57 protein-coding genes, 1 tRNA gene, 1 pseudogene and 1 other annotated feature (2 of these 60 running past the window's edge) are annotated in these 57,671 nt (G+C 35.1%); of the genes and pseudogenes, 45 read left to right on the top strand and 14 right to left on the bottom strand.

The window, feature by feature from the left end; translation table 11 throughout:
• The 3 genes from miaA to glnA all read left to right on the top strand — a co-directional run.
• Positions 1 to 769, top strand: partial view of a tRNA (adenosine(37)-N6)-dimethylallyltransferase MiaA gene (gene miaA, locus F5ESL0246_RS05415; protein ID WP_122018497.1) — the 3' portion only. It extends 152 nt beyond the left edge of the window; only the last 769 of its 921 coding nucleotides appear in the window; its start codon lies beyond the left edge, outside the window; the stop codon is at positions 767 to 769.
• On the top strand, positions 762 to 2,003 hold the full coding sequence (locus F5ESL0246_RS05410) for a methionine gamma-lyase family protein (RefSeq protein WP_122018496.1): 1,242 nt from the start codon (positions 762 to 764) through the stop codon (positions 2,001 to 2,003). The genes miaA and F5ESL0246_RS05410 overlap by 8 nt, the downstream gene beginning before the upstream one ends.
• A gap of 177 nt (positions 2,004 to 2,180) precedes the next feature.
• On the top strand, positions 2,181 to 3,518 hold the full coding sequence (gene glnA / locus F5ESL0246_RS05405; protein WP_122018495.1) for a type I glutamate--ammonia ligase: 1,338 nt from the start codon (positions 2,181 to 2,183) through the stop codon (positions 3,516 to 3,518).
• A gap of 109 nt (positions 3,519 to 3,627) precedes the next feature.
• Here glnA and pyrE read toward each other — a convergent pair whose 3' ends face one another.
• Both pyrE and pyrF read right to left on the bottom strand, forming a co-directional pair.
• Positions 3,628 to 4,263, bottom strand: coding sequence for an orotate phosphoribosyltransferase (pyrE, locus tag F5ESL0246_RS05400; protein WP_122018494.1), 636 nt, complete (start codon positions 4,261 to 4,263; stop codon positions 3,628 to 3,630).
• A complete protein-coding gene (gene pyrF, locus F5ESL0246_RS05395; RefSeq protein WP_122018493.1) occupies positions 4,264 to 4,971 on the bottom strand; it encodes an orotidine-5'-phosphate decarboxylase in 708 nt (235 codons plus the stop codon).
• Between the two features lie 242 nt (positions 4,972 to 5,213).
• On the opposite strand from pyrF, the gene F5ESL0246_RS05390 reads away from it, so the two are divergent.
• From F5ESL0246_RS05390 to F5ESL0246_RS05315, 17 genes and pseudogenes are all read left to right on the top strand, one after another.
• Positions 5,214 to 6,137, top strand: coding sequence for a dihydroorotate dehydrogenase (locus F5ESL0246_RS05390; protein WP_122018492.1), 924 nt, complete (start codon positions 5,214 to 5,216; stop codon positions 6,135 to 6,137).
• Positions 6,138 to 6,310: 173 nt separating this feature from the next.
• Complete coding sequence (pyrR, locus tag F5ESL0246_RS05385) at positions 6,311 to 6,850, top strand: bifunctional pyr operon transcriptional regulator/uracil phosphoribosyltransferase PyrR (RefSeq protein WP_122018491.1); 540 nt, start codon at positions 6,311 to 6,313, stop codon at positions 6,848 to 6,850.
• Positions 6,851 to 7,018: 168 nt separating this feature from the next.
• Positions 7,019 to 7,975 (top strand): aspartate carbamoyltransferase catalytic subunit, encoded by a 957-nt coding sequence (locus F5ESL0246_RS05380; RefSeq protein ID WP_122018490.1) that lies wholly within the window; start codon positions 7,019 to 7,021, stop codon positions 7,973 to 7,975.
• On the top strand, positions 7,975 to 9,249 hold the full coding sequence (locus F5ESL0246_RS05375) for a dihydroorotase (protein WP_122018489.1): 1,275 nt from the start codon (positions 7,975 to 7,977) through the stop codon (positions 9,247 to 9,249). Before F5ESL0246_RS05380 ends, F5ESL0246_RS05375 begins: the two co-directional genes overlap by 1 nt.
• Positions 9,250 to 10,335, top strand: coding sequence for a carbamoyl phosphate synthase small subunit (locus F5ESL0246_RS05370; protein ID WP_122018488.1), 1,086 nt, complete (start codon positions 9,250 to 9,252; stop codon positions 10,333 to 10,335).
• Positions 10,328 to 13,510 (top strand): carbamoyl-phosphate synthase large subunit, encoded by a 3,183-nt coding sequence (carB, locus tag F5ESL0246_RS05365; RefSeq protein ID WP_122018487.1) that lies wholly within the window; start codon positions 10,328 to 10,330, stop codon positions 13,508 to 13,510. The genes F5ESL0246_RS05370 and carB overlap by 8 nt, the downstream gene beginning before the upstream one ends.
• 275 nt (positions 13,511 to 13,785) lie before the next feature.
• The gene (locus tag F5ESL0246_RS05360; RefSeq protein WP_122018486.1) at positions 13,786 to 14,112 is read left to right on the top strand and encodes a toxin-antitoxin system; all 327 of its coding nucleotides are present in this window, start codon (positions 13,786 to 13,788) and stop codon (positions 14,110 to 14,112) included.
• Complete coding sequence (locus tag F5ESL0246_RS05355) at positions 14,102 to 14,392, top strand: type II toxin-antitoxin system RelE/ParE family toxin (protein WP_122018576.1); 291 nt, start codon at positions 14,102 to 14,104, stop codon at positions 14,390 to 14,392. Before F5ESL0246_RS05360 ends, F5ESL0246_RS05355 begins: the two co-directional genes overlap by 11 nt.
• Positions 14,393 to 14,578: 186 nt before the next feature.
• A pseudogene (locus tag F5ESL0246_RS05350) lies at positions 14,579 to 15,358 on the top strand (transposase); the annotation flags it as partial.
• 6 nt (positions 15,359 to 15,364) lie between these two features.
• Positions 15,365 to 16,183, top strand: coding sequence for a hypothetical protein (locus F5ESL0246_RS05345; RefSeq protein WP_122018485.1), 819 nt, complete (start codon positions 15,365 to 15,367; stop codon positions 16,181 to 16,183).
• On the top strand, positions 16,153 to 16,770 hold the full coding sequence (locus F5ESL0246_RS05340; protein WP_158593158.1) for a hypothetical protein: 618 nt from the start codon (positions 16,153 to 16,155) through the stop codon (positions 16,768 to 16,770). The genes F5ESL0246_RS05345 and F5ESL0246_RS05340 overlap by 31 nt, the downstream gene beginning before the upstream one ends.
• Before the next feature lie 12 nt (positions 16,771 to 16,782).
• Entirely contained in the window at positions 16,783 to 17,382 is a 600-nt protein-coding gene (locus F5ESL0246_RS05335; RefSeq protein WP_122018483.1) for an ATP-binding cassette domain-containing protein, read from the top strand.
• Positions 17,372 to 17,863 carry a hypothetical protein gene (locus tag F5ESL0246_RS05330; RefSeq protein ID WP_147441044.1) on the top strand — a complete coding sequence of 164 codons (492 nt, stop codon included), beginning with the start codon at positions 17,372 to 17,374 and terminating at the stop codon, positions 17,861 to 17,863. The genes F5ESL0246_RS05335 and F5ESL0246_RS05330 overlap by 11 nt, the downstream gene beginning before the upstream one ends.
• 292 nt (positions 17,864 to 18,155) lie before the next feature.
• Positions 18,156 to 18,293 carry a hypothetical protein gene (locus F5ESL0246_RS08260; RefSeq protein WP_158592800.1) on the top strand — a complete coding sequence of 46 codons (138 nt, stop codon included), beginning with the start codon at positions 18,156 to 18,158 and terminating at the stop codon, positions 18,291 to 18,293.
• Between the two features lie 208 nt (positions 18,294 to 18,501).
• Positions 18,502 to 18,795: a lactococcin 972 family bacteriocin gene (locus F5ESL0246_RS05325; RefSeq protein ID WP_199688566.1), complete on the top strand. Its 294-nt coding sequence runs from the start codon at positions 18,502 to 18,504 to the stop codon at positions 18,793 to 18,795.
• Between the two features lie 130 nt (positions 18,796 to 18,925).
• The gene (locus tag F5ESL0246_RS05320; RefSeq protein ID WP_147441061.1) at positions 18,926 to 21,043 is read left to right on the top strand and encodes a DUF1430 domain-containing protein; all 2,118 of its coding nucleotides are present in this window, start codon (positions 18,926 to 18,928) and stop codon (positions 21,041 to 21,043) included.
• Positions 21,044 to 21,047: 4 nt separating this feature from the next.
• Positions 21,048 to 21,677, top strand: coding sequence for an ABC transporter ATP-binding protein (locus F5ESL0246_RS05315; RefSeq protein WP_122018480.1), 630 nt, complete (start codon positions 21,048 to 21,050; stop codon positions 21,675 to 21,677).
• A gap of 395 nt (positions 21,678 to 22,072) precedes the next feature.
• On the opposite strand, the gene F5ESL0246_RS05310 is transcribed toward F5ESL0246_RS05315, so the two are convergent.
• The gene (locus F5ESL0246_RS05310) at positions 22,073 to 22,279 is read right to left on the bottom strand and encodes a hypothetical protein (protein WP_122018479.1); all 207 of its coding nucleotides are present in this window, start codon (positions 22,277 to 22,279) and stop codon (positions 22,073 to 22,075) included.
• A gap of 336 nt (positions 22,280 to 22,615) precedes the next feature.
• On the opposite strand from F5ESL0246_RS05310, the gene F5ESL0246_RS08460 reads away from it, so the two are divergent.
• Complete coding sequence (locus tag F5ESL0246_RS08460; RefSeq protein WP_255409621.1) at positions 22,616 to 22,738, top strand: hypothetical protein; 123 nt, start codon at positions 22,616 to 22,618, stop codon at positions 22,736 to 22,738.
• Between the two features lie 16 nt (positions 22,739 to 22,754).
• Positions 22,755 to 23,129 (top strand): hypothetical protein, encoded by a 375-nt coding sequence (locus tag F5ESL0246_RS05305; protein ID WP_147441060.1) that lies wholly within the window; start codon positions 22,755 to 22,757, stop codon positions 23,127 to 23,129.
• A 2-nt stretch (positions 23,130 to 23,131) separates the two neighbouring features.
• On the opposite strand, the gene F5ESL0246_RS08255 is transcribed toward F5ESL0246_RS05305, so the two are convergent.
• Entirely contained in the window at positions 23,132 to 23,305 is a 174-nt protein-coding gene (locus F5ESL0246_RS08255; RefSeq protein ID WP_158592799.1) for a hypothetical protein, read from the bottom strand.
• A 316-nt stretch (positions 23,306 to 23,621) separates the two neighbouring features.
• Entirely contained in the window at positions 23,622 to 25,229 is a 1,608-nt protein-coding gene (locus F5ESL0246_RS05300) for an ABC transporter ATP-binding protein (RefSeq protein WP_122018477.1), read from the bottom strand.
• Positions 25,230 to 26,087: 858 nt separating this feature from the next.
• Here F5ESL0246_RS05300 and F5ESL0246_RS05295 point away from each other — a divergent pair.
• From F5ESL0246_RS05295 to F5ESL0246_RS05260, 9 genes are all read left to right on the top strand, one after another.
• Positions 26,088 to 26,792: a lantibiotic protection ABC transporter ATP-binding subunit gene (locus F5ESL0246_RS05295; protein ID WP_122018476.1), complete on the top strand. Its 705-nt coding sequence runs from the start codon at positions 26,088 to 26,090 to the stop codon at positions 26,790 to 26,792.
• A 76-nt stretch (positions 26,793 to 26,868) separates the two neighbouring features.
• Positions 26,869 to 27,516, top strand: a complete 648-nt coding sequence (locus tag F5ESL0246_RS05290; protein ID WP_158593157.1) for a hypothetical protein — start codon at positions 26,869 to 26,871, stop codon at positions 27,514 to 27,516.
• The gene (locus tag F5ESL0246_RS05285) at positions 27,509 to 28,249 is read left to right on the top strand and encodes an ABC transporter permease (protein ID WP_122018474.1); all 741 of its coding nucleotides are present in this window, start codon (positions 27,509 to 27,511) and stop codon (positions 28,247 to 28,249) included. Before F5ESL0246_RS05290 ends, F5ESL0246_RS05285 begins: the two co-directional genes overlap by 8 nt.
• A gap of 127 nt (positions 28,250 to 28,376) precedes the next feature.
• The gene (locus F5ESL0246_RS05280) at positions 28,377 to 28,682 is read left to right on the top strand and encodes a nucleoside triphosphate pyrophosphohydrolase (RefSeq protein WP_122018473.1); all 306 of its coding nucleotides are present in this window, start codon (positions 28,377 to 28,379) and stop codon (positions 28,680 to 28,682) included.
• Between the two features lie 135 nt (positions 28,683 to 28,817).
• Positions 28,818 to 28,988: a hypothetical protein gene (locus F5ESL0246_RS08250; RefSeq protein ID WP_158592495.1), complete on the top strand. Its 171-nt coding sequence runs from the start codon at positions 28,818 to 28,820 to the stop codon at positions 28,986 to 28,988.
• A gap of 706 nt (positions 28,989 to 29,694) precedes the next feature.
• Positions 29,695 to 30,582 (top strand): ABC transporter ATP-binding protein, encoded by an 888-nt coding sequence (locus tag F5ESL0246_RS05275; protein ID WP_122018574.1) that lies wholly within the window; start codon positions 29,695 to 29,697, stop codon positions 30,580 to 30,582.
• Positions 30,572 to 31,327 (top strand): ABC transporter permease, encoded by a 756-nt coding sequence (locus F5ESL0246_RS05270; protein WP_122018472.1) that lies wholly within the window; start codon positions 30,572 to 30,574, stop codon positions 31,325 to 31,327. The genes F5ESL0246_RS05275 and F5ESL0246_RS05270 overlap by 11 nt, the downstream gene beginning before the upstream one ends.
• Positions 31,328 to 31,346: 19 nt before the next feature.
• Entirely contained in the window at positions 31,347 to 32,114 is a 768-nt protein-coding gene (locus F5ESL0246_RS05265) for an ABC transporter permease (protein WP_233551598.1), read from the top strand.
• A 483-nt stretch (positions 32,115 to 32,597) separates the two neighbouring features.
• Entirely contained in the window at positions 32,598 to 33,104 is a 507-nt protein-coding gene (locus tag F5ESL0246_RS05260) for a GNAT family N-acetyltransferase (protein WP_122018470.1), read from the top strand.
• Between the two features lie 589 nt (positions 33,105 to 33,693).
• Here the strand turns inward: F5ESL0246_RS05260 and F5ESL0246_RS05255 are convergent.
• The 4 genes from F5ESL0246_RS05255 to F5ESL0246_RS05235 all read right to left on the bottom strand — a co-directional run bounded on the left by F5ESL0246_RS05255 (position 33,694) and on the right by F5ESL0246_RS05235 (position 38,747).
• On the bottom strand, positions 33,694 to 34,962 hold the full coding sequence (locus tag F5ESL0246_RS05255; RefSeq protein WP_122018469.1) for an SLAP domain-containing protein: 1,269 nt from the start codon (positions 34,960 to 34,962) through the stop codon (positions 33,694 to 33,696).
• A gap of 971 nt (positions 34,963 to 35,933) precedes the next feature.
• Positions 35,934 to 37,085, bottom strand: coding sequence for an MFS transporter (locus tag F5ESL0246_RS05245; RefSeq protein ID WP_122018467.1), 1,152 nt, complete (start codon positions 37,083 to 37,085; stop codon positions 35,934 to 35,936).
• Complete coding sequence (locus F5ESL0246_RS05240) at positions 37,075 to 37,662, bottom strand: endonuclease III domain-containing protein (RefSeq protein WP_122018573.1); 588 nt, start codon at positions 37,660 to 37,662, stop codon at positions 37,075 to 37,077. The genes F5ESL0246_RS05245 and F5ESL0246_RS05240 overlap by 11 nt, the downstream gene beginning before the upstream one ends.
• A gap of 449 nt (positions 37,663 to 38,111) precedes the next feature.
• Positions 38,112 to 38,747: a hypothetical protein gene (locus tag F5ESL0246_RS05235; protein WP_122018466.1), complete on the bottom strand. Its 636-nt coding sequence runs from the start codon at positions 38,745 to 38,747 to the stop codon at positions 38,112 to 38,114.
• 221 nt (positions 38,748 to 38,968) lie between these two features.
• On the opposite strand from F5ESL0246_RS05235, the gene F5ESL0246_RS05230 reads away from it, so the two are divergent.
• Together F5ESL0246_RS05230 and F5ESL0246_RS05225 are read left to right on the top strand one after the other, a co-directional pair.
• Positions 38,969 to 40,009, top strand: a complete 1,041-nt coding sequence (locus F5ESL0246_RS05230) for a C39 family peptidase (protein WP_122018465.1) — start codon at positions 38,969 to 38,971, stop codon at positions 40,007 to 40,009.
• A 162-nt stretch (positions 40,010 to 40,171) separates the two neighbouring features.
• Positions 40,172 to 40,987: a DUF4097 family beta strand repeat-containing protein gene (locus F5ESL0246_RS05225; RefSeq protein WP_122018464.1), complete on the top strand. Its 816-nt coding sequence runs from the start codon at positions 40,172 to 40,174 to the stop codon at positions 40,985 to 40,987.
• Between the two features lie 88 nt (positions 40,988 to 41,075).
• Here the strand turns inward: F5ESL0246_RS05225 and F5ESL0246_RS05220 are convergent, their stop codons facing one another.
• From F5ESL0246_RS05220 to F5ESL0246_RS05205, 4 genes are all read right to left on the bottom strand, one after another.
• Positions 41,076 to 41,687: a DUF1700 domain-containing protein gene (locus tag F5ESL0246_RS05220; protein ID WP_122018463.1), complete on the bottom strand. Its 612-nt coding sequence runs from the start codon at positions 41,685 to 41,687 to the stop codon at positions 41,076 to 41,078.
• A 208-nt stretch (positions 41,688 to 41,895) separates the two neighbouring features.
• Positions 41,896 to 44,298 carry a Xaa-Pro dipeptidyl-peptidase gene (locus F5ESL0246_RS05215; RefSeq protein WP_122018462.1) on the bottom strand — a complete coding sequence of 801 codons (2,403 nt, stop codon included), beginning with the start codon at positions 44,296 to 44,298 and terminating at the stop codon, positions 41,896 to 41,898.
• Between the two features lie 79 nt (positions 44,299 to 44,377).
• On the bottom strand, positions 44,378 to 44,746 hold the full coding sequence (locus F5ESL0246_RS05210) for an arsenate reductase family protein (RefSeq protein WP_122018461.1): 369 nt from the start codon (positions 44,744 to 44,746) through the stop codon (positions 44,378 to 44,380).
• A gap of 135 nt (positions 44,747 to 44,881) precedes the next feature.
• Positions 44,882 to 45,919: a PTS transporter subunit IIC gene (locus F5ESL0246_RS05205; protein WP_122018460.1), complete on the bottom strand. Its 1,038-nt coding sequence runs from the start codon at positions 45,917 to 45,919 to the stop codon at positions 44,882 to 44,884.
• Between the two features lie 456 nt (positions 45,920 to 46,375).
• Between F5ESL0246_RS05205 and dhaK the strand changes: the two genes are divergently transcribed.
• The 4 genes from dhaK (at position 46,376) to F5ESL0246_RS05185 (ending at position 49,131) form a co-directional block, all read left to right on the top strand.
• Positions 46,376 to 47,371 carry a dihydroxyacetone kinase subunit DhaK gene (gene dhaK, locus F5ESL0246_RS05200; RefSeq protein ID WP_122018459.1) on the top strand — a complete coding sequence of 332 codons (996 nt, stop codon included), beginning with the start codon at positions 46,376 to 46,378 and terminating at the stop codon, positions 47,369 to 47,371.
• A gap of 14 nt (positions 47,372 to 47,385) precedes the next feature.
• Positions 47,386 to 47,970, top strand: coding sequence for a dihydroxyacetone kinase subunit DhaL (gene dhaL, locus F5ESL0246_RS05195; protein WP_122018458.1), 585 nt, complete (start codon positions 47,386 to 47,388; stop codon positions 47,968 to 47,970).
• Positions 47,967 to 48,338 carry a dihydroxyacetone kinase phosphoryl donor subunit DhaM gene (gene dhaM, locus F5ESL0246_RS05190; protein WP_122018457.1) on the top strand — a complete coding sequence of 124 codons (372 nt, stop codon included), beginning with the start codon at positions 47,967 to 47,969 and terminating at the stop codon, positions 48,336 to 48,338. Before dhaL ends, dhaM begins: the two co-directional genes overlap by 4 nt.
• Positions 48,339 to 48,411: 73 nt before the next feature.
• Positions 48,412 to 49,131: an MIP/aquaporin family protein gene (locus tag F5ESL0246_RS05185; RefSeq protein WP_122018456.1), complete on the top strand. Its 720-nt coding sequence runs from the start codon at positions 48,412 to 48,414 to the stop codon at positions 49,129 to 49,131.
• 211 nt (positions 49,132 to 49,342) lie between these two features.
• On the opposite strand, the gene F5ESL0246_RS05180 is transcribed toward F5ESL0246_RS05185, so the two are convergent.
• A tRNA-Arg gene (locus F5ESL0246_RS05180) sits at positions 49,343 to 49,416 on the bottom strand.
• Between the two features lie 214 nt (positions 49,417 to 49,630).
• Here F5ESL0246_RS05180 and F5ESL0246_RS05175 point away from each other — a divergent pair.
• The 8 genes from F5ESL0246_RS05175 to rpmA form a co-directional block, all read left to right on the top strand.
• Complete coding sequence (locus F5ESL0246_RS05175; protein ID WP_122018455.1) at positions 49,631 to 51,409, top strand: DUF2207 domain-containing protein; 1,779 nt, start codon at positions 49,631 to 49,633, stop codon at positions 51,407 to 51,409.
• Between the two features lie 801 nt (positions 51,410 to 52,210).
• Positions 52,211 to 53,173: a DUF916 and DUF3324 domain-containing protein gene (locus F5ESL0246_RS05170; protein ID WP_122018572.1), complete on the top strand. Its 963-nt coding sequence runs from the start codon at positions 52,211 to 52,213 to the stop codon at positions 53,171 to 53,173.
• A 29-nt stretch (positions 53,174 to 53,202) separates the two neighbouring features.
• Positions 53,203 to 53,358: a hypothetical protein gene (locus F5ESL0246_RS05165; protein WP_122018454.1), complete on the top strand. Its 156-nt coding sequence runs from the start codon at positions 53,203 to 53,205 to the stop codon at positions 53,356 to 53,358.
• A gap of 81 nt (positions 53,359 to 53,439) precedes the next feature.
• The gene (locus F5ESL0246_RS05160; protein ID WP_122018453.1) at positions 53,440 to 54,345 is read left to right on the top strand and encodes a WxL domain-containing protein; all 906 of its coding nucleotides are present in this window, start codon (positions 53,440 to 53,442) and stop codon (positions 54,343 to 54,345) included.
• A gap of 191 nt (positions 54,346 to 54,536) precedes the next feature.
• Positions 54,537 to 55,865, top strand: a complete 1,329-nt coding sequence (locus F5ESL0246_RS05155) for a DUF2325 domain-containing protein (protein WP_122018452.1) — start codon at positions 54,537 to 54,539, stop codon at positions 55,863 to 55,865.
• A 189-nt stretch (positions 55,866 to 56,054) separates the two neighbouring features.
• Entirely contained in the window at positions 56,055 to 56,894 is an 840-nt protein-coding gene (locus F5ESL0246_RS05150) for a YitT family protein (protein ID WP_122018451.1), read from the top strand.
• Between the two features lie 91 nt (positions 56,895 to 56,985).
• Positions 56,986 to 57,064 (top strand) — a sequence feature (ribosomal protein L21 leader region).
• 13 nt (positions 57,065 to 57,077) lie between these two features.
• Positions 57,078 to 57,392, top strand: a complete 315-nt coding sequence (gene rplU, locus F5ESL0246_RS05145) for a 50S ribosomal protein L21 (protein ID WP_122018450.1) — start codon at positions 57,078 to 57,080, stop codon at positions 57,390 to 57,392.
• Positions 57,393 to 57,411: 19 nt separating this feature from the next.
• Positions 57,412 to 57,671, top strand: partial view of a 50S ribosomal protein L27 gene (rpmA, locus tag F5ESL0246_RS05140; protein WP_122018571.1) — the 5' portion only. Its footprint extends 34 nt past the window's final position; 260 of the gene's 294 nt are visible here — the first part of the coding sequence; the start codon lies at positions 57,412 to 57,414; its stop codon lies off the right edge, out of view.

Raw genomic sequence — 57,671 nt, 5'->3', positions numbered from 1 at the left:
CAGTGAACGTCAAGCGGCAAAACATTATTTAGTAGATACACAGTCTGTATTTGCGCCATATTCAGTTGCAGACTTTGTGCGTCAAGCGAAAAATGCAGTAGAGTTAATTGCAGAAAGGGACAAATTACCTTTACTTGTAGGTGGTACTGGCTTTTATGTTAATGCACTATTAAACCAGCTGCAATTAGGCGAACAAGATGATCAAGGACAAGCGATAACAACTAAATGGCAAACCTTTTTTGAAGAAAAAGGGCCAGAAAAGCTATGGCATCAGTTGAAGCAGCAAGATCCAGTAGCTGCCAGCAAAATTCCCGTTAATAATTCGAGGCGAGTTTTGCGTGCATTGAGCGTTATTGAACGAACTGGAAAAAAATTTTCCGAGCAGCAGGAGAAAATTTCCCCTCGCTATGATTATTTAATTATTGGATTAAATGCTGAACGTGAAGAAATATATCGCCGAATTGATCTAAGAGTTGATCAAATGATGAAGCAAGGATTGTTGCAGGAAGCAAAGTTTATTTATCAGAATCGTGATCGGGAATATCAGGTTTTGCAAGCAATTGGTTATAAGGAGTTTTTCCCATATTTTGACCATAAAAAGACCTTGCAAGAGTGTGTGACAAATTTAAAAACCGCCTCGCGACATTACGCTAAACGTCAATTGACGTATTTGCGTCATCAATTACCGGTTACGTGGTTTGACCCTTTGAGTGATTCGCATTGTATAATAGAGATAGAACAGAAAGTCGAGGAATGGTTAGATGAATAATTGGTCACCAGAGTTACAAACAATTGTAGATGAAATTGATGTACAAATTGCGCCACAATTAGCGAAAATTGACAATAATATTCTTTATAATCAAAATAAAGTTTTACATGCTTTCAAAAAAAATTCTGTTGCCGAAGCTGATTTGATTGGCAGTACAGGTTATGGCTCCGATGATAGCGGCCGTGATAAGCTTGATCGAATGTATGCTGAGATTTTTCATACGGAAGATGCTTTGGTTCGATCCCAGTTTGTTTCTGGTACGCACACGTTAGCAACTGCAATGGCCGGAAATCTTCTTCCAGGAGACGAACTAATTTATTTAACAGGGATGCCATACGATACCATGCAACAAGTAATTGGTATTGCTGGTGATGGTCGTGGCAGCTTAAAATCTTATGGTATTAAATTTTCTCATGTTGATCTTAAAAATGGTGAGGTTGACTTTGACATAGCTAGAAAATTATTAACAAATCATCAACCTAAAATGGTCGTAATTCAACGTTCTCGTGGTTATGATACTCGCCAAAGTTTCACAGTTGATAAAATTAAATCGATGATCGAATTAATTCGGGAGACTAGCCCTGACAGTATTATTTTTGTTGATAATTGTTATGGTGAATTTTCTGAGAAACATGAACCAACTGAGTATGGAGCTGATATTATGGCGGGATCACTTATTAAAAATGCAGGTGGTGGCTTCGCTAAAGTTGGTGGATATGTGGTTGGAAAGCATGAGCTAATTGAAAATACTGCAGTTAGGCTAACAGCTGGAGGAATTGGCCGTGAAGAAGGTGCAAGTTTAAATAATAATCTAGATTATTTTGAAGGTTTATTCGTTGCGCCTAGTGTAACAGGAAATGCGATTAAAGGTGCAATATATTCCTCCGCGTTGTTAGAGCGGATGGGTGCAGAAGTAACACCAAAATGGAATGATGAACGGACAGATTTAATTCAAGCTGTAATTTTCCATAATCAAGAAAAAATGATTAGGTTTGCGAAAACTCTTCAAGCAAACTCGCCGATTAACTCTTTCGTTGATCCGGTGCCAAGTAATGATGCTGGGTATGAAGATCAAGTAATTATGGCCGATGGTTCCTTTATAGAGGGTGCAAGTATTGAATTCTCAGGTGATGGTCCAATTCGTCCACCATATGCAATTTACATGCAGGGCGGTCTTACCTATGCACACGTCAAGCTGGCGATTACCAATGCAGTAAATGATTTATATTTTTAAACAGTAAAATTAAACTTTATTAAAACTAAAGCTTTAGTAAAGTATCGCAAAAACTGAATAGACCAATTGACAATTATTTAACGATTTGCTAATCTTTATTCAGATCTAGCTGGGTTACAAATGATCAGTTAGACTATACCAATAGATGGTGAAATGTATTTTTATAGGTGGAGCAGTATGACAGAAAAATTTTCAGCAGATGATATTAGAAAAAGTGTCGTTGATAACGATATACGCTTTTTACGGTTAGCTTTTACAGACATTAATGGTACACTTAAGGCAGTTGAGGTTCCAAATAGTCAACTCGAAAAGGTATTAAGTAATGATATTCGTTTCGATGGCTCTTCAATTGATGGTTTTGTTCGATTAGAAGAAAGTGATATGGTTCTTTATCCCGACTTTTCAACTTGGTCAGTTTTACCTTGGACAGATAGTCAAGGGGGGAAAATTGGTTCCTTGATTTGTTCGGTTCATATGACTGATGGGCAGGCATTCGATGGTGATCCGCGCAATAATTTGAAACGGGTTATTAAACAAATGAAAGAAATGGGATTCTCTGCCTTTGATATAGGATTTGAAGCAGAATTTCACTTACTTAAACTTGATGAAGATGGCAACTGGACAACTGAGGTTCCAGACCATGCCTCTTACTTTGATTTAACTTCAAACGATGAAAGTGCAAGTTGCCGACGGGATATTGTTGAAACACTCGAAAGTATCGGCTTTGAAGTTGAGGCTGCTCACCATGAAGTTGGTGATGGTCAGCAAGAAATTGATTTTAAGTTTGATGATGCCTTAACAACGGCTGATCGGGTGCAGATGTTTAAGATGATTGTCAGAGAAATTGCAAAGAAACATGGCTTGTATGCAACTTTCATGGCTAAGCCATTGCAGGGACAGGCTGGTAATGGAATGCATACCAATATGTCCTTATTCAGAGGTTCCAAAAATGCTTTTTATGATCAATCAAATCAATACCACTTGTCAGATACAGCGTTGTATTTCTTAAATGGTATTTTAGAGCATGCTCGAGCAATCACTGCCGTGGGTAATCCAACCGTCAATTCATACAAGCGATTAATTCCTGGCTTTGAGGCACCTGTATATATTTCATGGGCATCTAAGAACCGCTCTCCAATGGTTCGGGTGCCCTCTGCTGAAGAAGTAAACACACGTTTAGAAATGCGTTCAGCTGATCCAACTGCCAATCCATATTTATTATTAGCAGCTTGCTTAACTGCCGGTCTTGCCGGTATCAAAGAAGAAAAGATGCCAATGGATCCAATTGATTGCAACTTATTTGAAATGAGTGAAGAAGAGCGTAATAAGCTTGGAATTAAACCACTTCCTTCAACATTGCATAATGCATTGAAAGCTTTTAAGAAAGATCAGTTGATTCAGGATTCTTTAGGTGAACATTTAACTCAAAGTTTCATTAGTTCAAAGGAATTAGAATGGTCACAATATACACAGACTGTTTCCGCTTGGGAAAGAAATAGATATATGGGTTATTAAATAAAATTTAAATTGAAAAAGACTCTTTAGCAATACCTAATGATAGGTTTGATAAAGAGTCTTTTGTTATTCTTCTAACAAAAAAAGCAGGATAAACCTGCCTAGTAAGCTATTGAAATTTTTCTCCCCATTTCCAAGGATCTTCATGCCATGTCTTAAGAGCTTCATATTGCTCAGGAGTAATATAGTTTAATTCTTTTTCTTTTTGCAATAAGTTGGGGTAAGTTAACAATGGAGTGAAGTCAACTTTGGCCTTAGCAAAATTCTCCTTGGTGTCTTTAAGATAATAGGTAAAGATTGATGCGACACCGACCACTTTTCCACCCTCACTTTGCGTAGCTTGAACTGCATTTAGAACAGACCCCCCAGTTGTTATTAAGTCATCAATTAAAACAATTTCATCATCTGAACTAAATAAACCTTCAATTTGTCTGCCTTTACCGTGATCTTTTGGCTTAGGCCGAACATAGATCATTGGCAATTTCAGTTTAGCTGCTACCCAAGAAGCATGAGGGATACCAGCTGTTGCAACTCCACCAATAATAGAAACGTTAGGATATTTTTCCTTAATTAAGTTGGCAAGACCATCAGCAATTGCGTCACGTAACTCTGGGTAAGACACCGTGAGACGCAAATCTGTATAAATCGGAGATAACATTCCGCTAGCATAAGTATATGGCTTATTGGGTGAAATAGTAATGATTTTTTGTTCAACTAATTGAGTAATGATTTTTTCTTGATTCATTTAACTAAACTCCTTCTTAATAGTTTGATATATTTTTTTAGGATTTGCCGCTTGTGTAATTGGCCTCCCAACAACAATTGCGCTTGAACCAAACTTTAGTGCTTTTTTAGGAGTCGCAATTCGTTTTTGATCGCCAGCCTGGTTATTTGCCAAGCGGATTCCGGGAGTAACATATAAAAAGCTGTCGCCAATAACTTTCCTTAATTTTTCTACTTCCAAGGGTGAACAGATGACTCCATCAGCACCAGCATTTTTGGCAGTTTGTGCCAAACTAAGTACTTGATCAGCCATTGCCAAATTGCAATTTTGTTCATTTGCTAAAATTTCATTTGATATTGAAGTTAGTTCAGTTACTGCTAAGAGCTTGGGTATTTCCAAATGCTCCGGGGTGCCAGCAATTAAGCCTTTTTTGGCAGCTGAAATCATTTCACTTCCGCCTAAAGCATGAACCGTTATGCAGAAAACACCCAGCTGTGCAAGTTGTTTGGCTGCAGCGTAGACTGTATTGGGAATGTCATGTAATTTAAGATCCAAAAAAATGTGGTAACCTTGTTTAACTAATTGTTTAACTAAGCTGTCACCTGCATGATAAAAGAGTTCCATCCCAATTTTTAAATAAGTTTCATTTGGGGCACCTAGTTGCGTCAAAATTTTAGTTAACTCATCTTCCGTATCAAAGTCTAAGGCAACAAAAACTGCTTTTTCCATTAAAACCCTCCAAAAAAAGCCTATTTAGGTACTGAGCGCATCAAAATAGACTTTTTCATTTATTTTATTTTAGTCAATATTGAACTTGCGGTCTCACTGTACCGTTTAAAGTAATTTAATTGAGCTTACCACCTTCTTCAACAAATTACAACCAATTTTTAACCTTTTCAAAATTTAAAAAAAGTGTAGAATTGACTTCAAAATAATTGTAATGTCTGTGAGCATACATTTTGGAGGCAAAAATGACAAAAATAAGTGTTAACTTACCGGGATTAACTCTAAAAAATCCTATCATGCCAGCTAGCGGAACCTTTGGATTTGGTGATACATCAATAGCAAAAAAGTTTGACTTAAATCAACTTGGTGGCGTGGTAATCAAAACAACAACACCGCATGCCCGAAAGGGCAACCCTCAACCACAAATTTCTGTGTTAGAGAATGGGGTTTTAAATTCGGTTGGCTTGACTAATCCTGGTGTTGACAAGGTTGTAAAAGAAAAATTACCTAACCTCAAACGACAATATCCTGATCTACCCGTAATTGCAAGCGTTGGTGGTGAGAGTGAGGAGGGTTATTTAGAAGTAGCCCAAAAATTAAGTGCTTCTGGTTTCGTTGATGCATTAGAAATCAATTTTTCTTGCCCCAATGTCAAGCATGGCGGGATGACTTTTGGAGTTAATTCAGCAGTTGTTGAAAAGATGACGCGTTCTATTAAATCAATTGTTGATATTCCAATTTATATTAAATTAACACCGAATGTAACCAGTATTCAGGAAATCGCGTGTGCTGCGGAACGTGGCGGAGCTGATGGTCTTACATTAATTAATACAATCATGGGAATGAGGATTGATTTGCAAACACGGCGACCAGTCTTAGGCAATAACGTGGGCGGCTATTCTGGAGCAAGTATCAAGCCAATTGCATTATACTTAGTTAATCAAGTACGTCAGGTAACTGATTTACCAATTATTGGAATTGGCGGAATTGAAACTGCTCAAGATGTTGTTGAATTTATGTTAGCAGGGGCTAATGCAGTAGAAATTGGTAGTGCTCATTTTCATAATCCATTTGTGTGCCCCGAAGTGATTCAACAATTACCAACAGTGCTAACTGACTTAGGTATTACCAATATCAATGACTTAGTTGGTCAAGTTAAATTTAATTAAGTTAATAGTTGACAATTTTATTGGCAACCCCTATATTTAAAAGAGAAAATCGTCCTTAAAATTAGTCCCGTGAGGCTAACAAGGCAAGCTTATTAAGTGATAACTTTTAGAGCAAGCACCTAGTCTCCTGTAGATTTAGGTGCTTTTTCATAGATAAATAAAAAGGAGAAAAAATGGCAAAAATTATTTGGGATGCACTTATGATGAAGCGTGCTTTAACGCGACTTACTTATGAGATTATTGAACGTAACAAGGGAACCGAGAATTTGGTCTTGGTTGGAATTAAAACTAGAGGCATATATTTAGCAAAGCGAATACATGATCGGATTGAAAAGCTTGAGGGCGTTGATGTTCCTTTGGGTCAATTGGATATTACCCTTTACCGTGATGATCGTCATGATGCATCACTGAAACAGGATCCAGTAGTTAATTCCACAACCGTTGATGTGGATGTAAATGATAAAAATGTAATTTTAGTTGATGATGTTATTTTTACTGGTCGAACAATCCGGGCAGCAATGGATGCATTAATGGACTTAGGAAGGCCTAGTTCGATTGCAGTGGCTGTTTTAGTTGATAGGGGGCATCGTGAACTTCCAATTCGGGCCGATTTTGTCGGTAAGAATATTCCTACGTCGTCTCATGAGCAAGTTGCCGTTAACGTTGAAGAAATAGATCATCAAGATAGTGTCGAGTTAAAACCAATGTCATAAATAAATATTTTAATTCAGCCATTTAATTGACTTCAGAGAGGGTCAGAAGGGTTTGAGTTTTTTTGTGAGCGGCTATAACTATTTTGCCAAACAAAAAATTCCCTGATGATAAACCTGAAGCTAAAGTTGCTTTAGGTTTATTTTTTTATCAAAGAAAGAGAAATTATAATGAAACAAACAAATTTAGTCACTTTGACACATTTTGTCAATGTTGAGAGCCTTGGGATAAGTGAAGTTGAGGCATTAATTGAAAGAGCTGAATATTTTAAAAATGGTGGGCCGCAGCCTAGGCTAACTCAGCCAGTTTATGTAACCAATATCTTTTTTGAGAATTCCAGCAGAACACGGACTAGTTTTGAAATGGCTGAACGAAAATTGGGCCTGACGGTAATACCGTTTGATTCAACACATAGCTCAACTAAAAAGGGAGAGACACTTTATGACACTTCATTAACAATGGAGGCTTTAGGAATAAACCTTGAAGTTATTCGTCATCCGGAAAACGAATATTATAAAAAATTAATTCAGCTTCAAACTGACCAAAATCTTAAAATGGGAATAATTAATGGTGGGGATGGAAGTGGGCAACATCCGTCACAATGTATGCTCGATGTGATGACGATTCATGAACATTTTGGTGATTTTAAAAACTTGAAAGTAGCAATTGTGGGCGATATTACAAATTCTCGAGTTGCTAAAAGTGATATGGAACTGCTGACTCGTTTAGGTGCCAAAGTCTATTTTTCGGGGCCAAGTTATTGGTATGATCACGAATTTGATCAATATGGTGAGTATAAAGAGCTTGATCAATTAGTCGATCAAGTGGACGTAATGATGCTCTTGCGTGTACAACATGAACGTCATACTGGGGATCCAAATGAACAGACATTTAATGCCGTAAAATATCATGAACAATTTGGTATTACACAACATCGCTATAATAATCTAAAAGCAAATGCAATTATTATGCATCCTGGTCCAATTAATCGAGGTGTTGAATTAGCCAGTGAATTAGTTGAGGCTCCTAAAAGTATGTTTTACCAGCAAATGCAAAATGGTGTTTTCATGAGAATGGCGATGATTGAAGCCGTTTTACGTGGACGTAAATTGGGAGGCCTTTCATAATGGAAACAGTAATTAAAAATGGTCTTATTTATACTAACGGCAGTATAAAAAAAGGCGATTTGTTAATTGAAAAGGGAATAATTAAAGAGATAGGAAGTAACTTGGTAGCTAATAGTGAAATTGACGCTGATAATTACTTGGTTAGTCCCGGATTAGTTGATGTGCATGTTCATTATCGTGATCCTGGGCAAACAGCTAAAGAAAATGTTCGAACGGGTTCTTTAGCAGCGGCCCATGGCGGCTTTACCACTGTATGTGCAATGCCTAATGTAATGCCTGTCCCTAATACTGCTAATTTGATGGCTCGGATGATAAAAAATAATAAGCAAAATGGTCAAGTTCATATTTTACAATACGGACCAATTACGGTTAATCAAACGACTTCAGAAATTCCTGATTATGCCAATTTGAAACAAGCCGGGTGCTTTGCTTTAAGTAATGACGGACACGGCGTTCAAAATGCACAAACAATGTATATAGCGATGAAAAAAGCACAAGAAAATAATATGATTATTGCTGAACACGCACAAGATGATTCTTTATTTAATTGCGGGGTAATTAATCAGGGACCTAAAGTACAGGAGTTTAAAGTAAAAGCAATAAATAAATTAGCAGAAACTACGCAGATAGCTCGTGACTTATTATTAGCACAAAAAACAGGGGTACATTACCATGTTTGTCATGTATCTACTAAAACTAGCGTTGAACTTATTAGGATAGCAAAAGCACATGGAATAAATGTTACGTGTGAAGTGACACCACATCATTTGTTGCTGAACGAAAATGACATTACACAAAATGATAGTAATTTTAAAATGAATCCACCACTAAGAGCTTGCGAAGATCAACAAGCCTTAATTGAAGGATTATTGGATGGCACAATTGACTTCATTGCAACAGACCATGCACCGCATACTGTTGTTGATAAAAAGGGTGGGTTTGCTCAGGCAGCTTTTGGTATCACTGGTAGTGAAACTGCATTTAGTCAGTTATACACACATTTTGTTAAAACTAAAATTTTTTCACTAGAACAATTACTTAGCTGGATGTCGACAAAGCCCGCGCAAACTTTTGGTATTAATACAGCTGGAAAAATTGCTATTGATCAACCAGCTGATTTGGCTATTTTTGACTTAAAAACCCCAACGGTTATGACTGAGCAAGATTATTTTTCTAAAGGAAAAAACACACCCTTTAGTGGTCAAAAAGTTTATGGTGAAACCAGGATAACGATGGTTGATGGTCAGATTATTTACCATAAGAAAGGCAGATAAATGAGATATTTAGTACTAGAAGACGGCAGTGTTTATGAAGGAGCTGCTTTTGGTGGTCAGCAAGAGAGTCAAGGTGAAGTTGTTTTTACAACTGGGATGACTGGCTATCAAGAAGCAATTACTGACCAATCATATGCCGACCAAATTTTGGTTTTTACTAACCCATTAATTGGTAATTATGGTATTACGTTAGCCGATTATGAATCACTTGAACCGGGAATCAAAGGGGTAATTTGTCATCAAATTGCTCGCCAACCAGATAATTGGCGTATGCAAACCACACTTCCTGATTTTTTGTCAGACTTGAATATTCCAGGGATTGCTGGAATTGATACTCGCGAACTAGTTAAGAAATTACGCAAATATGGGACTATGCGTGGTCGAATATGTAATAGTAAAGGTGATTTTACGCAAGTTATACAAGAGTTGAAAACACTAAATCTGACTAAAAATGTAGTTAAAAAAGTATCTACATCAAAATCATTCCCAGTTCCGGGATCAAAGCGAAATATTGTAGTGCTGGATTTTGGTCTGAAGAATAGTATCTTACGTGAGTTAAGTAAGCGTGATTGCAATTGTATTGTTGTTCCCTACACAGTATCAGCAGCGAAAATTTTATCATTACACCCAGATGGGGTGCTCCTATCAAATGGTCCAGGTGACCCGCAAGAAATGCTTGAGACAGTTAAAACAGTTAAAAAGCTTGAACGTCACGTACCGTTAATGGGGATTTGTCTGGGACACCAAATTTTTGCTTTAGCAAATGGTGCTCAAACTTATAAGATGAAATTTGGTCATCGCGGCTTTAATCATCCCGTACGCGAAATTGCTACTGGGAATATCGGTTTTACTTCCCAAAATCATGGTTATGCAGTTAAAAGCGACTCAATTGATCCACAACAATTATTAGTAACTCATCTTGAAGTTAATGATGGCACAATTGAAGGCCTGCAACATAAAAAGTATCCCGCTTTTTCGGTGCAGTTTCACCCAGATGCCACACCGGGACCACATGATGAAGCGGGAATTTTTGACTACTTCATGCAGATAATTGACCAAAGAAAGGAACAAGAACGTCATGCCTAAAAGAACAGATATCAAAAAAATTATGGTAATTGGCTCAGGACCAATCATTATCGGTCAAGCTGCTGAGTTTGATTATTCAGGTACACAAGCTTGTTTGGCACTTCGTGAAGAGGGTTATCAAGTAGTATTGGTTAATTCAAATCCGGCTACTATTATGACAGATACAACAATTGCGGATAAAGTATATCTTGAGCCTTTAACGCTTGACTCAGTTTCACGAATTATTCGTAAGGAGTATCCTGATGCGATTTTGCCAACACTTGGTGGTCAGGTGGGCTTGAATATGGCACTGTCCTTAGCTGAAAGTGGTATTTTAGACGAATTAAAGATACAACTTTTAGGAACGAAACTAGACTCAATTGAACAAGCTGAAGATCGGGAGAAGTTCAAGGAACTTTGTCAAAAACTAGGTGAACCTGTACCACCATCTAAAAGTGTCAAAACAGTAACCGAAGCGCTAGCTTTTGGCAAAAAATGTGGTTATCCGATTATCGTTCGTCCAGCTTTTACAATGGGAGGCACGGGTGGCGGAATTTGCAATAATGCGACTGAATTAGTCCGGGTTGCAAAGAACGGTTTAGAATTATCACCGGTTGGTGAATGTTTGATCGAACGCTCAATAGCTGGTTATAAAGAAGTTGAGTTTGAGGTGATGCGCGATCATAATGACAATGCGATGATTGTTTGTTGTATGGAAAATTTTGATCCCGTAGGAATTCATACCGGAGATTCGATTGTTTTTTCACCATCACAAACCTTATCAGATAAGGAGTACCAATTACTTCGAGATTGTGCTTTACGGCTAATTAGAGCCTTGAAAATAGAGGGAGGTTGTAATGTTCAGCTTGCTTTGGACCCTAATAGTTTTGCATACGATGTGATTGAGGTTAACCCGCGTGTTTCGCGTTCATCGGCTTTAGCGTCTAAAGCAACGGGCTATCCAATTGCCAAAATGGCAGCTAAAATTGCTGTGGGGATGACTTTAGATGAAATCAAAAATCCAGTAACGGGAACAACTTTTGCAGAATTTGAGCCAGCACTTGATTACGTGGTTTGCAAAATTCCGCGTTGGCCGTTTGATAAATTTACCAAGGCTAATCGGACTTTAGGCACCCAAATGAAGGCAACAGGCGAGGTAATGGCAATTGGTAGAACAGCAGAGGAAGCCTTTCAAAAAGCGGTCCGTTCTTTAGAAATTGATCAAAAAGATTTTTATTCTCAAGCTGCTCATAATGCAACTGATGAGGAATTAGAAAAAAAGCTTGTTAAAGCACAAGATGATCGTCTCTTTTATTTAGCTGAAGCCTTTAGACGTGGTTATTCAATAAGTGATATTCATGAATTAACTAAAATTAACTTTTATTTTCTTGATATTGTCAAGCATATTGTTGAGTTGGAACACACGATTCAAGCTCATCCCAATGACCTTGATACACTTAAAATTGCCAAAAAATATGGTTTTACTGATCAAACTGTTGCTAAACTTTGGCACAAGGATGCAACTAGTATTCGCCAAATGCGCCACGATAACAATCTTATTCCGGTTTATAAAATGGTCGATACATGTGCGGCAGAATTTGCTTCGCAAACGCCATACTTTTATTCAACCTATGATTCGGAAAATGAAAGTCAAAAAGCGGATAAAAAAGCAGTTTTAGTTATCGGCTCAGGACCAATTCGCATTGGGCAGGGTGTTGAATTTGATTATGCTACCGTGCATTGTGTTAAAGCATTACAAAAAATGGGTTATGAAGCCATTGTTATTAATTCTAATCCTGAAACGGTATCAACCGATTTTTCAATTTCGGATAAACTTTATTTTGAGCCTCTAACCTTGGAAGATGTTTTGAATGTCTGCGACTTAGAGCAGCCAGAAGGGGTAATTATTCAGTTTGGTGGGCAAACAGCAATTAATTTAGCCGCTGGTCTTGAAAAAAATGGTGTTAAGATATTGGGAACTAGCGTCGCCAATTTAAATCGCGCAGAAGACCGCGAATTATTTGATAAAGCTGTTAAAGAATTGCACTTAAAGCAACCCCAAGGGATAACTGCAACCACTCATGAAGGTGTGATGCAAGCAGCAGAACAGTTAGGTTATCCAGTATTGGTTCGACCAAGCTATGTTTTGGGAGGAAGAGCAATGGAAATTGTTTATACTCCTAATGAATTAGAAGATTATTTGCAAAATCACGTTGATATTGCTGCTAGTCACCCAATTTTAGTTGATGACTATCTTGACGGACGTGAGTGTGATGTTGATGCAATTTGTGATGGACATCATGTGCTGATTCCGGGTATTATGGAGCATATTGAACATGCTGGTGTTCACTCAGGAGATTCGATGGCAGTTTACCCAGCCCAAACTTTTTCACCTGAGATTAAACAAAAAATTGCTCAAGTAACTAAAAAATTGGCTTTAAAACTTAATTGTCATGGAATTATGAATTTGCAATTGATTGAGCGTAATGGTGAAATTTATATTATTGAAGTTAATCCACGAGCTAGTCGGACGGTGCCATTTTTAAGTAAGGTTACTGGCATTGAAATGGCCCAAGTTGCAACCCGGGTAATTATGGGTGAAAGTTTACAAGAACAGGGGTATACTGACGGCTTAGCTGCTGAACCCAAAAGGATTAGTGTCAAAGCACCGGTCTTTTCTTTTAGTAAGTTGGCCAATGTTGATAGTTATCTTGGTCCCGAAATGAAATCCACTGGAGAGGTGATGGGCAGCGATCTTAGTTTTCCCAAGGCACTTTATAAAGCCTTTGCTGGAGCTAATATGCAAATACCAGACAATGGTAATGTTTTATTAACGATTGAAAACCATGACAAAAAAACGATTTTACCAATTGCGCAAAATTTTGCAGAGATTGGTTACCGGCTTTTTGCAACTAGTGGAACGGCGGCCTTTTTAAGACAGCATGGTCTACATGTAACTGAGGTAAGTAAGCTTCATTCTGAACAAGAAAATAATATTTTAACAGAGTTTAGAAATGGCAAAATTGATTTGGTAATTAATACAATGGGTCATGATCTTGCTCAAAATTCTGATGGTTTTGTAATTCGGCAGGCAGCAATTAATCAGAATATCCCATTAATTACTAGTTTTGATACAGCGCGTGCACTGCTTATTGCATTAGAGAATCGTTCTTTCTTGACTACTAGTTTAAATTAAAATAATGCTTTAAATATTATTCCTAAGCTAAGGTTTATATTTAAAGCATTTTTTAAATGAGCGCTAATTAAAATAACTTTTACATAAATGATCTATAGCTTAGCTGTAAACCCTAAAATTAAGCCAGATTTTTAAATTTTAATTTAGGACTAGTTTGCGATACTTGATCGGAGCTAGTATTTTTTCTACTCAAAGTCAAGTATATCAAACACTTAAATAGTAATTACTAGTAATTATTTAAGTGAAATGATAAAATATCATTAGAGGTGAGCAAAATGAGAACTATAAAGACTAGAAAACAGGGAAATTCAGTGATGCTTTCAGTACCAAAAAGCTTTGGTATCAAGGAAGGAGTAGCTACTATCCCGCGTATAACAAATAATGGTATATTTTATGAATTTGTTGATAATGATGATTTTTTTGATTTTGATACAGATATTCTCAAAGACTTGGTAAGTCAAAATTACTCTGGCCAAGAATTAATTGATAAGTTTCTAGAAGCCAAAAAAGCGATTCCAGAAGCAATTAATAAGTTGGCACAAGATGCAGAGCCAGAACCAATTATGACCAAAGAGGAGCTTGAAAAAGAAGTTGGCCTATAAAGTTAAATTGAGTAGTAATTCAATCAAAGTTCTTAAAAAAATTAAGAATAAGCAATTAAAGCAAAAATTTATTGATAAGATATATAATGATATTGCGATTACCCCTTATAGTGGAACTGCCAAAAAAGGTGATCTAGTTGGTATTTATGCCGTAGGGTTTAACTATGCTAAAGTTAGTTATCACATTGCTTATAAAATAGATCAAGACGAAGTAATAGTTATCATACTTTTAATCGGCTCACATGAAAATTTTTATCAAAAATTGAAGAACTTAATCTAAGGATTGATGTGAATCCTGAAATTAAGCAATGTCATTAAGTTAAGCCAAAAAGAGTCTGGGAAAAACTAGACACTAACAAGCAAAAAATCCGTTAGAACCTTTAAGTTCTAGCGGATTTTTCATATACATTTTTGCCTTGCCTTGATATTATTAATTCAGTACCAAAAATAAAAAGGTGGGCTTTTCATGTATCAAAATTATATCGCAGGTCAAACTGCTTTAACACTCAATTTAGATTTTTCTATTCCTAAAAATCATCTTGCTCAGGTTATTAGCACTTTTGTTGATTCTATTCCTGACAAGGTACTATTAGAAGACAAGTCAGTTACTGGTCGGCCGGCCTATCATCCAGCTATGATGCTTAAAATTTTGCTTTTTGCTGGCGGCAAGCATATTTCATATCACACAATCAATAACTTTAGGTCTAGTAAACATGCCAATCAGTTAATTAAACAGTCTTTTGTCTATTTTACTAACCTCCTGCAGGCAGAAGGCTTAATTAAAAAAGATGCCATCTTTATTGATGGGACTAAAATTGAAGCTGATGCCAACAAGTATACTTTCGTTTGGAAAAGAGCAGTGGAAAAATTTCATGCCAAATTAAAAACTAGTGCAATTAAACTTTATGATGAACTGATTCAAACAGAAGTAATCCAAGCGATCACGGAAGAAGAAGCCCAAACTAGTTATGGTCTAGCAATGATTGCCAGACAAACAGAAGCTACCACTAAGCAATTAGATAAAGAAATCGCAGCTGAGCCCCAAACCCCGCTTGGGGGTTCAACTAAGAAACGCCAAAGACGCAGTCTTAAAAAGGTACTGCATAAGTTGCGTAAGGATTTGATCCCCAGATCAAAAAAGTATGAAGTAGCAACAGAAATATTTGGCGAGCGTAACAGCTATTCTAAGACTGACCATGACGCGACTTTTATGCATATGAAAAAGGATCATATGAAGAATGGAGAATAATTTATGTTAAAAAGAACTAAGGTAATGTATATAACTATTTTAATACTATATTTTTTATTAATTACTGTCCATGTTTTCCTTGGTATTCATGACGCAAGTGGCCTTCTAAGTGCTAAAGGGAATATTTCAGTGGGGCTTTTCTTTGCATTACAATCTGGAGGAGGAGGCTCTAATATATTAGTAGACATTTCCCAGATGTCTTTGTTAACGATTATCGGTTCTGCTTTCTTTGTTTACTTGAAAAATAATAATATATTTTCTAATGTGCAACAAAGGATTGGTTATGCTACTTTTTTAAAACAAAGTCTTAAAAATACTTTTGGGGCAGCCGCTATCTTATCTCTAGCCACTAATTTATATGAAATGTTCTTAATTAATTGGTTTTATTTTCCTTTTATGTATAAGACAAATGATCAAGTGTATTTGCATGCAATTCGGTCAGCCAATATTTTAGCAGATGATCTATCTGAGATATTGCTATTTATTTTTTTATCAGCTATTGGCTGGGGTATTTTTGCCATTTTAGTTTTTAGCGTGGGACTTTATATCCGCAAAAATGCTTTTTATCCAATAATTGGACCGCTTTTAGGATTAATCTTAATTTTATTACCAACATTAGGTAATATGAATAACCTAATTTGGCACACTTTCTCATATGCTTGGTTCTTTTTTAGTCTGGTGGCACCAGGACAGTATACTTTTATTAGCCAAGCTCCTCCGATTAAACCAATTTTCGCTTTTATTATTGCGACATTTATCTACTTAGCGATTGCAGCAGTTTTAATCAGTGTATGGTACAAACAAAAAATAGAGAGGGAATAAACATGAAGACTAAGCGCTTTAGTTATCGTTTTATCTTAATCGGATTATTGATCACGTTCATTGGTTTTTGGGGCGGACAATTTCTTATTCGAAGAAGTGACCCTAGTACTATGGAATTATTGAATACGTATCTTAATGCTAATTTGGTATCCTTGTACTTGCAGCCAATAATATTAACCCTCTTTTACTCACAAGTTTTAGCACTACGTAAAATTCGGCTTTTTGTTGGTGTGCGCAAAAAAAATAATCAGATAATCGCCTTTCTCTTGGGAATAGCTACCTTTTATTGTTTAATATTTTTATTAAGCTTATTCGTGCCATATTTAGGAACTAATTATCCTTTTTTTAAAAATGGTAGCCCAGTCTTAGGCATGACTTTATTATTATTACATGTTTTTGTTTTGCTTTTTTTGTCTTGGCTTTTGGTGGGTGGCTATCAATTGCACCATCCTTATTTTCTATTATTTTTAGTAATAGTTTTAGATTTAATATATCATTTTATTATTGAAAAAAAACTCTTAATTTTATACAGTCCGTTATATGACCCACTGTATCGGGCAGTGCACCACATTTATGGCGGTTACTGATGGAGAAAGATTATGTTACAAATTGAAAAAATCAAAAAATCATTTGGTAAAAAAGTTGTTTTACAAGATGTATCATTAAAAGCAATGCCAGGCGAAATAATTCATATTTCAGGCATAAACGGTTCTGGCAAGTCTACCATTTTTAAAATTATCACGGGTTTGTTAAAGGCAGATTGTGGGACAGTGAAAATTAGTCCAACTGATGTAGTCGGAGCATTAATTGAAAACCCGGGATTTTTAGAATATGAATCAGCATTGACTAATTTGAAGTTTTTAGCTCACCTTAACCACCGTTATGATGAAACTATAGTTCGGCAGTTACTTACAGACTTTGAACTAGATCCTGACGATCGTCAGGCAATTACCAAATATTCCGTAGGTATGCGGCAAAAAGTGGGCATTATACAAGCAGTCATGGAAAATCAAAATATTATTTTACTGGATGAGCCAACTAGAGGAATTGATCAAGACGGTATTAGTCAATTCGTTACGTTATTAAAGCAACTAAAGCAGCATAATAAGACAGTTATTGTGGCAAGTCATGATAAAGTAGATGAAATTAATTATGATCGTCGTTTGAAGTTGCAAGCCGGAGTTCTTAATGATGAATAAGAAACACATTTTTGGGCTTTATACAGCAATTTGTTGCATTTTAATCTTGTTAGCTAGACAAAGTTGGTCAGAACTTCCCACTGAGCAACTCTGGCAACTTAGTTTTGGTTGGATCAGTACGCCGCTTAAGTTTGCGCTACTTTGTATTAATGTGATAATTTTTGATTATGTTTCTATCATTTTGCCTCGAAATGAGGTCGATTCGCTTAAGAACGAGATTGCGATTCGTAAACCTAAAATGCTAACACTCTTTAAAATGCTTTTCCCGTTAAGATGGCCATATCTTGCAGGTTACCTAATAGTTCATACATTTGCCATTACTAATAGTAATCTTGGACTTTCTTTAACCACCTTAGTGCTAATGGTATTAATTTGGATTTGTTTAACAACAATACCTCTTTATCATTGGTCATTAATAATTCAAAGTTTTGGAATTCTTATTTGCTTAATTTTTCTTCGAATCAGTATCTTTTGCTTATAAAATTAATATTTGCATTCTGATCTTGTATTAAACAATAACTCCAAAAATAATAAAATATCGGTAGATATTTCATTATCTTTAAATCTATTTTGATTAATCTGCAAATTACTAAATAATTGTGATGATTGGTCATGGATATCTTTTTTGGATTAAGGATCTTCCAGTGTTAAAAGTGATTTTCCATCTCGTGTATATAGTGCTGAAGAACCGGCTGATTGCATTTTAGTTTTACTGATCTGGGGAACATCTATTAGATTCGATTGATTTTGGGTAAATGAACAAGGGATACAAAATGAGTAATGCAATGATACTATATCAAGAATATAGAAATTTTTTTGAGAGGAAGAATACAGAAGTATTAATTCATACGGCTTCGTTTGAAGAAGCTAGTGATGTCTCTCAAAAAAATATTAAGGATACAAGAGAATAATTGTGGTGTTCCAATATATATAGATGGTTTGGCCAATACGTTTATCTTGTTTAGTTAATTTAGATAAAAATATGCTTCCGAAATTAAGACATTTTTGTGGTGTATTAATACGCGATAATGTAGTTTTTGTAAGCGGTTGCTTTTTGGATATATTGTGTTATATTTTATACAAGTGATATGTGGATTAGTAAATCAGGAGGCGAATTACATGTTTAAAAAGATGTTTTCAATCGTTCCTATAGTTACTTCTTTAGGACTTGCTAGCACAGCCACCACTACACTAGCACAAAATGTTGGTGGTGGCACATGGAACTATGGAGTAGGCTTGAATGGTACATTTGGCTATTCCGATTATCTTCACACTGCTAGTAGACATGGTTCAGCGGTTGGACCCAATAAAAGTAATCGGGATAAGGCTGTTGCTGATGCCGGAAATTGGTCTCAAGCAAGGTATCACCAATTTCCATCTACAGGGCTAAATTATTGGTGGAGTTATGAATAATAACAAATAACTAATTAATTTCCATTGTTGCCTACTACTCTTGCATACACTTTAATTAGGAAAAAATTACTTTTCTAAAAGTATGCAAGAGTTTTTACTGATATATATAATAATACTATTTTATTTACTAATGCCATTACAACTGAAAGGAAGTGATCTTATCAAAAAAGTAGTTAGCCTATTCTTGGTAATGATGTCCGTTCTGGCAGGTCTATTGGTAATCAATATTTACCAGACCAAGGATCAAGATCGGATTGAAAAAATAGAGGAGACGTCAAACTCGTATAAGGTGTACTTGTCTAATAGTCCACGCACGGCAGACGAAACGCTACCCTTCTTTAAGCGCATAGCTAACAGGTATGGCTTGACGCTGATCAAGACTGATTATGACGGGGGAACCGTAATCAAGTCGGCTGTGGTCAGCAAGGTCAGTTTCCCTTATTATGAATTCTTCGCCCGGAATAAGAAGTTTGACCTATTTCCAAACAAGAAGACCGTGTATGTACAGGGCAGGGATATCCCCGTGTTCTGGAAAACTGAGCGTATCAAACTGCAGAGCATCGACAAGTTTTGGGGCAAGGATGACAAGTCCGTGAATGGCGTCTACACGGTTATCGGTAATTTGAAACACCGCAGGGTAGTTGTGCGCAAATTGGCTACATTTTTTAATACGAGCGAGAAAGACCTATTGACGCCCAAAGTGTTTTCCAAAAAGGAATACATTAATAGATCGCTGATGATTTATCTGGCCTTGTTCCTAATACTGGCTGTACTAACAGTCCTTGCCACTTTTTCAATTCCACTGACAAACGTTAAGCAAATCGGTGTGTACAAGCTGTTAGGCCTATCTAACTTGGACGTGGTGGGGAAGCTGTTCACTTTGCCGCTTGCGTCCCTTCTCGGTGCTAGCTTAATCTTTGATATCGGAATCAGGTTATTTTTCGTTTACTGGCCAGCGGGCTTTGCCAAGTGGGTGCTGGTTAGCCAGCTAGTTGTCGTCATGATTTTTGCCTTGTCTATTCTTATCGCACTTGCCCTTATTAGGAGTATTCGAATCATCACGCTGCTAAAGCAGGGCATCAACTTCAACCTGGGTATGGCCATCACACTGGTCATCAAAATTGCGACGGTGGTATTGACCACAGTATTGCTAATCGGTGGTTTGGCTAATGTTAAGGAAATCAATGAAAAAAGCAGGCAATATGACAGGGTTGCCCGCTTGGGCAGCTACCTGACGGCGGAACGAACTAGTCTTGTTTCTGCCGAAGCCATTAGAAATGACGATGTTCATAATGGCAAAAATGAGATCAAGATAGGACGCTTCTTTAATGACCTGGAAAAAGGGAGCAATGCCTATTTTGTGTCCGGTTCAATCACTAACCCGCAAAGAAACCTGGCCCGCTTCAAAATCGCTGGTAGCTTTACCTCCAAGGACAGTTACCAAGTGGTGCGGATTAACCAGAATTACCTTAAGCATTTGGGTCTGACTGCACCTACAGGGCTGAAAAACACATTTTACGTACCGATTGAAATGAAGAAGGACCATGATAAGGTAACTAAACTGACCAAGTTACTTGTCCTTGACCGTTCAGACAAGTCAAGAAAAGACTTGGCAAAAACACAAGTAAACATTGTGTATTATCGGTCTGCACCTGCGACCCCAGTTTATCTCAATGAACAACTTAAACTTTTTAAGCGGCCAATCTATGAATTGATTGATTCGGACCACCTGGATCACTGGAGCAAACTGCAGCTGTCCGTTTCGGGTCTGAGTAATCCTATCAGAATCAAAAATAACCGGCATAACCGGGCGCTGATTAAGCGTTTGGGTCGGGCTGAATACATGCGGGGCATTAGGATAAAGTTTGCAACAGCAGCTTCGCTTGCCAATTATCTTACTACTACATACCGCTGGGGTCTGCTGATTTCACTGATTCTGCTGGGCGTTACCTTTACGATTTCACTGGTCGTTTCGGCTTTCAGCGCGGTCCTCTATTTCAGAACCAATGAGCGGGAGCTATCGATTTTGCGCTTGCTGGGCTTTAGGGTCATTGACCGTTATAGCATAGCTATCACCCTCTTACTAAGCCTATATGCAGTTCAAATCGGCGTAGCCTGCTTCTGGGGCAAAAGCTCTGGGGCACTGCTGGTTGGTGTGCTGTTAGCATGGGTTGACCTATTGGTGACGCTGGCTATCTTTATTGGCCAGGAGAACCGGAATATTGTTCAAGTATTGAAAGGCGGGTGAGACAATGATTGAGATCCACAATTTGACCAAATCCTTTGGACGCAAGATCGTTTTTCAGAATTTGAATTTAGAAGTCAAGGACAAAGAGATGGTAGCCATTATGGGTGCCAGTGGTAGTGGCAAGTCGACTTTGTTAAACATCTTGGGATTAATTGATGGTTTTGATTCCGGCAGTTATATTTTCGACGGGCAAAGTAATATTAAGCCCAACAGCACGCAGGCAAGCCGGGAGATTCGCAATAAGATTAATTATATCTTTCAAAATTTTGCATTGATTGATAATCAGACCGTTGCCCAAAATCTGACCTTGGCGCAGAAATATGTTAGAAAAGACAAAGCAGCTAAGATAAGGCAGATTGACGAGACGCTCAGACGGGTTGGTCTTGAAGACTATAAGGACAGCAAGGTCTATGAGCTTTCTGGCGGTCAGCAGCAACGGGTTGCCGTTGCCCGGGCTATGATTAAGCCTAGCCAGTTGATTCTGGCGGATGAGCCAACCGGGTCGCTAGACGAGCAGAACCGCGACATTATTATGAAAGAATTAAGGCAGTTGAACATGATGGGCAAGACGTTGGTGATTGTTACCCATGACCCTGTGGTAGCGGACTATTGTTCTAAAATTATTAAGCTGTAAAAAATGATTTCCACGCCTGAACCTAATGTGAACCCCAAAATTAGGACAGTTTAATAAATTCTAGCTGAGGACTAACTTCCGATATTCAATCGGGGTTAGTCCTTTTAGTTTGTTTTTGAGTTTTGTACTTTTTGATTGCTGGCTCAATTTTAGCTATTTGTATCACCGCATTGTTATGGTACGCCTATTACTACATGTAATACATTGCTATAATTTTTTGCGTCAGAGGATTTTATAGTTTACTTTATATTGTTTCTTTGATTACAACGACATTGATTAAAACTATATTGAAATTAGAACTTTATAAAAATTAATTAGAAAAAATAATATTTCAAGTTTTAGTTAAACTCATTTAGATTTCTTTCCTTACTTTCTAGGTGATCTGAACCCCGAAATTAAGACAAATTAAGAAAAGCGGCTTTTTCTTGTTTTAATACATCTTCTGTAGGTCTACCATCAAGTAAATTGACTAAAGTCCATAATTGATGAGTAGGGTCTTTAAACTCTTGGGTAATGCCGACTTGGGTGTCAATTCGAAAAGTTTCATCATTTAATTTATAGATTGGATATATGGATTTGATTCTTGGACGATTGTATTTCATTATAAATGTTTTCCTTTATAAAAATTTAATTAAAAGCCGAGGTCTTAAATATAGATCTCGGCTAATATTATATATTAATGATGATTTAACAGTTTAGAAGAAAATCCAACCAATTTTAGAGTCGGTAAATGTGGAGATGTGATCAACATTAACGTTTGCACTCATTTCTAGAGACCTCCTTTATCATAAACTTACTTAGATGATTATTATTAAGTTTTCTGACTTAATGATATTATTATAAGTTATTAATTAAAAATGAGAATAGATATATTTTAAAGAAGGTAATCATGACATTTAAAATACGCTAATCCGTTTAAAGTCGGTCTATACATTATTATGTCTATTCTGAATTCAATGCAGGCTGTTTTCGTTGCCTACATGTTGAAACTATTCATTTCATACGCCGAGAAACCTCAAGGCAGTTTGTTAAAGTTAACCACAACTGCTATCTGTGGTTAACTAATTTTTGGCTTGATTGGAATTATTTATCAATATTTATATTCCAAAATTATTGCCGACGTTAACATTAAAATTAAGGAATTGTCTTCTAATTATCTGGTTAAGTCTCGTCGCAGAATTGACTATTATTTTTGATGTTATTCAGTTTATGGCGCCAATCGTGTCTGCTTTCCTTGCTTCATGGATCATTGCCCTCATCTTTGTGGTTGCGTCTTTTGTACCCGCAATTTTGCAAGGAATTATTGGTCCACTGATTGCCAAAAAGTCGGGAAAATGGGGAAAGACCAACAGCCACTACACTGAAACTGTTACTGAGACGGGCATCGGTGCTAATATTGCCAATAACAATATAGTTTCTGGTTTATCTCTTTTCACTAGTAGTACCTCTTGATTTTAATGACTATATCTATTACTACCAAATCCAAACCCGCTACTTAGAGCATCTCTCCGTCCTTGTGCCATAACATGACCAACAGTTTCCCAGGAAGGTCTAATGATAACGTATTCATCAGGTTTCTGTGCAGCCTTAACAGCTTGCTTTGTTTCAACCAGCTTATATAAATCCACAATTGCAACACGCCTTTAAGTTCTATCAAAGTGGTACGACTGATACTGCTGTCAGCAAGGTAACTGGAATTAATCGTGTTACGTTTACTAGATATAGAAAAAAGTTTGGAATTAAGTGAAGAATACAAGGGCTGTACCAATTAAATAAAGTTATTCAGATTAATTTTGGTAGCTTTATTTTTGTGCAATAAAAAATTCTCACAATGAGTACATATGTCGATAATACATATACTAATATATATTATAATGATCAAATTATATCTTTACTATATTATATATATAAATATTAGTCAATTTTATTAGCAATATTTTTTAGTTAAATTGCTTTTAGAGTCTTATTCTTAAGTAAATATCGTGTGAATTGTGCTTGCTGGACTTCCTGCGCATCATAATAATGAGCAACTTCAATAACTGTGCAACTTAAGCCATAGATGATTTCATTTATTTTAGCTGTCGTTTGCGGATCTAAATTCGATGTCGCTTCATCGATTAGAATAATTTTTTTGTTAAACAGTAAAGCTCGCGCAATCTCAACTCTTTGTCTTTGTCCACCTGATAAATCTTTACCATCTTCACCGTAAGTTTTATTTAAGGCGTCTTGGCCAAGTTCTGTAAGTAATCCAACTTTATCTAATACAGCTAAACAAGCATCATTTGAAAAATCTTGTCCCAATGTCAGATTAAATCGTAAAGTATCATTAAATAAATTCGGACTCTGCTTAATGTAGGCAATCATTCCAGAATTAAGAATATTGGCTATTTTATCTGATCCATCTTTTAAATAAATTTTACCGCTCGTAGGACTGACAAAACCTTGAATCAAATTAAGCAAGGTTGATTTACCAGCACCTGACGCTCCAGTAATTAATATTTTTTTACCATAAGGAATAAGTAAATTTAAATTAGCAATAATTGTTTTACCGTTAGCATAAGTAAAGTTGACATCATCAAAAACAATTTTAGGTTGTGCTTTTTCTAAACCCTTTGGGGCATTGCCAAAACTAATTACTTGTTCTTTCAAATTTTCACGAATATTTTGCGTCGTTTTCATTTTATTGAGATATTCAGATATGCTGCTAAGCGGTGCTACAACACGATCACTAGCCATAAAAATGGCAATCAAAGATGCCGAGGTAATGTTTCCTTTAATGATCAAGAATACCCCGACGCTAATCGGGAAAATATAACTAATAACTGATAAAAATGCTCCAACAAAAAATGCTGCTGCTTGCCAATTATTCATTTTTAAATAAGCGATTTCAGTTTTATTTAAATAATTGTCAGTATCTTCATACATTGTTTTTTCGGCTAAGTATGTTCTGATTGTATTCTTTCCCTTAAATAAATCAGTTACCTTGCCCAAAAAAGTGCTACTGTTGTTTTGCCAATTTGCAGAAGATTTAGTCAAAATCTTACTAAACAATTTTGGTGTTAACATCGGTAGTAGTGAAAATATAATAACCAAAAACCCGATTGGAATACTCAAACTTAATATATAAATTACTGAGACCAGCGCCATTAACAATGATGAAATCAAATCAAACAATAAATTAAAGTAATTGGTTTCGAGCAACTTAAAGTCATTAAAAATTTTAGAAATATTTTTCGCTGTATCATCCATAAAATTAGCATTAACGACCTGCTGATAAATAAAATTATGTTTTATCTTTAGGTTCATTTGCTTAATTGCTGTATTAATTAATATTTTCTTCAAAGCCTTAGTTAAGTAAACAATTGTCAGAGCCAATAAGCTTATTCCCGCGTAAGTTAAAAGCTGCCTTACCGTCGAATTACGATTAAAGTTAGCAATATTAGAAAGCACCTGTGCTAATACTACACCATCAAATGATGAAATAAGTGTTGTAATGAAAATTGCAAGCAGTAACCATTTAGGTAACCACTTAACGATGGTTTTAAAGTTCATTATATTACCTGCCTTAACTTGTTTTTAATATATTTATTTTATAATTATTTAATAATTTTGTAAATGTTTAATTAAAAAATAATAAATGCTTATAAATATATATCATAAAAATATTATCAAATTTAATATAATTATAGAATCTCTTGTTTATAGAGATAAAGATTATGAATAATCCCGATGTATCTCTACAAATGGAATTTGAAATTCTAGATCAGTTAAATAATGCAAGTAAGGAATTGATTACGAGGCACGTCAAAACTGAAATAATGATTGTTAACTAAAAGAGGCTCCTGCCTCTTTTAGTTTTTGGAGTATAAAAATGATGACTGTAAAAAATATTAAATCAGAAGTAATTAATACTATTAAAAAATATCTTGAAGATAATATTATTGCTTCTAAAGACCTAAGTTTAAATTCTAATCTAAATTATAGAGTATGATTTAGAAGAAAAATTTGACATAAAATTATCAAATAATATGCAAAATTACGATATTTTACTTTTGGTTAATAAACTAGCACAGTATATAATTCTATGAAAAATTAATAAATTATATAAAAAATTATAAAACACTAAATTACAGGCAGGCTTATCAAATGATTAGCGACTTACCTTATTTGTTGAAATTCTAGTTTTTTTCAAATGTTAAATATTACTAAGAAGCTCATAAAGAGTAATTATAACTATTTAGTGGAAATTCAAGATTACTTTATTATCTTAAAAAAAGCCACAGGGAAGAGGACTTTTGTTAGTTTTCATAATATGATATTATTGTTAAGTATTTGATTTAAAATAATAAACTTAATATATTCGTATATAATATTTACTAAAATTTAAACACATGCAGGAGAATATTAAATATGACTAATTTACTTGAAACAAAAAATCTGGTTAAAAAGTTTAAAGACCAACTGGTTTTAGACGGAATAAATTTACATATTCCAGAAAATAAAGTTTATTGTCTTTTAGGACCTAATGGTGCTGGTAAAACTACGTTAATGAAGATTTTAACGGGAATGATCCCGGCTTCAAGTGGTCAAGTCGAATTTGCTGGTCATGAATGGACAAGATCTGACTTAGCTAAGATTGGTTCATTAATTGAAAATGCTCCTTTATATAGCAATCTGACTGCTAAAGAGAATTTACAGGTAATTTGTCGTTTGCGCGGTACAAGCGAAAATGAAATTCCCGGTATTTTACAAACCGTTGGTCTTAACAATACTGGAAATAAATTAACGAAGAATTTTTCTTTAGGAATGAAAGAACGGTTAGGAATCGGTTTAGCTTTAGTTGGACATCCTAAACTTTTGATTTTAGATGAGCCTACTAATGGACTAGACCCACTAGGTATCCAACAGTTACGTAATTTGATTGCTGAATTCAAGCAGAAAGACATCACAATCATTATTTCTAGTCACATGCTCTCAGAAGTAGAACATCTAGCTGATAATATTGGTATTATTGGTGGAGGTAAGCTCCTTTTGGAACAGCCATATGATCATGAAATTGATTTAGAAAAACTGTTTAATTCTACTTTGGAAAAGGCTGGTGTTATGTATGCTTAAAGCTTTAAAAATTGAAATTTTTAAAACCAAAAGAACAATTATTAGACCTATAACAGTGCTTTTTCCCCTTTTGGTTATGGTTTTCACCATTCTTTTTTTTGATTCTACTGGTTATGTGCTTGAAAGTACGATTAATCAGTGGAGCTTTCTCTGGCTTAATTTATATTTAGCCTTGATTATTGGTCTGATTGATCGTCATGAAAAAAATAGTACGGAGTATAAAATAATTTTAAGTTCTCCCACTAATTTGTTTGCTTATGAATTAGGAAGAATCTTGCATGGTGTGCTGCTGTCACTTGTTGTTAGTCTGGTTTTAGGCGTTTTTCTGCTGTTAACCGGTCTGATTAGTCCGGTTAGGGTTGGAATTATGCCCTGCCTAACAGCAGTCGGGGGACTTTTTTTAACAACTATCTGGGAAATCCCCCTTTATACGTGGTTAAGCAGAATATCTAACCTCTACGTTACTGTTGGGCTAGCCTTTATCGGTTCTATGATTGGCATATATTGTGTAACTACCTTTTCTTGGGGCCAAGTTTTGCCATATAGTTGGTCAGATCTTTTTCCAGTGGCACTGATCAAATTACATATTAATGGCACTCCCATAAAAATTAGTGAAGTTGTACCTAATTCTTCTTGGACTATTTTTGCTTCAATTGGCTTATTTATTATTTTCAGTTATTTGGCATCTTATTCATTTCAAAAGCAGGTGATAAAAAATGCTTAAACAAATTTGTGGTGCGGAAAATGTCAAACTACGGCGCAGCATGCTGCTCTACCTACATCTAATTGCTTTAATTTTCCTCCCTATTATCTTTGGCTGGTATTATGGCAGTCGTAAAAATCTATCCAGTTCAGAAAATATGATTAATATATTTAATACTTTTTTAGCACTTGCTTCGCCGCTTGTGATTAGCATTGTCGTGTGCCTAGTCTATGATCGAGAGAAGAAGGCGGGGGACTTTAAAAATTGGCTAACCGAACCGATCAGCAGAGGCAAAATAATAGCGGGGCAATTGTTTTATTACTGGCTGCTGTACGTAATTGAAATTATCGGCACGAATTTAATTTATTATCTAATCTTGACTTTTGGTTTCAAAGTGGTTGGCATTTCTTTTATTAAATTATTGCTTACTAGCATTGCCATGGCGCTTTTAGGCTTTTTGCAGTATGAGCTTGCTGAAGTGACTGCAATGAAGTGGAACGTTGGTGGTAGTTTAGTTTTAGGCTTCTTTGGCTCAGTAATTGCAATGTTGGCTACAACTTCCTTATTTGATTTTATTTGGCCAATCATTCCTTGGGCATGGCAAAGCCGTTTGACCGTCTTTTGGCTGCCTAACATTCCGCTTGCTTACCAAAAAGTAGCTGCATTGACTTATGTTGTACCCGTTTTGTTAACCATCATCTTAAGTTGGATGATAATACGCTACTTTAACCATTGGCAAGAAAAGGCAGAATAATGAAGTAGAGAAGTTTTTGAATGTATTGCAGTAAACTTCATAGTTTTTGATATTTTACAAAAAAAGTAGGAATTCATTATAGTATCATAAAAACTATTGTCTTTATGATTTTAGAAAAGAATTTAAAATGAAAAAATTAGTTAGAGATAAAATACCTGAATTTGCTAAAGAGGCTAGTTATCGTTACCTAACACATGACGAAATTGAGCCAGCTTTAAAGAAAAAATTAGTGGAAGAAACTAGCGAAGTAGTTAATGCAACCAGTGAAACCAACTTGGTTGAAGAGCTTGGTGATGTTTATGAAGTTTTAAGAGCTTATTTAGACTTTAAGGGGATTGACCAAGAACATTTTTTAAAGGTAGTTGCCCAAAAACGAGCAGAAAAGGGCGGCTTTACAGAATTTATTGAGATGGAAGCTAAAAAATTTGGCTGAACGGTTTCCTTTGAGGTTTTCACCACGATTCGATGAATTGTAAAGCTGTATAAAAGATAATCAAATTGTATCTATATAAATTAGGTTATCAATTTAATAAGTAAAAATGTTTACTTAATAGAGGAGGATGCAAATATGATTGGCAAAGTGAGCAGAGCTCTTTGGGGAATTATAGTTTCATTGTTTTTTATATTTTTACCAAAAATATCGGCAAGTTTACCATATAAAACTAGGCAAATGCTTAATATTATTTTTGGTTTTGAATATTGGAAACAGTTATTGCCACTATTTTTAGGTAAGTTTTGAAAGTTAAACAACTTTTTGCAGTTGCAGGAATTGGATATTTAGGATAATTTAATTCCAATTAATATGGAACAAATATATATTTGAAAATAAAAAGTTAGACATTTTGTTATTAACAGTAAATTTAAGACAAAAGCATTTTTGAATAACGGTGATGTTAAAATTAAAAACTCTCAAATGTTAGGCAATAGTACATTCCAAACTGTAAATGGTGATTTCAAAATGATTAATCCTTTTATCTCGCTTCTCATTTGTAGTAGATAAGGCTCCAACACATAAAATATATTAATTATTAGATAAGTCCTGAAAATTACTTAATTTTCAGGACTTATTTTTTATCGGAAATTTTATTATAAAGGTAAAAATATATGTAGCCAAGGCAAGTTCAGCTAAACCCAAAATTTTAGTAACAAGCTGACAAAGTTGAGAGCAGAATTGGCTCACTTACTATTTCTTAACATGAGTATGGTAAGAAAACTAGTCCAGTAACTAAAAATTATATTCCTAAATAGGAAAATCCTATAAATTAAATATTTCATATTAATTGGTATTTATTTGTTCTTTTGTTTTCTATATTTCTTAAAAGCAAGTTGCATATTACTTTGTTCCAGTATATTATATCTGTATTACAGTATAACGATTTATAATGTAAAATGAATTTAAGTTATTTTAAAGGATCAGTTGAAAAATGAACCAAGTCAATGAAAGAATACTTGAAATCAATAATGTGGATACTTATATAGGAAAAGTTAAAATTATAAAAAATGTTTCTTTAAAGATCAAAGCAGGTGAAATAGTCGGACTAATTGGGCCAAATGGAGCAGGGAAAACCACGATCATGAAAAGCGTTTTAGGTTTGACGAAGTTTACCGGTAGTATCACCGTTGGTAAGCGTCCAGTCACTGAGACTAGTCATAGGGCTTTAGAAAGAGTTGGCGCTTTGATCGAGCATCCAGCTATCTATCCATTTTTAACGGGAAGACAGAATCTAGAATTATATGCCCGTAATAAAAGAGATCTAACTCAATTGGTTTCAACTTTGCAGATGGATTCTTATATTAATAATAAAGCCAAGGGTTATTCCTTAGGCATGAAACAGAAATTAGGGATTGCAATCGCTTTACTTAATCACCCTCAGCTAGTAATTTTAGATGAACCAATGAATGGCCTAGATATTGAAGCCACTATTGGCGTGCGCAAGTTAATTAAACGTTACGCCGATCAAGGAACAGCTTTTCTTATTTCGAGTCATATTTTAAGTGAACTGCAAAAGATTATGACTCAAGTGGTACTAATAACTTCAGGTAAAATTATTGTTAACCAACCAATTGAGGAATTTAATAAGACTAGTAAACAAAAATACAAAGTGCTCACGGAAGATAATAATCGAGCAATGCCGGTGCTGCAGAAAGAAAAGATTCCGTTTACTCTCAAGGATAATTTCTTAGTCGTAGATCAAAAAAACATTTTTGCTATTCAGGATGTGCTTTTGAAAAATAACATCCACTTGCAAGAAATACTGCCATTAGAAGCCAACTTTGAGGAACTTGTCGTTAACATTCTGGACCGAGAAAGAGGTAAGGAAGATGGGCGTTAGTCTTAAAGGAGAGTTCTATAAGTTTTACCACCAAAAGGTTGCAATGTATGGAGTGGTGACCATGCTTGTTTTGATGGTCTACAGTGCTCTAACAACGAACATTACCAAGAATACGTTGGCATTTGGTTTTGGATCAGTCGAATGGATACCAATTATCCTGATTGCCGTGGGATCTGCATTTTTTGCCATGGAGTACAGTAATAATACGATTATTATGCTAATCTACAAAAATTCAAGCAAACTCAAGAGCTATCTGGCCAAGTTTATTGTCGTTTTTGTTTATGGCTTTATACTGACAATTAGTGCTGTTCTATTCACTTTTATATTGAATTGGCTTTTGGTGCCTGGTGAATTTAGTTGGGGCGCAACTTTTCATGCACATACATTGAGAGACGCTCTTATGCTTAATATGTTTGGTGAAGTAATCTACTCTGTTTTCATCATTGGGTTATCCTTCATGTTGACCATGCTTGTTAAAATCAATGCAGTAGTAATCTGTGTTGGCTTAGCTCTAGCTTTTTTTGGCGCCAGTCTTTCAGCTGGCCTGATGTCGTCTCTGCCATCGCTAGTTACGATTATTAAGTGGAACCCGCTTAATATGATTTTTATTTCCCAGCAGTTGACCAGAAGTTCAATTATTCTTAAATCAAATTTGACTAACATGCAGTTGATTGTGGCTACGCTGATTTATGGTATTTTGTTTGCGATTATAGGCTATTACCTGTTCAAAAATCGACGGGTTTAAATTATAAGATGGAGAATAAATGATGTTTTATAGTATCAAACAAGAATTTTATAAGTTACGTCACAAAAAAATAGCTTGGATTGCTCCTATAATTTTATTAGTATTAATGATCTTGGCAGGCTATGCTCTGAGTGGTGAAGAAAACAAACTGTTATTGGTACTGTGTTTTGATGCACCTGATTGGATTATGTTTATACTGGTTGTGATAGGTGCTACGACTTTCTCGATGGAATTTCAGAATAATGCCATCTTAACTCTGTTATATAAAGCCACTAATAAGATCTATGTTTATTTAGCAAAGTACATTGTACTGTTTCTGTATGATGTCTTTTTGCACTTACTGGCATTAGTTTATACCGCTTTTTTGCATTATACGCTGTTTCGAACTTCAGCAGTGTGGACAATGACCTATTTGTATGGTCAGTCAATTTGGGAAAACATGCTTACAGGATTCGTAATTGATTTAGTGACGACAATGTTAGTCATAACGGTCGTTTTCTTACTGTCTTGTTTAATTAATAATAATGCCATTGTAGTTACTATCAGCTTCTTGCTAGTGTTCATGGGGCAAACTGTTTCTAGTAACCTGTTAAACTCAAATAAGTTTGTCAATGTGATGAAATGGAATCCATTAAATATGCTTAATTTAACTCGCCAGTTCGGTAATTACTCAATGTATGTTGAAACAACTCACCTGAATAATAATCAAATCCTTATCGGGTCAGTGTGTTACATTATCATTTTCTTTATTCTAGGTTATCTGATCTTCCGTAAAAAACGATATTAGAAGACACTATATGCAAGTAATGATTTCTTTGTTTTTCAAGCTAAATATAAAGTGTTAGTGTTTGTTATTTGAACAGAAAGAATTACCTGACGACCTAGTTTTAATGGATAACGTTACTAAGTCATTTGAACATTATAGCGATAGACGTAACCATGATAGAGAGCAATTTGCCCTAATTAAGCTCTTATTACAACGAAAAACTTGATAGCTTGTGATATAGCTGATCAAGGTGTCAAACTAGCAAATTTGGGTCTAAATTTAACCCTCCGTAACTTAGAAAATTGCTTGGTTAGAACAGTTGCTAGAACTAAGATTTATTAAAATGTCACTTTTAACGAAATATTAGTTGTGTTTACGGCTGTTTAGGCTTTTGTTATACTAATTGTTTTTATTATATTTGACAACCCCATATAATAATGTTTAAATATTATTAAATTATTAATTTTAAATAAAATTTACATCAAGAAGTATAAGATAATAAAGATGAAATATAAAAAAATAACACAACTAACTCAAGCAAATGCAGACCAGATTGCTAGAAAATGGCATTATAGTGGACAGTATGATTTTTATGATATGGAAAATGATCCCGAAGATTTTGAAGAAATAACTACTTCAAAGTTACGAGGAAATAAGTATTATCAGGTTTTAGATGATAAAGATGAACTTGTGGGGTATTTTTGCTTAGAAAGATTGTCAGAGGAAAAGGTGGAAATTGGTTTAGGATTGAGACCAGATTTAACTGGACAAGGGTTAGGGTTAAGTTTTGTAAAAGAAATCGAAGCATTTGTACAAAAAAATTTCAATTATAAAATGATTCTTCTGTCAGTGGCTAGCTTCAATAAACGTGCAATTAAAGTTTATCAGAAAGCAGGATTTAAAAAAGAAGATTCTAAAATGCAAAAATCAAACGATGGCGTATATGAATTTATTAACTTAATTAAAAAAATGGAGGATTGTAAATTGGGCAAGTCCAATATGGACAACTAATGGCTATTCAATATCAATAATAGCAACCGTATGGATTGTTATGATAAAAGATACTTTGAATAACCAAAGAGATACTGGCTTGCTATATTGCTTGATTTTATAAGGTTAAGGTCCGGCTATTAGTTTTGAAATCATGAATCGTAATTGCCATACTCGATAAATTGCTCAAGTAGTACAGGGAAAAGCGGTCTTTTGGGATGCTCAGTGCGCAATGCAGCTTAAGAAAAACTTAGGCTGTTTTTTTATTGATCCAATTTTACAAACTTATTTTTTACCTAGTTCTGCGGGCTTTTTTGCTTATTTCCGATAATAGACATTATCGGAAGTTGCAAGCGGTATAGATAGAAAAAGCAGCTACTAGCTGCTTTTTCTTGGGTATTTAACAAAATTACCATTAAATTTCGAATATACGCGTGTGCTGCCACCAGTCTTTAAAACTGTTTTTAATGATACATCTGGGTTAGTAATAACATTCATATTTTTGCTCCTTTCAAATATAAGATTAAATTTTAAAACAAGATAATATGATCTCGAGATTGTGAATAATGCGTAAAAAAATTAGGTCAGATGACCTAATTTCGCTTAAACTTTAGTTGACAGGCATAGTGTCTTCAATAACTCCATTGCCAGATTTTGAAGCGTTCAATAAAGCTTGCTGTTGTGTAGTTAAATACCAAACGGCTTCTTTAACTTCAGTAATACTTGCGGAAGTTGAAGAATTGACGGTTTTAGCTTGTTTTAAAGCTTCATCATAACGAGCTTTATAAGTATTTACATAAAGTTCATTTTTATAGTTAGCACTAGCTGTAATTGTTTTTGCTTGATCAAGTAATTTTTGTAAATCCTGTTTGTCAGCTGCTGTTGCAACTTTGGCGTCTGTGCGAGCTTCTTCAGGGGTATTTGCTGGTGTTAATTGTGGACCCGATAAGTACATTGTATCAGCTGCTTTAATATAAAACAGTTGATTAGCAATTGTTTTATGAAAATCACTTGTAGCTTCAGGAGTGTAATAATTTAAACGATAAAATAATTCTGCTTTATTGTCGTTAGGTACCCAAACATAAATTTCTCTGATTACGGGAATATCTTCATCTTTTGCAAGAGTAACATTTTTATTAGTAGTTTTTGGATTAAGAATTGTTGCAATATTGTAAGTATTACTATTTTGCTTTAAACCAACATAAGTATACATCGTGTAAGTTGCTAATTTTTGTCTAGGTTGAGTTTTTATATTTCCAATATAAATAAAAGCGTCAGTCGTACCAGCTATACGGTAAACTTTTGACCTTGAATTACCATCTGGAATTTTAGTAATACAATCAACTTTCAATTTCTGACCAGGTTTAACTAAAGTTCTGCTCGTTCCTGATCCAATATATCCCCCAGTTAAACCAGTATGAATATTTGCGGGCTTAAGAGTAACAGTAGCATTTGCCACATAAAGTGGTTGACCGTCAATTTCGTTAACGTTAGCTGCATTAATGTAACCGCCATGACCAATGCTGTAATAATATTTACCCTTGATTTTTTTATAAGGCAACCATGATTGATTGTAGTTGTCATCATTTAGTAGATAGTATTGTTTGCTGTCTTTTTCAATTGGTTGGACTGTGCCGGAATATTGTACATTGGTTCCCTTGCGTAAGTGAGTGTTAGACCAACTGCCACAATATTTTTTAAGACGCCTACCTTTTTTATTATAGACATAGGCACCGTGAATTAATTTTAGAGTGTTATTGTTAGATGTTGTTGCTGCAGTAATAGGGGTAGATTTAAGTTGTTGTGACGCCGAGAATCCAGCCCCCAAAATTAAAATACCAGCAATAGATCCAAGCAAGATTTTTTTACTTAATTTCATGTATTTCACCTCATAAATAGAAATAATAATTATACCCATTATAGTTCAATAGCAAACTAAGTTTAAACAATAACTGTTTTCTCCAAGCATTCAAGCCTTATGTTGGTCAAGCAATTCCAATACTTGATTATGAAGCAACTGCTCTTTATAAATGGACTACTGTTAATGTTGAACAATGGTTAGACTATGTCTATCAAAAGACTGGACAGCTGTTGCAGCTAAGTATCCTTTATGGAGTGTGGTGTGGTCCCACTGGAGGGTATAGCGGTAGTGATTAGGCTTAGTATTGGAGGAGCGGATCAAGGAATAGCTGGGAATTAAGCAGGACGTGGTCTAGTATACTAATGGTGACCTTAACTATTCAAAACTTTGTTTTGGTTATGTTGTAGATAATAATTGTGATAGTCAGATTGAGATCTGTGGTGTTCTTGCTGTTAGTTGAGATGTTGCTTAATGCGTTCAAATCATTTTAACTATTTAAAAGTAAAATTGCTATATGAATAAATTAAATTCGCCTATTTTTCACAAACTTTTAGTGAAGAGCATAAGGGAAGGACTGCTATCACTTCCCAAAGGTAAGTAGATAGCTTGGTAAAATCCCATTTTGAATACACTTTTTTAAAAGAAACAAGAAAGCAATCCTTTTGAGGATCACTCAGCTGTCTTGCAAGTGACTGAACTTGCTTTGCACGTCATGTTGCATGTTAAACATACTACCTTAATAGCTTAAGTAAACCATGATTGCCAATTCCGGTAAAATGAATAAGTACATTATGTGCACCATCTTGGAAAGTTGGCTGACTTCTCGTAAAGGGAAAATAAAAAGCCAGCTTTTGCGGGTCTTTTGCTTACTTACGATAAATACACATTTTATAAAAATAATTTTTAAAAAGTTCTGAATATAAAATATATAATTGATTGTTGGAGTCTGTATATTTGTTGGAAATCCTTTGATAACTGAGTATTTCATATTAATTGGTCCTTTTATATAGAGATTTAAAGATCAATGTAGTTGTAAAAATCAGTAAACTTATAAATATCATATATATATAAATATTGGATAATTTGATTAAAATTGAGCCAATTGAAGAATTAAAGACTAAAAAACAGCCCATTACAACATTTTGTAATGCCACATAATCCATTATATGATCTTTGTTTCGATCTTGGTATGAATATAAAGAAAATAGTTTAATCCACATGTAAATCATTCTACTTGCTGCCATCGAAAATATAAAGAATGCAACGTTATGAAATAAAGAGGCGGCAACTAAAAACACAAAAATAATTAATGAACACAGTGATAGAACTTTGCCAGTAAAGTCTTTTTCTATTACGTCATCAAATTTTTTAGAAAGTATACTAGCTACAAATTCAGCTAAAGTCATTAAAAAAACAAATACAGAGTAGCCTATCCCTAGCTTATTGTTATTTAAATTAATGTATGAAATTGCATATGAATCAGAGAAACCGATTACTAAATTTAAAACCCCAACAAGTAATATTAAGCATATGCTTTTATTAAAGGTAAAAGTTTTCTTTTTTTCTATATGTGGAGCCTTATGCTCCTTTTGTAAATTACGTATGTAACTAATAGGGAGAATCAATATTCCAGAAACTATAGTAAGAACTGCATCAAGTAGTAAAACCTCCCGATTGCTAATGATTTTGGTTAGTATCGTATAAGTGGGTATAACCAGTAATCTGGCAACTGACGACCAGGTGTTCGTATTTTTGTTAAAAAGTTTTAGAGCCGTTTTACCTTTGACTACATTAACTACTAAATTTTGATAGTTTAAATCACTCGCAATGGCAAGCATTTGCTCACTAAAAACTAACAAAAGCAGAAGGACAACATTAGTGGCTAAGAACATTAATACAAGTAAGATAAATCGCAACATTTCGGTAAATATAATTAATTTTTTTGAGTTAAACTTTGAAGAAATATTTGAAATTAGGTTGCTAAAAATAAGATTAGGTAAAGTATATGATGCAGATAATAAGCCTAAATAAATCGGGTCATGTGAAACCGAAAAAACAATAAGAACAATAACGAAATAGTAAAACCAATCGCCAGTTTCATTGAGTACTTTACTAATTAGTAATAAATTCTTACTTTTCATTTTTCAGTCTCCTTAAGTATTCTTCGCTGTAGTCATCGATTAGAGCATGATATTCCTGAAAATCTTTATATGTTAATCTTTGTAAATTGCTTTCCATGTATTCCTTTAATACTTGGTATTTAAATTTGCTTACATCTCTACCTTCTAATCTAGAAATCATTCTCCTAGCATACTTGTCGATAATAAATATTGGCTGATCAAAAATATATAGCAATATAACGTCAGAGGTTTCATTCCCAATACCTTTTATATTCATTAGACTTGTTTTTAAGGTTTTTGGAGATAACGTTTTTTTCATTTTGTTAATATCAAATCCAAACGATTCAAAAAAAAGTAAAGAATTTTTTATAGTTTTTGCTTTAGCATTGTAAAATCCACTTGGTTTGATTAATTTTTTTAACACTTCTAAATTAACATTAAGCAATATATCAGGTTTAAAGCCGGTTTTCTCTCTCAAATTGGCAAGTGATTTTTCTGCATTTTTCCAATTAGTATTTTGTACTAAAATTGCTCCAACTAAGGTTTCCCAATCACTATCCGAAGGCCACCAATATTGCCTTCCATATATTGTAATCATATCATTGAATACTTGATAGTAATTTATGTATATCACATCCCTTTTAAGAAAACGATTACAATTTATGTTTACTTGTTGTATTGTAACAAAAATAAAAAATAAAGGAAATATTAGCTTGGAAATCAATAGGTGAAATAGGTTTGAATCAGTATATAACGGGTTGACACACATCAAGATGGCAAAAATCACTTAATTGAACAGTTTAAGCAGAGAATTCATTTATTTATCAAGAATTAAATAAATAGGGATATTGTAAATTTGGTAAGTCCAATATGGACAACTAATGGCTATTTAATATCAATAAAATAATTACTTAAACCTGTTAATTAATACTATAAATATTTCAAAGTTGAAAGAATTCAATAATAAAACCTCGAAATTGCTTTAATTTCGAGGTTTTATTATTTTAGTTTCATCACTTTTAATTTATGATTACTTTACTATAATTATTATTCATTTAATAAATCACCTGGATACTTTCCAATTAATAGCACTGGTGTTTCATCCATTGTTCCATGTTCAATGAATTGCTTTAATTGCTTAATTGACGTCAACGCAATTTTTCTGTTTTGGCCAGTCAATCCAGTAGCTAAAGCCTCTGCTTGACTTAATAACTTTTTTGTTGATTTTCCATTATCTTTTGCGTGCATTACATTTAATTCCGCCTTGATTAGTGGTTGTAGATTTTCATTAAGCAAATTTTTATTGTAAATACCATTTACATACACAGTATAGCCCTTGTACTTACCATCTTTTGATACAAGACTGACAAATACACCATTATGAATTACTTTAACATTTTTAACTTTGAAAAGTATATTTTGGTTGATTATTTTTTGCAGAGTTTTTTTGCTATAGGATGTTCCATTATTTTTATATAATGCTCCCTTTTGCGCATACGGTAATTTAAATACATATCCAGCATTAGCTAGCTTTTTGGACCAACTTTTATCGGTATGCCAGTTTGGTTTATGCGAAGATGTAGTAGCAGAAACACTAATCGCTGGGGAAGTTATTAAAGCGGGTGTACATAAAAGTAGTGATGTTAAAGCAACTTTAGTAGCATTTTGTAAATTCATTTTCATTTTTAATACCATCCATTCTTTAAATGAAATAATTTTTATATTATATAATATATTATACTCCGGTAAAAAGTATTATATATTTTTAAGTTGTTTTTTATAAAATGCTACAGCTCTATAATGAAAACCTGACACAGTCAAGTTGATTTTTTAAATAGTATTATGATTTTTTGTTAAATAATTGTTATACTGGTATATAAATTATTGAAAAAGGAGAAGAGTAAATGAACAAATTTTGGAAAAAATCAATATTAGGGTTATTGGCAATAGGAGTGTTTACTACCACTCAAGTAGCTAACGTTCATGCTGATAATGTTAATTTTCATAATACTTCAGCTCTCTCACCAAATAGTAAGGGAACCAATTTAGAAAAAACAACTACTGCTAATAAGTCAAACGGGAATAGTCTTAACCAAACTCCACTGACCAAGAATAGTTATCTGGTTGTTTCATATTTACCAAATAAGTCTATTCATCTTTATACAAGAAATAATACGAACCAATTTAAACGTAATGGTAAAGTAATTAAAAATGGCACTACTTTAAAAACTTATACTATGATTAAGAATGGAAATTCAACTTATTATTATGTTGGTAAGAAGCAATGGGTTAATTCAAAAAATGTAATTAAATATGTTTTGAAACATACCCGCTATAACGTTCTTAAGAATAGTCCCAAGTCCCAGCAATACTACACAAGCCAATATTTCCCAGTATTTGCTCCATGGGGGTGTGCTTCTAGTGCACTATCAATGTTAATGAAGTATGATGGCACATGGAACAAGGTTTCTGGCGCAACTGATACGGCTAAATTAACTTACATGCAAAATAATTTACCACGAAATAAAGCAACTGGTGGCCAAGATGGAGATCCATATACTGGTAAAGGTTTTACTAGAGTTATTCTTTCATATTGTTTAATGAATTATGCTCATCAATTGGGAGACAAAAAGATCAAAGACATATCGGGAATCTCAATGAATAACTTGAAACAACTAGTATTGGCAAATCATCCGGTTCTCTATTATGGTTATTCTTCATATAATGGTACGGGCGCAAGAAATCATGCTAAAGTTATTTTCGGCTACAGTAAAAAGAGCGATCAATTTTTAGTTCATGATCCGCTTTATCAAGCTAAACGTTTTTATAAAGGCGGCGGTGGTCGGAATAAGTATGATTTAGGGCCGATTTCTTGGGTAAAGGCAAGTAGCGTAAAAAGTGAATTTGCCTACAAGGGCGGCAACAATGCCTTAACTGTAAAATAATTATATTAATAAAAATGTCTACAGAGAAAATTATTCTGTAGACATTTTTGCTATTACAATAAGTAAAAATTGCTTATTGCTAAAGTGTTTTTTCTAAGATACAATACTATATATAATATAATATATATAAAAATGATTTTAAGATAGAAAAGAGGAGATTTTATGAAAAAATTCTATAAAATTTGTGGAGTGATAATATTTATAGGAATAATTTTACTAGTTGTTGGTAAGATAAATCATGGCAATAAAAGTATCAGCGATGTTCATTCTGGCTTTTTTACTGGTATTAATAATGGATCTCATCGTAAAAAGAAAAGTGATTATCACTATCAAACGATTAATACAGCTAGTTTTACTAAAGTTAAATTTTCTGCTTTTCAGTCAGATGTCAGAGTTACTTTAGGTAAAAAATATCAAGTAAAGATAAGTGGTTCAAATATTAAAAATATTGAAGCAAAGGTAAAAAACAAGGAATTATTTATAACGGATAAAAATGATCCATCCTATGATGATTGTGATATTGTGATTACCGTTCCTCAAATAAATGCTTTAAAAGAAGTTTCAGGGTCAAGTTCTGATGGCGATATTTTATTGAATGACTTAAATATTCCCCAAATAGATTTAAAACAAGATACAGGGGATTTAGTTCTAAAAGAAATAAATACTAGAAATGCTCAACTCTTTTTGGACTCGGGAGATTTAAAAATTTTAAATAGCAAATTTAAAATAAACGCTTCTTTACAAGATGGCGACGCTAAGATAGCTAATTCTGAAATTACAGGAGATAGTTATTTCAAAATGCAAGATGGTGATTTTAATATGACTAGCTTACAAGAAATTTCTTCTGACTTTTATGTTAATTCAGATAGTAAGATTTCTTATAAGGGAAAAACTAAATCACTTCATTACACACATATCGATCCCAGCTTGCCCAAACTTAAAGTTGTTTGCCGAGATGGAGACATAAATATCGCTTAATTTATCAAAATTATAATCATTAAAAGGCTATACTTAAATGTCAAATTTTAGTATAGCCTTTTAAGTTTAGAAAATGAATAAAATTATTTTAATCACTAGATTTAGTAGTGTAATAACGTTTGGTAAAAAGCTTTTTTCCTAAATAACGCATAAATATAGTCAGTTTTGTAATTAACATATTAACAAATTTTGCCATTAAAGGAGATAGAATAAATACAAGTCCAACACCAATTATGATACGTCCAAGATGAAAGCAGCCGATTGCCCAATTGCTGGTAAATAATAGAGCGATCGATTTAATCAATATAGTACCAAAGACAACAATAAAAGCAATGACTACTGCTATAAAGGCTATCAAAAATGCGAAGCAAACGGCACAGATTATGAAAAGTATAAATAATAGTGGTATGCCAATTGGAGCAGCAAATAATCCCATAAGAATATACCATATTCTTTTTAAATTTGAATTTGTTTCATGTTGATTATCTTTTGGGATATCTGAAATGGAATAATCAGCTAATATTTTGCGAGCTAATTGTTTCGGAGTTCCTAGTTCACTTTCTATCGTGGATCTTCTCACGAAATCGCCATCTAATAAAAACTCCCGGTAAAATTCGACAACATCTTGACGTTCTTTCGCTGGGATATCTGATAAATAATGTTCTAATTCAGAAATATAATCATTAATTGTATCATTCATTTTTCTCTCCTAATATCTATCAAGCAATATTTAGATATAATTTATCATCTCCAATATTATATATCAAATACCATTGGGATTTAAAGAAAAAATTTAAAATAATTTACTTGAGAGTTTGACAAAAGCATGTAGGATATCAAAAATAACCATTAGCTCTTCTGAACTAATGGTTATTAAAAAAACTAATTATGTCTAGTATTATCTTATATTATTGTTGATTAAACCGAATTTCAGTTTGTATTAAATCGACTGTGTAAGTTGTGTCTTCAAGTGGTCGTTTGGTCATGCCTTGATCAGTTGAATAAATTATTAGACATAAGCGACTTTGAACTGGTAATTTGTAGTAAGTTGGTTGCAATTGAAATTCTAAGTCATAAAACTGATTAGGTTCAATTGCACTTGGCTTTTTCAAATCAGCATAATTTTGCAAGTTCATGTGCCCCTTAGTGATTAATTTAGCTGGCGTTACTTTATCGGGCATAAATTCTTGCAAGGTATCGGTTCCAAAACGATAGCCTAATTCTTGACCTTTAGGCATAATAAAGCGGGGAGTAGGAGATAATCGTTTGCGGTCGCCCAATTCTACGAGTGCAACTGATAATTGTCCTTTATTAAGACTAGATGAAACTCGCATTTTTACTGTTGGCCGACCAACTATGGTCACCGGGTGAATAAACTCTTCAGTTGTAAAACGCAGGCTAGCTTTAGCCCACTTTTCGTCACCGCTAATAAATTGGTTTTGCCAATCTCTTTCAGAGATTTTAGCCTTTTTAAATTCTTGCCCTCCGACATCGGTAAAAGCAAGTTGCTTTTGGCCATTGCCATCTTTTTGTAGTTGACCATCGTCGGTTGGATAATAAATTGATTCATGGCCGCAGTCATTGCTCCAGTCTTGTTCTTCGTGCCACTTGTCAGCTTCTAAGTTGTCTTGAATCATTACCTGTGGCCATTTTGCATACGCATGATTTTCAATACCTAGCAATTCATGAACAAACCATAAATTCATCAAGTCAGTAAAATCAATTGAAACCAAGTTATTCATATTGTAGTGTGGTCCTTGATGTAAAAAGAGGTGATGTTCAATTGGTAAATTTTTGACTTTTTGCCAGATTTTATAAACATTTTTGGGCTTAACGTTCCAGTCATTTAAGCCGTGCACACTAATCCATGAACATTTAATTTGATCAGTATGATGACGGTAATTGCGGGCATCCCAAAAGTTAGAATATTGCCCAGTTGTACGATCGGCTTTTTCTAAAAGTTTTTTCTGCATTGCGTCATATTTTGGTTTAATTTTGAGATAGGCACCGGCATCCCAGAGATTAGACTGACAGGTCTCGGCTAGCATATCTAAGTCTTCTCCTTGACAAGCCTCAGGAGCAATAACTAAACCATGTTCGCGATAATAGTCATACCAAGAAGAAATGGCAGCTTCAGAAACGACAGTTTTTAACCCAGCTACACCTGTTGTAGCAAGTGCAATTTGTAAAGTCCCTAGATATGATCTTCCTGTCATTCCAATATTGCCATTACACCAATCGGCCTTGGTTTCGTGCTTTCTAGTGCGGTCAGTATAAGCAATCCGATCGCCATGCAACCATTCGATAATTGCTTTGGCACTTTCAGTTTCTTCAGGAGCTCCTGTAATGCGTAAGCCGTCGCTGCCACGAGTGCCAATCGCTCCGGCTACGACACTGGCAAAGCCGCGAGCTAGCATATATTCATTTAAAGTGTATGGTGCTTTATTTAATGCTCGTTCGGAGGAAGTTGCTACTTCTGCACTATTATCAGATGGCTTTGACGCTTTAAGTCGCATGGCTGGTTCATATTGTGGATTATGCCAGCTAGTCGCATCAGTCAAATTTTCATCAACATTGTGATTACGCTTTTCATTAGCAATTACACCGCCAAAATAAGGATCGGCAGTATAAAGCGCAGGGACAGGTAATTGAGCACTTTCAATAGGTCTAAAAATAGTAGTTTGCAATAAGTCAGTTTGCCCATCACCGTCTGTGTCAAGGTCACATTCAACGTAGACTACTTCCCGGATGACTTTGCTGGTATCAAATACTGGTTGACTTTTGCCATTGAATAAAACAAATTCGTTTTTGGGTAATTCATTTCGGCGGTCATAAAAATATCCCTTTCCAGCCATGACATCAATCAGGAGCTGACCATTTTTGGCACGAGTGTTCAAAAGACGATAAAAGGCTTCAATTAATTCAGAACAATTTTCTATCTGGTTTACGATTGGCAGGGCATTTTTTTGCATAAACTTTAAAGGATTATCTAAATCATAATCGTACTGAACGTGATAGCCCAATAGTTGTAAAGCGACGTTGTAAAATTGCTCAACTGAGATTTTTTCCGGCTTATTAGTTAGAAAATCTGTCAAGGTTTGGCTACTCGATACGGCAAATTCAGTTAATTTAGCTTTTCGTGCGTCTTCATCATGTGGATTAACCTCGGCTAAAACATTTTCAACCATCATAGTCAGTAGTTCACTGAAAGTTAGTTGTTCAAAATTTGCTGGCAAGAATTTGATTTTAAGAAGTTCTTTAATTTGAGTTTCATAGTCAGTTTCAACATAAGCGTATTGATTATATTTCATATAATTCTCCTTTTTATTTATCTATTTTACATGTTCTAATTAAGTTATGAAAGAAGCATTTCAAAATAAAAGCAGGCAATCATGCCTGCTCATTTAGCCAAGTCTTTTGATAAAGATCTTCATTAAATCCACATGTTAAATTCTGCTTGCTAACTACAAGCGGACGTTTAATTAATTTACCATTTTGGGACATCATCTCGGCGGCTTCCGAAATCGACATCGCACTAACTTTATCCTTAAGTTGCAGTCGCCGATAATCTTGACCGTGTGTATTGAAGAAATACTTTAAACCGCGATCTTGGTACTTAGTTAGCCATTTAATCAGCTCATTTTTGGTTGGTGGCTGTTCAACCAAGTCTTGAAAGTCGATTTTGACATGATGGTCAGTTAACCATTTTTGTGCACTACGCGATGTTGAACAACGCTTGTAACCATAAAACTTAATCATTTTTATACCTCTTTTTGTATTAGCTTCATTTGATTATATCAGAGACAGTGCTAACTATAATTAAGAATGCTATTATAACTAAAAAGCAACCGCTCTCTTACATAGTAAGTAAAGTTGCTTTTTAATATTTCAATACTATTTGAAATCAAGTTTGAAATCTTGGCTACTAAAGAAGTGCAATTTATTATTACAAAGATAGTTGGTAATTAATCCGAGTGCGATTGGCAATACAAAAAAGAGAATGGTAATTAGAGTAATCGAACCAAAATTATTAGGTCTTTTTGACATAGCGGCAATTGGTCCAATCAATCCTGAAAATCCGAAACCTGCACTCATTGGCGTCCCACTAATATTAAAAACAGCACCAATACCACCCAATATTCCAGCGTTAATACTAATTGGTATTAGCAATTTGGGATTGGTAAGTAAATTTGCCATCTGCATCTTGGGGGAACCTAAAAAGTGGGCAATTGAGGTTCCAAATGAGTTAGCTTTCCAACCAAAAATTGCTAATGCAAAAGCTGCAGCCGTAATTCCAAGATTAGCAGAACCTGCGGCAATTCCAGAAATATTAATTGCCGTTGCAATCCCAACTGAAGAAATTGGCGAAACAATTAACAATGCAAATACTATTCCTATTAAAATCCCCATTAAAATTGGTTGTAAATTAATTAAATGTTCAACTCCTAAACCAATTAATCGGGTAATTTGACCAACTGGTCCAAGAGTCAGACAGCCAATTCCTCCTGCAATTAATAAAACCAATAAGGGAACTAACAAAATGGTATAGGCCTTAAGTTTTTGACCCAAAAACAGAACTAATGCATAAGCAATCATAATTGTGATGGCGGTATTAATCACATCACCGTTGCCCATTACTAGAATTTTACCGTCCTTCATTGTAAAATTCCCAGCTCCAGCGACCGCAGCCAATGCAATAGATGAAGTCTGAATCGGAGTTAACTTACCAGTCATTCCGACACAAACGGCACTAATAGCTGGCAATAAGGCTGAGGCAAACGCTGTGAGTGCTAAAATAAAACTTAAATTAGGCCAGAACGGTAAGAGAGCTTTAATAAGCTGACCAATTAAGGCTCCCGGAATTAATGCGACCACAATCCCAGTTGATAAACCATTCAGGGTATCCAAGGTGATTTTTTTTAATGTTTTCATTCAATTTCTCCTAAAAATAAAAACTCACACGGTCAATGGCAACCGCATGAGCATTCTTAAGGAGAAAGTACTTAAGTCTAAACACACAGTTACCTACGTAAATTTGCCCTGTGTGCCAAGACAATGACAAACAAGGTATTCAGACCCAAAGGCCGAAATACCAAAAATAAATATTAATTTGTGGTAGATAGATTTGAATTTTCTGCATCATAATCATACCTCTCATAAATATTTAATCAATATCATACTAGAGCTTTCACCTAAAAGCAAGCAAAACATTATAAATAAGTTAAATATTTATAGTGTTACAGTAATTAGTTTGAGGTTTATATTGCAATATAGGCGGCTTAAAGATAAATAATGATTAAACTGCATTTTGTGCAACCGTTTACCTTAAATGTTATAATCAGTTGAATGTTATGAAAGACTAAAATCAATAAAAAGGAAGCATAACTAATGAAAAAAATTATCAATGACCCAGCAAATGTGGTTTCAGAAATGGTGTCTGGACTCGTGCGTTCATATCCACAATTTGTCAAACAAATTTCAGGTACTGAAGCAGTAGTTAGAGCAGATCAGGACTCAATGGCAGACAAAGTTGGAATTGTCAGTGGGGGTGGTTCTGGTCACGAACCGGCTCATGCAGGTTTTGTAGGTAAGGGTATGCTTACCGCTGCGGTTTGTGGTCAAGTTTTTACTTCTCCAACTCCCGATCAAATTTATCAAGCAATTAAAGTAGCGAATCACGGAAAAGGTGTTTTTTTAGTCATTAAAAATTACTCTGGTGATGTGATGAATTTTGATATGGCAAAGGACATGGCGGCAATGGATGACATTGAAGTCAAGTCAATTGTAGTTGATGATGATATTGCCGTTGAAAATAGCACTTATACTCAAGGTCGTAGAGGAGTTGCAGGGACAATTTTTGTTCATAAAATTTTGGGTGCGGCAGCTCAATCAGGGGCTTCATTAGATGAGATTGCTGAACTGGCTGAGCAAATTTTGCCGAACATTAAAACGATTGCCGTGGCCTTGTCAGCAGCTACTAATCCGGAAACTGGAAAGCCGGGATTCGTCTTAAAGGATGATGAAATTGAATATGGTGTCGGAATTCACTCTGAACCCGGTTATCGTCGAGAAAAAATAAAATCTTCGCAGAATTTAGTCGAAGAAATGGTAACTAAACTTGATCAAGAAATGAATTTTGATGGCAATAAAAAATATGCAGTTTTAATAAACGGTATGGGAGCAACGCCATTAATGGAACAATATATTTTCAGTAACGATTTATTAAATAAGCTTACGGAAATGAAGATTGAACCTGTATTTATGAAAGTGGGCAATTATATGACTTCAATCGATATGGCAGGTGTCTCATTAACCATGTTTGAATTGCAAAATAAAAAATGGCTAGATTACCTTAACGAACCAGTTGCGACTATTGGATGGTAGTGAGGAGAAACAGAATGACATTAACAGTGACAAATTTAACAAATTGGATGAACGATTTCGCCAAAAAGATTGCAATAAACAAACAGTTATTAAGTGATTTGGATACTCCAATCGGCGATGGCGACCACGGCTTTAATATGGATCGGGGGATGAAAGCAGTCATAGATAAACTAAAAGATGAACCAAAAGACCTAACACAAGCATTAAAAACAATTGCGATGGCTCTTATTTCAACGGTTGGTGGTGCTTCAGGTCCACTATATGGAACAGCATTTTTGGAAATGGCTAAAAAAAGCACCAGTTCTAATGATTTGGCAGAATTGCTTACCGCAGCTTTGGCGGGAATTGAAAAGCGAGGTGGCGCAAAACCTGGTGATAAAACAATGGTCGATGTTTGGGATGCTGTTATTCCAGAAATTAAAAATCATTCATTAACGCAGGAAAAAATTAATAACGCTGTTGTTGCAACAAAAGATATGGTTGCTAAAAAGGGACGCGCATCCTATTTGGGGGAGCGTGCTATCGGACATATTGATCCAGGTTCGCAGTCAAGTGGTTATTTGTTCTCAGCCTTACTAGAAACTGAAGGTATTTTATGAAGTTAGGAATTACTATTGTGTCGCATGTTCCAGAAGTAGCAACGGGCTTAAAAAAATTACTCAAACAAGTAGCTGCTGATGTTTCAATTACTGTTGCTGGTGGAACAAATGATGATAATGTTGGTACAAGTATGGAAAAAATCTTGACAGCATTTTCGACTAACCAGGCGGAAGAAATTTTGGCTTTTTATGATTTAGGTAGTGCCAAGATGAATTTGGAAATGGCTATTGAGATGACTAATAAGAAAGTTCACCTCTATGATGCTGCTTTGATTGAGGGAGCCTACACAGCAGCTAGCTTGATTCAGGCAGGTGTTCAGTTAGATGAGATTGAAAAGCAATTAAAGCCACTCTTAATCAAAGACTAACCCAAGCATAATGTTTGTTATTTAATACCGGCTTATCTATAATTAAGTGAATTTGAATAGAAAAGGGAATATTATGCAAGATAGTTTAATGATGCAACTTGTAGGCGAGTTTATTGGAACTGCCTCTATCGTTTTGTTAGGTGACGGTGTTTGCGCTGCCGTAAATTTAAGGAAATCTAAGGCTAATGGTGCCGGTTGGGTAGCAGTTGCTTTAGGTTGGGGGTTAGCCGTTACATTTGGAATTTATATGGTTAGTTGGTTAAGCCCGGGTCATTTTAATCCGGCTGTAACAATTGCAATGGCAGTTTCCGGTAAGCTTGCATGGTCATCCGTTCTTCCGTATATTATTGCACAAGTAGCTGGCGGCTTCGTAGGAGGAATATTAGTTTGGCTAACATATTTCCCACATTGGGCAGCAACTACCGACCAAGATGCCATTTTAGGTTCATTTTGTACAATTCCTGCTATTCGTAACTATTTTTGGAATTTTTTTACAGAAATGATGGGGACTTTCGTCTTTGTGTTTGGGTTATTGGCTTTCACTAAGACAAATATTAATTCTGGATTTAATCCTGTGATTGTTGGTTTGTTAATTGCAGCAGTTGGCTTATCTCTTGGTGGTCCTACTGGATACGCAATTAATCCTGCTCGTGACTTAGGCCCTAGATTAGCTCACCAATTAATGCCAATTGCTAATAAAGGTGGTTCCGACTGGACTTATAGTTGGGTACCAATTGTTGGTCCAATTGTGGGTGGATTAGTAGCTTCTTTATTATTTAAGCTAGTTGGCTAAGAAGTTTAAAATATCGATAATGGCTGATAAACTTGACTTTGAAAATCGGGTTTATCGGCCATTTTTGTGCTATAAAACTAAACAATAAATCAAAAAAACTCCGACTCGGTCGAAGTTTTTTTGATTGTTAGTACCAGCAATATCTTTGATTAGAAAAAGCCTTGAGAACATTAGTTCCTGCTCTTCAAGGCTTTTTAAAACTATTTGAAAATGATCCGGGTGAGATTCGAACTCACGACCCACGGTTTAGAAGACCGTTGCTCTATCCAGCTGAGCTACCAGACCATCGTTTTTGTTATCTGTCACAAGAACATTAACTATTATAGAGAAAAGTTTGGGCAATTGCAACATAAATTTTATGATAATTAACTTTTTACTCGATTTTTAAATTGACAGGAAGTTATTGGTTTAACTAGTCTAAATTAAAGCAATAATTTTATTTCATTTTATTAATAAGCATGTATAATAATTAAAATAATGTTCCTTGAAAGGAGTAACGATGAAACGCAAATTATTACTACTGTTGACATTCTTAAGCGTATTGGTTTTAGGGTGTTCGCTCGGACAAAAAGTTAAAGCGGATATTAATTATGATATTGAAAATAATACTGCTGTGGCTACAGTCAACCGTGATGGGTCAATCACAATGACCCGCAAGATAGTCTATCAGTTTGATGATGCGGCCCACGGTGTTTTTTATCAACAAAACTTGAAACCTGATCAAAAAATTGTCGAGCCACAAGTAAAAGTCCGCGATGACCGTGGTCTTAATCTTACTGATCATTTATTCGATTTACAAAAAACCGCTCAAGGATATCGTTTTAAAGTTTATCATCGAATTAGTGACAATGAAAAAATAACTGTAACTTATCATTATAAGATTACGCGTGCCGTTACTAATTATGAAGATGTGGCAGAACTGAACTTTATGATAATTGGTAATAATTGGGATACAAATTTAAACCATGTTAAAGCTAGTATTATCTTTTCAAAACCTGTAAAGGGGCTAAAAGCATGGGCACATGGCCCTCTTAATGGCTATATTAAGGTATCACCACAGACCGGACGAATTGTGATGACAGTCGATAACCTTGCTGGCAAAACTGGTGTTGAAGTTCATACGATTTTTCCACTAAGCATTACTCCTGATAACAAAAAAGTGATCCACCAAAAACATCGCTCAGCTGTGCTTAAGCAAGAAAAAGAATTAGCACAGGCAGCTAATCGCCAGCGACGTAATAAACGTTACGCCAGTTGGGGATTAACTTTAATCAGTATTTTTACTGGATTAGTAGCACTTTTAAGAGGATTTTGCGTTAAGCGTCAAGGAGTTAAGCCGAAAAAAATGCGTTCCTTGCCACATAATTATGAAATTCCAGATGTTGATCCTGTAAGTGCACAAATATTAGACAAAGCTCGTAAACCTGACGTCAAAGCTTTTACTGCCTATTTAATGCAGTTAACTAGTAAACACAAGCTGAAAATTACTGATTATCAAGCTGGCAGAAAAACGTGCTATCGCATTAGCTGTTTAGATGAGCAGATAACTAAGCAAGATAAGTTGTTAGGTGGATTGTTTGAAATTGTCGGTGACGGAAAAACGGTGACTACTGAGCAAATTCGTAAATATCATGGTACCAAAATTGGTAAATATTTTGATCAGTGGGCGCAACAAAGATATCGACAAGTTCAAAAAAAGGGTTTAATTTCTAAAAAGCTGATAAATCGAAAAAAAGTTAATCAAGCAGTTATTATTGTTCTAACTATTATTAGTTGCTGTTCTGCATATTTTGCTTCTAACATAAGTAATATTAATTTTATACTCGTAATCATAGCTCTCTTATTTGGAACAGGTATCGGACTATTAGTTGCCAATTGGCGCATTTCAATTTATTCCAGGCTTGGTGCTGAAAAAACCAATCAAGTACGTGGCTTTAAACATATGTTAAGTGATATCGGACAGTTTAAAATGCGCAATGTCGGGGATCTGCTTCTTTGGGAAGATATTATGCCTTACGCCGTTAGTTTTGATTTAGCTAAAAAGGTGTTAAAAGAAATGAATTTAGAATTTAATAAAGAGGAGTTGGCGCAAAGTAATTTCTATCTCTATGGTCCATTTTATAGTTCTGGTAAAAACAGTTTTGCGGAAAGCTTCTCAACAAGCTTTGTTAAGGGTGCCGGAGCTAGCTCTAGATCATCAACAATTGGGTCATCTGGAGGCTTTTCAGGCGGTTCATCGGGTGGCTTTGGTGGTGGCTCCGGCGGTGGTGCCTTCTAACGAGATACTATAAACTCTTTTAATCCAATATTGCCATTAAAATTAATAAAATCAATTTTTAAAGCGTTTAAATCATTTAAATGAGTGAACGCTTTTTTGTTGCTTTTAAGCATAACATAATTTTAATCAATTATTAATAACTATCGTTATCTAAGAATTAATGTTTACTTTTTCTTGGCTTATTTGCTTTATTTTATTAATTCTTGTTTACTTATTTAGTAATTGCTAACCCCATGCTAGTAGCTAATTAGCTTTAATTAAATCTAGCTTTTTCAGAATTTACAATTTTTCCTAATAACGGTAATTCTATATTACTTTTTTTTTTTTTTTTTATATACTCTGTACGATCCCGCAAATTGATATATCATAAACTTAAGCGCATTTAGTAATAGCTTTCATTTCCTATTTACGACTATTTTTGAATTATATATTTCTTGTTTCGTATTTTTATAATTCAATTTGTTAGTCCAAACCTATGGCTATATACATTTATACTAACTGCGCTATTCAAAATACCAGTGCAATGTTGATACCACTATTTTAATATAGTTAATCGGTTTGCCAACTTTTGTAATAGTGATACTTTTTGCTTGTTCATTTTACTACTACGAAATTAGCGATTGGTTTGATAAAAACAGCTGCATGGGTTTTGAAGTTTTCCCGCTGAATTAACTTAGATTCAGCGGGTTTAATTGCCAATTATCTTTTTAAACGTAAGAGGAGGAGTAATTTTTGCAAGGTAGAAAACGTTGGTGGCTAGGGTTAATTTTGGTCTTGGCAATTTGGTTAACCCCGCAAACCATGGTAGCAGCCGCTCAATCAGATGATAGTACTGATTTTGAAGTTAAGCCGCTTTTCCCAGAAGAGCAAGTCGATACAACTCTCAACTACTTTAATCTAGCTTATCGGAAAAACTCTACTCATGTCATTAAAATGCAAGTCCAAAATTTTGCCTCTAAGACCATTACAGTGCGGGTTAATTTGCGTAATGCCTATACCCAAGATGGGGGCGGCATTGATTTTACGCCCCAGACTAAAGCACTTGATCCTAGTTTAAAGCATCCTTTAACTACCTTGATCACGCTGCATCGAGGCGACCAGAAGCTTAAGTTAGGGCCGAAGCAATCCCGCATTATCAGTGCCACCGTTAAGCTGCCTAAAGAGCGCTTTGATGGCATGATCTATGGCGACTGGCACTTTGTCGAGCGCCCCAAGAGGCCTAAGACTAAGGGCGGCATGATTACTTCTAATTATGCCTATTCATTAGGAATTGTCTTACGCGGACAGAACTATCAGGTCTTTCCCAAGGTGAAGTACGCTAAAACCACGCCGATACTCTTTAACCGTCACCCCGCTTTAGGCGTTACCTTACGTAATATTGCCCCCATGGCTATTTCCCAAGCTAACGTCAAAGTAGCAATAGGAGAAGCTGGTGGCGAGGTGCGCACCTTTAACGCCAACAACTTTATGATTGCCCCTAATTCGCGCATTGTGTTGCCCATTTCCTGGAGCTATGATGCGCTCAAAGCCGGCACCTATCAGATTAAAGTCACCCTGAAAGGCTTGAACACGCAGAATCGCTTCCCGGTAAGCTGGACCTTTAACGAAACCATGCAGGTGAATAATTCCCAGGCTAAGACAATCAATGACCGCGCCGTTAAGAAGCCGATTAATTATTGGCTGTATGCCACGATTATTTGCGGGGTTTTACTGGTGTTAAGTCTCGGCGGTTTAATTTGGACTTTCATGCTTCGGCCGCGCTAGTTTTTAACTATAAAGGAGGTGGTGTCATTTTGAAAGCATTGATCGCAAAATTTTCCTATCGCCGCGTGCAGTGGTTTTGGCTGGGGTTATCGATACTCTTAGCAATTGCCTTTGCGACGTGTCTGTACTTTACAATCAAAACATATAACGATTTTAATACTTGGAAGACGATCAATCTTTATTAACTAGTAAACAATCGTTGGAATAATCATTGTAAGATGATTAGTTGTGTATGAAAAATCTGAATTTGAAGGAGGAACTTCAAGATGAAATTAACTAAAATAGCCAGTTTGGTAATGACAAGTGCTACGGTCTTGTCGAGCGTAGCAGCCGTTACTCCAGCCATTACCCAAGCTAAAACCCAAGAAGGCAATGCAAAAATGAACGGCGGTAAAGCCTTACCAGATTCCAATCATAGTACAGTAGGAATAGGCTTTAGCCAGGACCAAGACGCCAAGCCAAATCCAAACCCAGATAATCCAAATAAACCAGATGATGGCGTCGGATACTTACGTTTACAATACGTGCCCGCAGTGCTGGATTTTGGTAGTCATACTAAGTTTGATCCCGCTACTCCGATCTTTACAGCAGCTGGTATGAACTTAAATAGTACCGGTAATGATGTACATCCTGGATATGCTGGGGCAGATAACCAGACCCCGAAGCTTTCTACTACTGATCCTGATTTAGACAATGTTAAGGGCAAGACTTGGGTAACAGTGATTGATAAGCAAAGAGACCGTACAGACACTGATGATAAGAGTGATAGTCATTCAGGAGATTGGCAATTAAGCGTCAAAGCCGACGGCCCGCTGACTACTGGAAGTGGTGCTAGCGCCAAAACAATAACTGGCGCCAAGCTAGCCTTTAACAATACTGCAGCTGGTCATACTGCAAACGTTTTTGGCTTAACAGGAAATAATGCAGATAAAAATTTTAGTAATGACGTTACTTGGCTGGCTGATAATGTGATTAAAAATTTGACGGTTAATTTAGCTGCCGACAGTACTGCAGTTCAGGTTGCAACCGCAAAAGCTACTACTGGTAGCGGAGCAGAAGTTTTTGCTTGGGACCCAAAAGATATCCAGTTGTCTTTACCAACCGATGCCAATATTGCAGCAGGAACTTATACGACCTCATTAACTTGGACTTTATCCACAGGAATTAAGTAAACGTAAGACTTTGCATTTTGTTTGGTAGGCAGTAATAATAATTTTATAAAAGGCGCTCAAGCATAAAGCTTGAGTACTTTTTTGTTTTAAACTATTAGTTATATCGTATTTCACTTTTAGCGCGGTTTGGTTTTAACTGCTTTCTGTTTACTGGTATACTTAAGTAATCAAAATAAAGAAGTTGAAATTATATGTTTGATTATCGAAATAATTTAAAAAGAATTCTGAATCAAGTTTCAGGAGACGCTCAATCGTTGCGCAATGGTTTAGCGGCAATTAAAGCAATTTTGAATATGGCAGATGATGTGCCCAATAGTGAGTTTGATAGTCTGACTCATGACAAGAAACAGGCTAAGCTTGAGTTAGCAATAAATAACTTGCTTACTAATCTGACAACATTAATAATCACTCCAGGAGATATTCAGGCTAAAAATAAGGCTCTTAAGGCTGTACACCAGTTACAAATGTCTCAGCAGAATGAAAATTATCAGCAAACTTTTTCTCATTTGGAACAAGCAATTAAACAATCACAAACAACTAAAGAAGTCATCAACAAAAAAGTGTTTCAACAGGCTTTACAGCCTAAAAAGCAAGTTAAACGTGATTACCGAAAGGGGCACCGCTATACCGTAATTCGCTTATTATCGGGCTGTGACTTAGTAAACGATAGTAACCGGTGTGTTTTTACACTAAAGGAATCGCAAATTCACGATTTAAATTTAAAAAGTGGTGACATTGTTGAAGCAGTAGCTGAAAAAGCTAATTCATATTATGAAGCTGAGATTTTACGAGTTGTCGGGTTTCGCCAATTACCTAAGTTGGAAGTCGATTCGATTTCTATCTTTAAATACGCGGTTGTTCAGGGAAGACCGGGACACTTAGCAATTAGTCGCAATATTAGTGGCAAAAAATTACGGATTCGTGGGAAAACCATTCTTCTACCAGTAGATGCTAGTAATTTTCAAGAGAAAAATGTTCAACTTGAAGATGGCTCGATTGTTGACTTGGCCTGGTATGATGGCGATGTGAATTTAAAGAAAAATCCTGCTATGGCAATTCAAATTCGCTGGGTATATGATCTTGATGCTCCTCAAACGGCTAAACACGCAAGCAAAAAGAAACAGCATCATGATGAAGACGCTACATCGTTAACTAAGTTGGATATGGATTTACATTATCAACGGGTCGGAATTGCAATCGGTAATAATCAAAATGAAGCCTTGCTTGAAGGTATTGTCAAACGTTACCACGGGATTCCACAAGCAATAGACGCTTTTGAAGGCAAAAAGAAAACCATTGAAAAACAGATACAGAATTTAGATATTGTTATTTTGATAACGGCATTTGCGGCTCATGATAGTACTTGGAATATTCGCGAATTTGCAAGTAAGTATAATGTTAAATTTGCTGTTAGTTCAAGTAAGGGATACCAAGCATTTGAACGAGCACTTTATCGTGCTGAAAAGGGTATGCCTGCATATGAAGGAAATCAGAGTTTGGAATATAAGATCGAAAAGTAAGTTTTGTTTCTTAACTAATTTTGGGATTAATTAATGAAGTAGATGAGTTTGCCGATAGTTGATAAATAATGATAAATTTTATTACCGTTTTAAATTCATTAAGAAAGCTTTTGGTTTTTGCATATTTCTTGAATAAAATAATTGTTTTTCGGTACAATAATTAATAACGTTTTATGAGAGGAAGATGAGATGCAAACAAATAAACACTCACATACTTGGCAGTACTGGCTATTTTTCTTGGCTGGATTAGAAATAATTACCGTTGCTATTAATTTCTTTTATGCCCCCATCAATGTGGCGGCTGGAGGATCAACCGGTATTTCAATTTTAGTGGATGCGGTATGGGGAATTAATCGTTCGCTAACGGTTTTTATAGTTAATTCCTTAATGCTTATTTTAGCGGTTGTGTTTTTGGGTAAAGCAACTTTCAAAAAAGTTGCACTAGGTAGTTTGCTTTTACCAGTATTAATGGCAATTACTCCCAGCTTTAAATTGACCTCAAATAATATGCTTGCGGTAATTTATGGCGGGGTACTGATGGGCATTGGTGTTTCAATGCTGTATCGCATTAATGCATCGTCTGGAGGCACAACCATCCCCCCATTAATTATCAAAAAATATTTCTTTGTTGATCCTGCAATGTCACTGATGGCAATTGATATGGTGATTATTGTGTTAAATATTTTTGTTGATGGAACCGAGGCCTTTTTATTGGCTGCCTTTTCCCAAATCATTACAACTATTACGATGCGCTACGCTGAAACGGGCTTTGACAAGAAATTTCAGGTTCGTATTATGAGTAATGAAAAACTTGATAAAATTAAAACGATGCTTCAAAAAGATTATGATGGCTTGACTGTTTATAATGTAGTTGGCGGCTATAGTGATGAAAATAAGCAACAGTTAGTTATCATCGTTGATACTAATGAATACGGACAATTAGTTTCTAAGGCACGCGAAATTGATAGCGAAGCCTTTATTGTTACTGAAAATGTTGCTAAGGTTCATGGCGGTAAGTGGCAAATTTAAACTAGTTGTTAAATACTTATCGAAATTTGTTTTTTCATTGATAAATTGGTTCAGTAGGAGTATGATAAAGTGGTTGTATTTGTGGAAACCTCCACATCTGCAACCGCACATTTTGGGGTCTGAAGCCTTTAGATAACTAAGCACCTCAATTGGCGAGTCTAAGTATTTTTTTGGAGGGTTGTAATGTACGCAATTATTAAAACCGGCGGTAAGCAATACAAAGTTGCTGAAGGCGATAATATTTTTGTAGAGAAACTTGATGTTGAAGAAGGCAAAGAAATTACTTTTGATGAAGTGATTTTAGTTGCTGACGGCAAGGATGTTAAGGTTGGTGCCCCGTTAGTTAAGGGTGCTAAGGTTATTGCTAAAGTTGAAAAGCAAGGTAAGGAAAAGAAAGTTGTGACTTTCAAGTACAAGCCTAAGAAGCACTCACATTCAAAATATGGTCACCGTCAACCTTATACTAAGGTTGCAGTTGAAAAGATTGAACTAGGCTAGAGGTGAAATGATTATGAATATGAATATTTTAGATCTTAAATTATTTGCCCACCACAAGGGTGGAGGTTCTACTGCCAATGGTCGTAACTCAGCTGGTCGTCGTCTAGGCGCGAAGGCTGCAGATGGTCAAACTATCCACGCAGGTACGATTATTTATCGTCAACGTGGTACTAAGATTCACCCAGGCAAGAATGTTGGTCAAGGTGGAGATGACACTTTATTTGCATTAGTAAATGGTGTTGTTAAATTTGAACGGATGGATAAGTATAGAAAGCAAGT

The sequence above is a fragment of the Lactobacillus sp. ESL0246 genome (genome assembly GCF_003692965.1).
In the GTDB taxonomy this organism is placed as follows: Bacteria; Bacillota; Bacilli; order Lactobacillales; family Lactobacillaceae; genus Lactobacillus.
This window is presented reverse-complemented; position numbering and strand designations above follow the sequence as displayed.

Bases quoted from the DNA above. Each gene is read 5' to 3' on its own strand.
- F5ESL0246_RS05410 (WP_122018496.1), top strand. From the start codon at position 762: ATGAATAATTGGTCACCAGAGTTACAAACAATTGTAGATGAAATTGAT.
- glnA (WP_122018495.1), top strand. From the start codon at position 2,181: ATGACAGAAAAATTTTCAGCAGATGATATTAGAAAAAGTGTCGTTGAT.
- pyrE (WP_122018494.1), bottom strand. From the start codon at position 4,263: ATGAATCAAGAAAAAATCATTACTCAATTAGTTGAACAAAAAATCATT.
- pyrF (WP_122018493.1), bottom strand. From the start codon at position 4,971: ATGGAAAAAGCAGTTTTTGTTGCCTTAGACTTTGATACGGAAGATGAG.
- F5ESL0246_RS05390 (WP_122018492.1), top strand. From the start codon at position 5,214: ATGACAAAAATAAGTGTTAACTTACCGGGATTAACTCTAAAAAATCCT.
- pyrR (WP_122018491.1), top strand. From the start codon at position 6,311: ATGGCAAAAATTATTTGGGATGCACTTATGATGAAGCGTGCTTTAACG.
- F5ESL0246_RS05380 (WP_122018490.1), top strand. From the start codon at position 7,019: ATGAAACAAACAAATTTAGTCACTTTGACACATTTTGTCAATGTTGAG.
- F5ESL0246_RS05375 (WP_122018489.1), top strand. From the start codon at position 7,975: ATGGAAACAGTAATTAAAAATGGTCTTATTTATACTAACGGCAGTATA.
- F5ESL0246_RS05370 (WP_122018488.1), top strand. From the start codon at position 9,250: ATGAGATATTTAGTACTAGAAGACGGCAGTGTTTATGAAGGAGCTGCT.
- carB (WP_122018487.1), top strand. From the start codon at position 10,328: ATGCCTAAAAGAACAGATATCAAAAAAATTATGGTAATTGGCTCAGGA.
- F5ESL0246_RS05360 (WP_122018486.1), top strand. From the start codon at position 13,786: ATGAGAACTATAAAGACTAGAAAACAGGGAAATTCAGTGATGCTTTCA.
- F5ESL0246_RS05345 (WP_122018485.1), top strand. From the start codon at position 15,365: ATGTTAAAAAGAACTAAGGTAATGTATATAACTATTTTAATACTATAT.
- F5ESL0246_RS05340 (WP_158593158.1), top strand. From the start codon at position 16,153: ATGGTACAAACAAAAAATAGAGAGGGAATAAACATGAAGACTAAGCGC.
- F5ESL0246_RS05335 (WP_122018483.1), top strand. From the start codon at position 16,783: ATGTTACAAATTGAAAAAATCAAAAAATCATTTGGTAAAAAAGTTGTT.
- F5ESL0246_RS05330 (WP_147441044.1), top strand. From the start codon at position 17,372: ATGATGAATAAGAAACACATTTTTGGGCTTTATACAGCAATTTGTTGC.
- F5ESL0246_RS08260 (WP_158592800.1), top strand. From the start codon at position 18,156: ATGAGTAATGCAATGATACTATATCAAGAATATAGAAATTTTTTTGAG.
- F5ESL0246_RS05325 (WP_199688566.1), top strand. From the start codon at position 18,502: ATGTTTAAAAAGATGTTTTCAATCGTTCCTATAGTTACTTCTTTAGGA.
- F5ESL0246_RS05320 (WP_147441061.1), top strand. From the start codon at position 18,926: ATGCCATTACAACTGAAAGGAAGTGATCTTATCAAAAAAGTAGTTAGC.
- F5ESL0246_RS05315 (WP_122018480.1), top strand. From the start codon at position 21,048: ATGATTGAGATCCACAATTTGACCAAATCCTTTGGACGCAAGATCGTT.
- F5ESL0246_RS05310 (WP_122018479.1), bottom strand. From the start codon at position 22,279: ATGAAATACAATCGTCCAAGAATCAAATCCATATATCCAATCTATAAA.
- F5ESL0246_RS08460 (WP_255409621.1), top strand. From the start codon at position 22,616: ATGTCTATTCTGAATTCAATGCAGGCTGTTTTCGTTGCCTACATGTTG.
- F5ESL0246_RS05300 (WP_122018477.1), bottom strand. From the start codon at position 25,229: ATGAACTTTAAAACCATCGTTAAGTGGTTACCTAAATGGTTACTGCTT.
- F5ESL0246_RS05295 (WP_122018476.1), top strand. From the start codon at position 26,088: ATGACTAATTTACTTGAAACAAAAAATCTGGTTAAAAAGTTTAAAGAC.
- F5ESL0246_RS05290 (WP_158593157.1), top strand. From the start codon at position 26,869: ATGGTTTTCACCATTCTTTTTTTTGATTCTACTGGTTATGTGCTTGAA.
- F5ESL0246_RS05285 (WP_122018474.1), top strand. From the start codon at position 27,509: ATGCTTAAACAAATTTGTGGTGCGGAAAATGTCAAACTACGGCGCAGC.
- F5ESL0246_RS05280 (WP_122018473.1), top strand. From the start codon at position 28,377: ATGAAAAAATTAGTTAGAGATAAAATACCTGAATTTGCTAAAGAGGCT.
- F5ESL0246_RS08250 (WP_158592495.1), top strand. From the start codon at position 28,818: ATGATTGGCAAAGTGAGCAGAGCTCTTTGGGGAATTATAGTTTCATTG.
- F5ESL0246_RS05270 (WP_122018472.1), top strand. From the start codon at position 30,572: ATGGGCGTTAGTCTTAAAGGAGAGTTCTATAAGTTTTACCACCAAAAG.
- F5ESL0246_RS05265 (WP_233551598.1), top strand. From the start codon at position 31,347: ATGATGTTTTATAGTATCAAACAAGAATTTTATAAGTTACGTCACAAA.
- F5ESL0246_RS05260 (WP_122018470.1), top strand. From the start codon at position 32,598: ATGAAATATAAAAAAATAACACAACTAACTCAAGCAAATGCAGACCAG.
- F5ESL0246_RS05255 (WP_122018469.1), bottom strand. From the start codon at position 34,962: ATGAAATTAAGTAAAAAAATCTTGCTTGGATCTATTGCTGGTATTTTA.
- F5ESL0246_RS05245 (WP_122018467.1), bottom strand. From the start codon at position 37,085: ATGAAAAGTAAGAATTTATTACTAATTAGTAAAGTACTCAATGAAACT.
- F5ESL0246_RS05240 (WP_122018573.1), bottom strand. From the start codon at position 37,662: ATGATTACAATATATGGAAGGCAATATTGGTGGCCTTCGGATAGTGAT.
- F5ESL0246_RS05235 (WP_122018466.1), bottom strand. From the start codon at position 38,747: ATGAAAATGAATTTACAAAATGCTACTAAAGTTGCTTTAACATCACTA.
- F5ESL0246_RS05230 (WP_122018465.1), top strand. From the start codon at position 38,969: ATGAACAAATTTTGGAAAAAATCAATATTAGGGTTATTGGCAATAGGA.
- F5ESL0246_RS05225 (WP_122018464.1), top strand. From the start codon at position 40,172: ATGAAAAAATTCTATAAAATTTGTGGAGTGATAATATTTATAGGAATA.
- F5ESL0246_RS05220 (WP_122018463.1), bottom strand. From the start codon at position 41,687: ATGAATGATACAATTAATGATTATATTTCTGAATTAGAACATTATTTA.
- F5ESL0246_RS05215 (WP_122018462.1), bottom strand. From the start codon at position 44,298: ATGAAATATAATCAATACGCTTATGTTGAAACTGACTATGAAACTCAA.
- F5ESL0246_RS05210 (WP_122018461.1), bottom strand. From the start codon at position 44,746: ATGATTAAGTTTTATGGTTACAAGCGTTGTTCAACATCGCGTAGTGCA.
- F5ESL0246_RS05205 (WP_122018460.1), bottom strand. From the start codon at position 45,919: ATGAAAACATTAAAAAAAATCACCTTGGATACCCTGAATGGTTTATCA.
- dhaK (WP_122018459.1), top strand. From the start codon at position 46,376: ATGAAAAAAATTATCAATGACCCAGCAAATGTGGTTTCAGAAATGGTG.
- dhaL (WP_122018458.1), top strand. From the start codon at position 47,386: ATGACATTAACAGTGACAAATTTAACAAATTGGATGAACGATTTCGCC.
- dhaM (WP_122018457.1), top strand. From the start codon at position 47,967: ATGAAGTTAGGAATTACTATTGTGTCGCATGTTCCAGAAGTAGCAACG.
- F5ESL0246_RS05185 (WP_122018456.1), top strand. From the start codon at position 48,412: ATGCAAGATAGTTTAATGATGCAACTTGTAGGCGAGTTTATTGGAACT.
- F5ESL0246_RS05175 (WP_122018455.1), top strand. From the start codon at position 49,631: ATGAAACGCAAATTATTACTACTGTTGACATTCTTAAGCGTATTGGTT.
- F5ESL0246_RS05170 (WP_122018572.1), top strand. From the start codon at position 52,211: ATGGTAGCAGCCGCTCAATCAGATGATAGTACTGATTTTGAAGTTAAG.
- F5ESL0246_RS05160 (WP_122018453.1), top strand. From the start codon at position 53,440: ATGAAATTAACTAAAATAGCCAGTTTGGTAATGACAAGTGCTACGGTC.
- F5ESL0246_RS05155 (WP_122018452.1), top strand. From the start codon at position 54,537: ATGTTTGATTATCGAAATAATTTAAAAAGAATTCTGAATCAAGTTTCA.
- F5ESL0246_RS05150 (WP_122018451.1), top strand. From the start codon at position 56,055: ATGCAAACAAATAAACACTCACATACTTGGCAGTACTGGCTATTTTTC.
- rplU (WP_122018450.1), top strand. From the start codon at position 57,078: ATGTACGCAATTATTAAAACCGGCGGTAAGCAATACAAAGTTGCTGAA.